40 protein-coding genes and 2 pseudogenes (1 of these 42 cut by a window edge) are annotated in these 51,298 nt (G+C 72.7%); 22 read left to right on the top strand and 20 right to left on the bottom strand.

Going from position 1 to position 51,298, the window contains the following annotated elements; translation table 11 throughout:
• Positions 1-263 precede the first annotated feature (263 nt).
• From ACZ4WH_RS03995 to ACZ4WH_RS03960, 8 genes are all read left to right on the top strand, one after another.
• Positions 264-1,349, top strand: a complete 1,086-nt coding sequence (locus ACZ4WH_RS03995; RefSeq protein ID WP_468176310.1) for an S-(hydroxymethyl)mycothiol dehydrogenase — start codon at positions 264-266, stop codon at positions 1,347-1,349.
• Complete coding sequence (locus ACZ4WH_RS03990) at positions 1,346-1,972, top strand: MBL fold metallo-hydrolase (RefSeq protein WP_468176308.1); 627 nt, start codon at positions 1,346-1,348, stop codon at positions 1,970-1,972. Before ACZ4WH_RS03995 ends, ACZ4WH_RS03990 begins: the two co-directional genes overlap by 4 nt.
• 106 nt (positions 1,973-2,078) lie before the next feature.
• A complete protein-coding gene (locus ACZ4WH_RS03985) occupies positions 2,079-4,541 on the top strand; it encodes a GcvT family protein (protein WP_468176306.1) in 2,463 nt (820 codons plus the stop codon).
• A 9-nt stretch (positions 4,542-4,550) separates the two neighbouring features.
• Complete coding sequence (gene solA / locus ACZ4WH_RS03980; RefSeq protein ID WP_468176304.1) at positions 4,551-5,741, top strand: N-methyl-L-tryptophan oxidase; 1,191 nt, start codon at positions 4,551-4,553, stop codon at positions 5,739-5,741.
• Positions 5,742-5,752: 11 nt separating this feature from the next.
• Positions 5,753-6,898, top strand: coding sequence for an aromatic ring-hydroxylating oxygenase subunit alpha (locus tag ACZ4WH_RS03975; protein WP_468176302.1), 1,146 nt, complete (start codon positions 5,753-5,755; stop codon positions 6,896-6,898).
• Positions 6,891-8,357 (top strand): aldehyde dehydrogenase family protein, encoded by a 1,467-nt coding sequence (locus ACZ4WH_RS03970; protein WP_468176300.1) that lies wholly within the window; start codon positions 6,891-6,893, stop codon positions 8,355-8,357. The genes ACZ4WH_RS03975 and ACZ4WH_RS03970 overlap by 8 nt, the downstream gene beginning before the upstream one ends.
• A gap of 19 nt (positions 8,358-8,376) precedes the next feature.
• Positions 8,377-9,948 (top strand): APC family permease, encoded by a 1,572-nt coding sequence (locus ACZ4WH_RS03965; protein WP_468176298.1) that lies wholly within the window; start codon positions 8,377-8,379, stop codon positions 9,946-9,948.
• Positions 9,949-9,980: 32 nt separating this feature from the next.
• Positions 9,981-11,531: a GMC family oxidoreductase gene (locus ACZ4WH_RS03960; RefSeq protein WP_468176295.1), complete on the top strand. Its 1,551-nt coding sequence runs from the start codon at positions 9,981-9,983 to the stop codon at positions 11,529-11,531.
• 24 nt (positions 11,532-11,555) lie between these two features.
• On the opposite strand, the gene ACZ4WH_RS03955 is transcribed toward ACZ4WH_RS03960, so the two are convergent.
• The 4 genes from ACZ4WH_RS03955 to ACZ4WH_RS03940 all read right to left on the bottom strand — a co-directional run bounded on the left by ACZ4WH_RS03955 (position 11,556) and on the right by ACZ4WH_RS03940 (position 19,485).
• Positions 11,556-16,187 (bottom strand): hypothetical protein, encoded by a 4,632-nt coding sequence (locus ACZ4WH_RS03955; RefSeq protein ID WP_468176293.1) that lies wholly within the window; start codon positions 16,185-16,187, stop codon positions 11,556-11,558.
• Positions 16,188-16,259: 72 nt separating this feature from the next.
• Positions 16,260-17,138 carry a hypothetical protein gene (locus ACZ4WH_RS03950; protein ID WP_468176291.1) on the bottom strand — a complete coding sequence of 293 codons (879 nt, stop codon included), beginning with the start codon at positions 17,136-17,138 and terminating at the stop codon, positions 16,260-16,262.
• 31 nt (positions 17,139-17,169) lie between these two features.
• Positions 17,170-18,699 (bottom strand): hypothetical protein, encoded by a 1,530-nt coding sequence (locus tag ACZ4WH_RS03945; RefSeq protein WP_468176290.1) that lies wholly within the window; start codon positions 18,697-18,699, stop codon positions 17,170-17,172.
• 84 nt (positions 18,700-18,783) lie between these two features.
• On the bottom strand, positions 18,784-19,485 hold the full coding sequence (locus ACZ4WH_RS03940) for a GntR family transcriptional regulator (RefSeq protein WP_468176288.1): 702 nt from the start codon (positions 19,483-19,485) through the stop codon (positions 18,784-18,786).
• Between the two features lie 127 nt (positions 19,486-19,612).
• Between ACZ4WH_RS03940 and ACZ4WH_RS03935 the strand changes: the two genes are divergently transcribed.
• From ACZ4WH_RS03935 to ACZ4WH_RS03915, 5 genes are all read left to right on the top strand, one after another.
• Positions 19,613-20,935, top strand: a complete 1,323-nt coding sequence (locus ACZ4WH_RS03935; RefSeq protein WP_468176286.1) for an MFS transporter — start codon at positions 19,613-19,615, stop codon at positions 20,933-20,935.
• 5 nt (positions 20,936-20,940) lie between these two features.
• A complete protein-coding gene (locus ACZ4WH_RS03930) occupies positions 20,941-21,771 on the top strand; it encodes a putative hydro-lyase (RefSeq protein WP_468176324.1) in 831 nt (276 codons plus the stop codon).
• Between the two features lie 64 nt (positions 21,772-21,835).
• Positions 21,836-22,594: a LamB/YcsF family protein gene (locus ACZ4WH_RS03925; RefSeq protein WP_468176284.1), complete on the top strand. Its 759-nt coding sequence runs from the start codon at positions 21,836-21,838 to the stop codon at positions 22,592-22,594.
• Positions 22,591-23,208: a 5-oxoprolinase subunit PxpB gene (gene pxpB / locus ACZ4WH_RS03920; protein ID WP_468176281.1), complete on the top strand. Its 618-nt coding sequence runs from the start codon at positions 22,591-22,593 to the stop codon at positions 23,206-23,208. Before ACZ4WH_RS03925 ends, pxpB begins: the two co-directional genes overlap by 4 nt.
• A gap of 157 nt (positions 23,209-23,365) precedes the next feature.
• Positions 23,366-24,235: a 5-oxoprolinase subunit C family protein gene (locus ACZ4WH_RS03915; protein WP_468176279.1), complete on the top strand. Its 870-nt coding sequence runs from the start codon at positions 23,366-23,368 to the stop codon at positions 24,233-24,235.
• Between the two features lie 198 nt (positions 24,236-24,433).
• Here ACZ4WH_RS03915 and ACZ4WH_RS03910 read toward each other — a convergent pair.
• From ACZ4WH_RS03910 to ACZ4WH_RS03890, 5 genes and pseudogenes are all read right to left on the bottom strand, one after another.
• Positions 24,434-25,315 (bottom strand): annotated as a pseudogene (locus ACZ4WH_RS03910) (SGNH/GDSL hydrolase family protein); the annotation flags it as partial.
• Positions 25,312-26,487 (bottom strand): glycosyltransferase, encoded by a 1,176-nt coding sequence (locus ACZ4WH_RS03905; RefSeq protein ID WP_468176277.1) that lies wholly within the window; start codon positions 26,485-26,487, stop codon positions 25,312-25,314. The gene ACZ4WH_RS03905 and the pseudogene ACZ4WH_RS03910, both read right to left, overlap by 4 nt.
• Entirely contained in the window at positions 26,484-27,611 is a 1,128-nt protein-coding gene (locus ACZ4WH_RS03900; RefSeq protein ID WP_468176275.1) for a glycosyltransferase family 4 protein, read from the bottom strand. Before ACZ4WH_RS03900 ends, ACZ4WH_RS03905 begins: the two co-directional genes overlap by 4 nt.
• A gap of 199 nt (positions 27,612-27,810) precedes the next feature.
• Complete coding sequence (locus tag ACZ4WH_RS03895; protein ID WP_468176273.1) at positions 27,811-29,229, bottom strand: HEAT repeat domain-containing protein; 1,419 nt, start codon at positions 29,227-29,229, stop codon at positions 27,811-27,813.
• A gap of 300 nt (positions 29,230-29,529) precedes the next feature.
• A complete protein-coding gene (locus ACZ4WH_RS03890; RefSeq protein ID WP_059248174.1) occupies positions 29,530-29,922 on the bottom strand; it encodes an ankyrin repeat domain-containing protein in 393 nt (130 codons plus the stop codon).
• Positions 29,923-30,215: 293 nt separating this feature from the next.
• Between ACZ4WH_RS03890 and ACZ4WH_RS03885 the strand changes: the two genes are divergently transcribed.
• Positions 30,216-30,410 carry a hypothetical protein gene (locus ACZ4WH_RS03885; protein ID WP_030620070.1) on the top strand — a complete coding sequence of 65 codons (195 nt, stop codon included), beginning with the start codon at positions 30,216-30,218 and terminating at the stop codon, positions 30,408-30,410.
• A 40-nt stretch (positions 30,411-30,450) separates the two neighbouring features.
• Positions 30,451-32,064, top strand: a complete 1,614-nt coding sequence (locus ACZ4WH_RS03880; RefSeq protein ID WP_468176271.1) for an ATP-binding cassette domain-containing protein — start codon at positions 30,451-30,453, stop codon at positions 32,062-32,064.
• Between the two features lie 148 nt (positions 32,065-32,212).
• Here the strand turns inward: ACZ4WH_RS03880 and ACZ4WH_RS03875 are convergent, their stop codons facing one another.
• On the bottom strand, positions 32,213-33,721 hold the full coding sequence (locus ACZ4WH_RS03875; RefSeq protein ID WP_468176269.1) for an SCO1417 family PLP biosynthesis transcription factor: 1,509 nt from the start codon (positions 33,719-33,721) through the stop codon (positions 32,213-32,215).
• A gap of 103 nt (positions 33,722-33,824) precedes the next feature.
• On the opposite strand from ACZ4WH_RS03875, the gene yczE reads away from it, so the two are divergent.
• The 4 genes from yczE (at position 33,825) to ACZ4WH_RS03855 (ending at position 37,325) form a co-directional block, all read left to right on the top strand.
• Positions 33,825-34,496, top strand: a complete 672-nt coding sequence (gene yczE / locus ACZ4WH_RS03870) for a membrane protein YczE (RefSeq protein WP_468176267.1) — start codon at positions 33,825-33,827, stop codon at positions 34,494-34,496.
• On the top strand, positions 34,493-35,269 hold the full coding sequence (locus ACZ4WH_RS03865; RefSeq protein WP_468176265.1) for a glycerophosphodiester phosphodiesterase: 777 nt from the start codon (positions 34,493-34,495) through the stop codon (positions 35,267-35,269). The genes yczE and ACZ4WH_RS03865 overlap by 4 nt, the downstream gene beginning before the upstream one ends.
• Positions 35,270-35,325: 56 nt before the next feature.
• Positions 35,326-36,672, top strand: coding sequence for an MFS transporter (locus tag ACZ4WH_RS03860; RefSeq protein ID WP_468176263.1), 1,347 nt, complete (start codon positions 35,326-35,328; stop codon positions 36,670-36,672).
• A 278-nt stretch (positions 36,673-36,950) separates the two neighbouring features.
• Positions 36,951-37,325 (top strand): RNA polymerase-binding protein RbpA, encoded by a 375-nt coding sequence (locus ACZ4WH_RS03855; RefSeq protein WP_003977404.1) that lies wholly within the window; start codon positions 36,951-36,953, stop codon positions 37,323-37,325.
• 79 nt (positions 37,326-37,404) lie between these two features.
• Here ACZ4WH_RS03855 and fxsA read toward each other — a convergent pair whose 3' ends face one another.
• The 4 genes from fxsA to ACZ4WH_RS03835 all read right to left on the bottom strand — a co-directional run bounded on the left by fxsA (position 37,405) and on the right by ACZ4WH_RS03835 (position 41,548).
• Positions 37,405-37,956, bottom strand: a complete 552-nt coding sequence (fxsA, locus tag ACZ4WH_RS03850) for an FxsA family membrane protein (protein WP_468176262.1) — start codon at positions 37,954-37,956, stop codon at positions 37,405-37,407.
• Between the two features lie 113 nt (positions 37,957-38,069).
• Positions 38,070-38,864 (bottom strand): polyprenol monophosphomannose synthase, encoded by a 795-nt coding sequence (locus ACZ4WH_RS03845; RefSeq protein ID WP_468176260.1) that lies wholly within the window; start codon positions 38,862-38,864, stop codon positions 38,070-38,072.
• Positions 38,865-39,423: 559 nt separating this feature from the next.
• On the bottom strand, positions 39,424-41,040 hold the full coding sequence (locus ACZ4WH_RS03840) for an amidohydrolase (RefSeq protein WP_468176258.1): 1,617 nt from the start codon (positions 41,038-41,040) through the stop codon (positions 39,424-39,426).
• Between the two features lie 67 nt (positions 41,041-41,107).
• Positions 41,108-41,548: an Lrp/AsnC family transcriptional regulator gene (locus ACZ4WH_RS03835; protein WP_468176256.1), complete on the bottom strand. Its 441-nt coding sequence runs from the start codon at positions 41,546-41,548 to the stop codon at positions 41,108-41,110.
• Between the two features lie 234 nt (positions 41,549-41,782).
• On the opposite strand from ACZ4WH_RS03835, the gene ACZ4WH_RS03830 reads away from it, so the two are divergent.
• Complete coding sequence (locus ACZ4WH_RS03830) at positions 41,783-42,217, top strand: hypothetical protein (protein ID WP_468176254.1); 435 nt, start codon at positions 41,783-41,785, stop codon at positions 42,215-42,217.
• Positions 42,218-42,652: 435 nt separating this feature from the next.
• Here ACZ4WH_RS03830 and ACZ4WH_RS03825 read toward each other — a convergent pair whose 3' ends face one another.
• Positions 42,653-43,828: an acyl-CoA dehydrogenase family protein gene (locus tag ACZ4WH_RS03825; RefSeq protein WP_468176252.1), complete on the bottom strand. Its 1,176-nt coding sequence runs from the start codon at positions 43,826-43,828 to the stop codon at positions 42,653-42,655.
• 332 nt (positions 43,829-44,160) lie between these two features.
• On the opposite strand from ACZ4WH_RS03825, the gene ACZ4WH_RS03820 reads away from it, so the two are divergent.
• The gene (locus ACZ4WH_RS03820; protein WP_468176250.1) at positions 44,161-45,393 is read left to right on the top strand and encodes a glycoside hydrolase family 18 protein; all 1,233 of its coding nucleotides are present in this window, start codon (positions 44,161-44,163) and stop codon (positions 45,391-45,393) included.
• 13 nt (positions 45,394-45,406) lie between these two features.
• On the opposite strand, the gene ACZ4WH_RS03815 is transcribed toward ACZ4WH_RS03820, so the two are convergent.
• The 5 genes from ACZ4WH_RS03815 to ACZ4WH_RS03795 form a co-directional block, all read right to left on the bottom strand.
• Positions 45,407-46,054 (bottom strand): TetR/AcrR family transcriptional regulator, encoded by a 648-nt coding sequence (locus tag ACZ4WH_RS03815; protein WP_468176248.1) that lies wholly within the window; start codon positions 46,052-46,054, stop codon positions 45,407-45,409.
• 144 nt (positions 46,055-46,198) lie between these two features.
• Positions 46,199-46,339 carry an SCO1431 family membrane protein gene (locus tag ACZ4WH_RS03810; protein ID WP_468176246.1) on the bottom strand — a complete coding sequence of 47 codons (141 nt, stop codon included), beginning with the start codon at positions 46,337-46,339 and terminating at the stop codon, positions 46,199-46,201.
• Between the two features lie 118 nt (positions 46,340-46,457).
• Positions 46,458-47,828, bottom strand: a complete 1,371-nt coding sequence (locus tag ACZ4WH_RS03805) for a peptidase C39 family protein (RefSeq protein WP_468176244.1) — start codon at positions 47,826-47,828, stop codon at positions 46,458-46,460.
• Between the two features lie 229 nt (positions 47,829-48,057).
• Complete coding sequence (locus ACZ4WH_RS03800) at positions 48,058-49,584, bottom strand: amino acid permease (protein ID WP_468176243.1); 1,527 nt, start codon at positions 49,582-49,584, stop codon at positions 48,058-48,060.
• 54 nt (positions 49,585-49,638) lie between these two features.
• Positions 49,639-50,595 (bottom strand): hypothetical protein, encoded by a 957-nt coding sequence (locus tag ACZ4WH_RS03795; protein WP_468176241.1) that lies wholly within the window; start codon positions 50,593-50,595, stop codon positions 49,639-49,641.
• A 237-nt stretch (positions 50,596-50,832) separates the two neighbouring features.
• Here ACZ4WH_RS03795 and ACZ4WH_RS03790 point away from each other — a divergent pair.
• Positions 50,833-51,298, top strand: a pseudogene (locus tag ACZ4WH_RS03790) (uridine kinase family protein) (it continues 162 nt past the right edge of the window).

Raw genomic sequence — 51,298 nt, 5'->3', positions numbered from 1 at the left:
TTTCTTTGGGTGGGGGGTGTGTTTTTCCCACCCCCCCCCACCCCCCCCCCCCCCCACCCCCCCCCCCCCCCCACCCCCCCACCCCCCCCCACGCCCCCGCCCCCCCCCCCCCCCCCCGCCGTCGTGTGTCCGACAGGTTTCGCCCCACAGGTTCCTTTTGCCAAGGGTTAACGCGCACCTCTTGACGGCCCCGTGACGCCGTTCTCAATATGTTCCCCATCGCGCAACCCATCGTGCAATGCGCAACAGCAGAGGAGCTTGTCGTGCCACACGAGGTCCGTGCCGTAGTCGCTGTGAAGAAGGGCGCACCCGTGGAGGTGCGGACGATCGTCGTCCCCGATCCGGGGCCCGGTGAGGTGCTCGTCGACGTGCAGGCCTGCGGGGTGTGCCACACGGACCTCCACTACCGCGAGGGCGCGATCACCGACGACTTCCCGTTCCTGCTGGGCCACGAGGCGGCCGGCACGATCGAGGCCGTGGGCCCCGGCGTCACCGATCTGAAGCCGGGCGACTACGTCGTACTGGCCTGGCGGGCGCCGTGCGGCAGCTGCCGTTCCTGCCGCCGTGGCCGGCCCTGGTACTGCTTCGACTCCCGCAACGCCGCACAGCCCATGACGCTGCTGGACGGCACCCCGCTCAGCAGCGCGCTCGGCATCGGTGCCTTCGCCGAGAAGACGCTGGTCGCGGCGGGCCAGGCAGTGAAGATCGACCCGGCCGCGCGGCCCGAGGCGGCCGGTCTCATCGGCTGCGGGGTGATGGCCGGGTACGGCGCGGCGGTCAACACCGGCAACGTCGGCCGGGGCGACTCGGTCGCCGTCATCGGCTGCGGCGGCGTCGGCAACGCGGCCATCGCGGGCGCCTGCCTGAACGGCGCCATGAAGGTGATCGCCGTCGACATCGACGACAAGAAGCTGGACCAGGCGGAGAAGTTCGGCGCCACGCACACCGTCAACTCCCGGGGCACCGACCCGGTCGAGGCCGTCCGGGAGCTGACCGACGGCCACGGCGTGGACATCGCGATCGACGCGGTCGGCCGCCCGGAGACCTTCCTCCAGGCCTTCTACATGCGTGACCACGCGGGCCTGCTGGTCCAGGTCGGTGTCCCCGCCCCCGAGATGAAGGTCGAACTCCCGCTGATCGACGTCTTCTCGCGCGGCGGCGCCATCAAGCCCTCCTGGTACGGCGACTGTCTGCCGAGCCGGGACTTCCCGTTCCTGATCGACCAGTACCTGTACGGCCTGCTCGACCTCAACGCGTTCGTGTCCGAGACGATCGCCCTGGACCAGGTGGAGGAGGCCTTCGGCAGGATGCACCGCGGTGAGGTGCTGCGCTCGGTGGTGGTCCCGTGAGCGTGCGCGGGGCCGTACGCGTCGAGCGGGTCGTCACCTCCGGGACCTTCGGCCTGGACGGTGAGACGTTCGACGTCGACAACAACGTCTGGCTGGTCGGCGACGACGAGGAGGTGCTCGTGGTGGACGCCGCGCACGACGCCGAGGCGATCCACCGCGCCACCGCCGGCCGCCGGGTCACCGCCATCGTCTGCACGCACGCCCACGACGACCACGTCGACGCGGCGCCGGCGCTCTCCGTCCTGACCGGCGCGCCCGTACTCCTGCACCCCGACGACACCGAGCTGTGGTCGCTCACCCACCCCGGCCGCAAGCCGGACGGCGAGCTGACCGACGGCCGGATCCTCACGGTGGCCGGCATCGAGCTGCACGTGATCCACACCCCGGGCCACACCTGGGGCAGCTGCTCGCTCCACGCCCCCTTCCTGAGCGCAGTCTTCACCGGCGACACGCTCTTCCACGGCGGACCCGGCGCCACCGGCCGCTCCTACTCCGACCGCCCGGCCATCGAGGCGTCCATCCGCGCGCGGCTGCTGGCCCTGCCGGGTGACACCGTCGTCCACACCGGCCACGGCCAGGACACGACGATCGCCGCCGAGCGGCCCAGCCTCCCCGCCGCCTGAGTCCCCGGCAGCACCGCCGCCCCGGCCCCAAGCGCACTCCCCCGTACCTGTCTGCCGGCCACCTCAAGGACCCGCACCCGCCATCCCCGCCACCACAAGGAGGGGCATGTCCAGCACCCCCGCAACCCGGTCCCAGGGACCCCGTGTCGTCGTCATCGGCGCCGGCATCGTCGGCTGCTCCCTCGCCGACGAGCTGACCGCCCGTGGCTGGACGGACGTCACCGTCCTCGAACAGGGCCCCCTGCCCGCCCCGGGCGGCTCCACTTCCCACGCCCCCGGGCTCGTCTTCCAGACCAGCCCGTCCAAGACCCTCGCCGAGTTCGCCCGGTACACCGTCGAGAAGTTCCGCGCCCTGGAAGTCGACGGCGTCTCCTGCTTCGACCAGGTCGGCGGCCTGGAGCTGGCCACCACCCCCGAACGGCTGGCCGAGCTGCACCGCCGGGCCGGTTACGCCGCCTCCTGGGGCATCCGGGGCGAGGTCGTCAACACGGCCCGGTGCAAGGAACTCTGGCCGCTGCTGGACGAGTCGGTGGTCCTCGGCGGCTTCCACACCCCGGACGACGGCCTGGCCCGGGCCCTCCTCGCGGCCCGGGCCCAGATGGACCGTGCCACCGCACGCGGCGCCCGCTTCCTGGACCGGCACACGGTGACCGGGATCGAGCAGCAGGACGGCCGGGTCACGGCGGTCGTCACCGACCGGGGCGCCTTCCCGGCCGACCACGTCGTCTCGGCGGCCGGTTTCTGGGGCCCGGTGATCGGCCGCATGGCCGGGATCGACGTACCGCTCCAGCCCCTCGCGCACCAGTACGCGAAGACCGGGCCGCTGCCCGAGCTGCGCGGCGCCACGGCCGAGGCCACACGGCCCATCCTCCGCTTCCAGGACCGCGACCTGTACTTCCGCGAGCACGCCGACCGCATCGGGATCGGCTCGTACGCGCACCGGCCGATGCCGGTGGATCCGTCGACGGTCCCGGCGTACGACGAGGCGCGCGCCCGGGACATGGAGATGCCGTCCTCGTACCCGTTCACCACCGAGGACTGGGCGCCGAGCTGGGAGGACTGCCGGCGGTTGCTGCCCGCGCTGCGGGAGTCCGAGATCGAGACCGGGTTCAACGGGATCTTCTCCTTCACGCCGGACGGCATGCCGGTGCTCGGGGAGGCGCGGCGGCTGCGGGGCTTCTGGCTGGCCGAGGCGGTCTGGGTGACCCACTCCGCTGGTGTCGCCAAGGCGGTGGCCGAGTGGATGGTGGACGGGCGGCCGTCCGCCGACGTGCACGAGTGCGACCTCACGCGGTTCGAGGAAGCGCAGCGTTCACCGTCGTACGTCCGCGAACGGGGCTCACAGCAGTTCGTCGAGGTGTACGACGTTCTCCACCCCCTTCAGCCGATGGAACAGCCGCGTCCGCTGCGCGTCAGCCCCTTCTACGCCCGCCAGCAGCAGCTCGGCGCGTTCTTCCTCGAGGGCACCGGCTGGGAGCGCCCGCACTGGTACGAGGCGAACGCCCCGCTCGTGGACGCCCTCGGTGACCTGCCCGAGCGCGACGCCTGGTCGGCCCGCTACTGGTCCCCCATCGCCGCCGCCGAGGCGAAGGCCACCCGCGAGAAGGTCGCCCTGTACGACATGACCCCGCTGCGCCGCCTGGAGGTCACCGGTCCCGGCGCCCTCGCCTTCCTCGACCGCATGACCAGCAACAACCTCCGCAAGAAGCCCGGCGCGGTCACGTACACCCTGCTCCTGGACGAGACCGGAGGCATCCGCTCCGATCTCACGGTCGCCCGTCTCGCCCCCGACCGCTTCCAGGTCGGCGCCAACTCCCCCGCCGACCTCGACTGGCTCCTCCGCCACGCCCCCGGCGACATCCAGATCCGCGACATCACCTCCGGCACCTGCTGCATCGGCGTCTGGGGCCCCCTCGCCCGCGCCCTCGTCCAGCCCCTGACCGGCGACGACTTCTCCCACGAGGGCTTCGGCTACTTCCGGGCGAAGCAGACGTACCTCGGACACGTGCCGGTGACGGCGATGCGCCTGAGCTACGTAGGCGAGCTGGGCTGGGAGCTGTACACCACAGCCGACCTGGGCCTCAGGCTCTGGGACACGCTGTGGGAGGCCGGGCAGGAGCTGGGGGTGATCGCGGCGGGCCGTTCCGCCTTCAACTCGCTTCGGCTGGAGAAGGGTTACCGGGCCTGGGGAACCGACATGACCGACGAGCACACCCCCTTCGAGGCGGGCCTCGGCTTCGCCGTCCGCATGGACAAGGAGGAGTTCGTCGGCAAGGCTGCGCTCCAGCGGGCCGGAGACCCCTCCCGCCGGCTCACCCCGCTCCTGCTGGACGACCCCGCCGTCGTGGTCCTCGGCAAGGAACCGGTTCATGTCGACGGCGCCCCGGCCGGTTACGTGACCAGCGCGTCGTACGGCTACACGCTGGGCCGCTGTGTCGCCTACGCCTGGATGCCGGCCGGCCTCGCCACCGGCAACGGCGTGCACATCGAGTACTTCGGCGAGAAGGTCCCGGCGACCGTCGCCGACGAGCCGCTGTTCGACCCGAAGATGACCCGCATCCGCCGCTAGGAGGCGACCGTGTCACCGTCTTACGACGTCATCGTCATCGGACTCGGCGGCATGGGCAGCGCCGCCGCCCACCACCTGTCCGCGCGCGGCGCCCGCGTCCTGGGCCTGGAGAAGTTCGGCCCGGTCCACAACCGCGGTTCCAGCCACGGCGGTTCGCGCGTCACCCGGCAGTCGTACTTCGAGGACCCGGCGTACGTGCCGCTGCTGCTGCGCGCCTACGAGCTGTACGAGGAGCTGGAACGGGCCACCGGCCGGGACATCGCGATCCTGTCGGGCGGCGTGATGGTCGGTCCGCCAAAGTCCCGGACCGTCTCCGGCGCACTGCGCTCGGCCACCGAGTGGGACCTGCCCCACGAGATGCTGGACGCGAAGGAGATCCGCCGCCGCTTTCCCACGCTCAACCCGTACGACGACGAAGTCGCCCTGTACGAGGAGAAGGCGGGCCTGGTCCGGCCCGAGAACATGGTCGCCGCGCACCTCCAGCTGGCCACCCGGCAGGGCGCCGACCTGCACTACGAGGAACCGGTGCTGCGCTGGGAACCGTACCGGGACGGCGTGCGCGTCCATACTGCCGAGAACACCTACACGGCCGGGCAACTGGTGATCTGCCCCGGTGCCTGGGCGCCGCAGCTGCTCACCGACCTCGGGGTGCCGTTCACCATCGAGCGGCAGGTCATGTACTGGTTCCAGCCGAGGGGCGGCACCGAGCCGTTCCGCCCCGAGAACCACCCGGTCTACATCTGGGAGGACGCGGCCGGTGTCCAGGTCTACGGCTTCCCGGCCATCGACGGCCCGGACCTGGGCGCCAAGGTCGCCTTCTTCCGGAAGGGGCGGGTGACGGCTCCGGAGACCATCGACCGGACGGTCCACGAGGACGAGATCCGGGCCATGGCGGACCACATGTCCCGCTGCGTCCCGGACCTGCCCGGCACCTTCCTCAAGGCCGCCACCTGCATGTACTCCAACACCCCGGACGAACACTTCGTGCTCGCCCGCCACCCCGCGCACCCCGAGTCGGTGACCGTCGCCTGCGGTTTCTCCGGGCACGGGTTCAAGTTCGTACCGGTCGTCGGCGAGATCCTGGCCGACCTGGCGCTGACCGGTTCCACCGCGCATCCCATCGGCCTGTTCGACCCCGCCCGCCCCCACTCCCGACCTCGGTCGAGCGGGGGGACCCCCACAGCCGCCGCGCCCGCCTGAGGAGCCCGCCCGTGACGACGACCCCGATCTCCCCGAGCCCGGTCTCCCCGAGCCTCATCGCGACGCTGCCGGGTCACTACTACACCAACCCGGAGATCTTCCGGCAGGAGCAGGAGAAGATCTTCGAGTCCCTGTGGTTCTGCGCTGTCCGCTCCGCCGACCTGGACAGGCCGGGCGCCTTCCGCACGGTTCAGGTGGGCCGCGAGAACGTCCTCATCACCCGGACCCGCACCGGCGAGCTGCGTGCCTTCCTCAATGTGTGCCGGCATCGCGGGGCGCGGCTGTGCACCGAGGAGTCCGGCGAGGTGCGGCGCAATCTGCAATGCCCGTATCACGCATGGACGTACGACCTTGACGGCAAGTTGATCGCCGCACCCAACTTGATCAAGATGCCCGACGTTGATCGAGTCGAGTACGGGTTGATCAAGGTGGCTCTGCGCGAGTGGCTGGGCTACGCCTGGGTGTGCCTTTCCGACGAGCCGCCCTCCTTCAAGGACACGGTGACGTACGCGGCCGTGGAACGCCTCGGCGACGCCGCCGCCATCGAGCACTACGGAACCGAGAGGCTCGCCCTCGGCAAGCGCGTCACCTACGACGTGCGGGCCAACTGGAAACTGATCGTCGAGAACTTCATGGAGTGCTACCACTGCGCGACGATCCACCCCGAACTCACCGAGGTGCTCCCGGAGTTCGCCGACGGCTACGCGGCCCAGTACTACGTGGGCCACGGCGCCGAGTTCGGCGAGGAGATCAGGGGCTTCACGGTGGACGGCAGCGCGGGCTTCGGCAAGCTCCCCGAGGTCACCGCCGACCAGGACCGCCGCTACTACGCGATCACGGTCAAGCCGACCGTGTTCGTCAACCTCGTCCCCGACCACGTGATCCTGCACCGCATGTTCCCGCTGGCCGAGGACCGCACGGTGGTGGAGTGCGACTGGCTGTACGCACCGGAGGTGGTGGCCTCGGGCGCGGACGTGTCGAAGTCCGTGGAGCTGTTCCACCGCGTCAACGTCCAGGACTTCGAGGCCTGCGAGCGCACTCAGCCGGCGATGTCCTCGCGCGCGTACCGCACCGGCGGGGTGCTGGTCCCGAACGAGCACCACATCGGGATCTTCCACGAGTGGCTCCTGGAGCGGCTGGGGGACTCCCATGCCTGACCTGTTCATCGACGGTGAGTGGCGGGGCGCCCTGGACGAGCGCACCCGGGAGATCCGCTGTCCCGCCGACGGTTCCCTGGTCGGGGTCGTGGACGAGGCCGGCGGCAAGGACACCGTGGAGGCCGTCGCGGCGGCGAGGCGGGCCTTCGACACCGGCCCCTGGCCGCACACACCGGCCGCCGAGCGCGGTGACCTGCTCCTGCGGGTCGCCGGTCTCCTCGCCCGGGACAAGGACGCCCTGGCCCGCGCCGAGTCCCTGGACACGGGCAAGCGGCTGGTGGAGAGCGCGTACGACATGGACGATGTCGTCAACTGCTTCCGCTACTTCGGGCGGCTGGTCGCGAGCGAGACCGGCCGGGTGATCGACACCGGGCGGCCGGACGTCGACAGCCGGGTGGTGTACGAGCCGGTCGGCGTCTGCGCCCTCATCACGCCCTGGAACTACCCGCTGTTGCAGACCGCGTGGAAGGTCGCCCCCGCGCTCGCGGCCGGCAACACCTTCGTGCTGAAGCCGAGCGAGCTGACCCCGCACACCGCGATCCACCTGGTCCGGCTGCTGGCGGAGGCGGGGCTGCCGCCGGGCGTGGCCAATCTGGTGCTGGGCGCCGGTCCGGAGGCGGGCGCCCCGCTGGGCGACCATCCGGACGTCGACCTGGTCTCCTTCACCGGCGGTCTACAGACCGGCCGCCGGCTGATGGCGGCGGCGGCCGGCACGGTGAAGAAGGTCGCGCTCGAACTCGGCGGGAAGAACCCCAACATCGTCTTCGCGGACGCCGACTTCGAGGCGGCGGTCGACATGGCGCTGACCGCCGTCTTCCTGCACTCCGGGCAGGTGTGTTCCGCCGGGGCCCGGCTGCTGGTCGAGGACGCGCTGCACGACCGGTTCGTGGACGAGGTCGTACGGCGGGCGCGGCTGATCCGGCTCGGCGGGCCGTTCGACGAACGGGCGCGGACCGGGCCGCTGATCTCGGCGGCACACCGGGCCGAGGTCGAGGCCTATGTCGCGCGGGGGCTCGCGGAGGGGGCGGTGCTGCGCTGCGGCGGCGCCCGGCCCGCCGGCCCCGGCTACGACGAGGGCTTCTACTACCTGCCGACCGTCCTGGACGAGTGCACGAGCACCATGTCGGTCGTCCAGGAGGAGTCCTTCGGGCCGGTGCTGACCGTCGAACGGTTCGCCGGCGAGGAGGAGGCCGTCCGGCTCGCCGACGACACGGTCTACGGCCTCGCGGGCGCCGTGTGGACCGGCGACGAGGCCCGGGCCGCGCGGGTCGCGGGGCGGCTGCGGCTCGGCACGGTCTGGATCAACGACTACCACCCGTACGTGCCGCAGGCCGAGTGGGGTGGTTACAAGCAGTCCGGGTTCGGGCGCGAACTCGGACCGGCGGGGCTCGCCGAGTACCGCGAGACGAAGCACATCTGGCGCAACACCGCGCCGGTACGGCAGGGCTGGTTCGACTGACAGCCAGAGGAGTCCGCTCATGACGTCCACCGAGCAATCGCCAGGCCCGCACCACCACGACGACACCGAACTCGCCGAGTTCGGCTACAAGCCAGAACTCAGGCGCACCCTCGGCCACTTCCACACCTTCGCCGCCGGGATCAGCTACATCTCGATCCTTACCGGCACCTTCCAGCTGTTCTACTTCGGCTACGGCAGCGGCGGCCCCGCCTACTGGTGGTCGTGGCCGATGGTGTTCGTCGGCCAGTTCATGGTGGCCCTGTGCTTCGCCGAACTGGCCGCCCGTTATCCGGTGGCCGGCTCGGTCTACAACTGGTCGAAGAAGATCGGCAATCCGCATCTCGGCTGGCTCGCCGGGTGGATGATGTTGATCGCGTCCATCGTGTCCATCTCGGCGGTCGCGCTGGCCTATCAGCTGACGCTGCCGCAGATCTCCTCCGTGTTCCAGTTCGTCGGGGACGGCACGGGCCGGTACGACGTGGCGACCAACGCGGTCGTCCTCGCGGCCGTGTTGATCCTGTTCACGACGCTGGTCAACGCGTTCGGCGTCAAGTTGATGGCCATGATCAACACGGCGGGCGTCTTCATCGAGTTGATCGCGACCGTTGTATTGATCATCCTCTTCGCCGTCCACATCACCCGTGGTCCTCAAGTCGTCATGCAGACGAACCACACGGGATCGGGTTACTCAACGGGTTACCTCGGCGCCTTCCTGGTGGCCTCGCTGGCGTCCGCGTACGTCATGTACGGCTTCGACACGGCCTCCTCGCTCGGCGAGGAGTGCCTGGACCCGTCCCGGAACGCCCCGCGCGCGATCATCCGCGCGATCGTCGCCTCGTTCGTCCTGGGCGGCCTGGTGCTGCTGCTGGCGCTCATGAGCGTCTCCAGCCTCAAGGGCGACAAGCTGTCCACCGACGGCCTCCAGTACGTCGTGCTCGACGTGCTCGGTCCGACGGCGGGCAAGGCGATGCTGTGGTGCGTACTGATCGCGGTCACGGTGTGCGCGCTGGCCGTGCACACGGCGGCGATCCGGCTGGCGTTCGCGATGGCCCGGGACAACAACCTGCCCGCGTCCTCGCTGATGGCCAGGGTCAGCCCGCGTTTCCAGACCCCGGTCCTGCCGGCCGTGATCATCGGCGTGCTGGCGCTGGCGATCCTCGTGGTCAACATCCGCCAGCCGCAGATCTTCACGGTCGTCACCAGCATCGGCATCATCATGATCTACCTCGCCTACCTGGGCGTCACCGGGCCGATGCTGGTGGCCCGGCTGCGCGGCAGGTGGCAGCCCGCGGGCGAGGGCAGGTTCTCGCTGGGCCGCTGGGGACTGCTCGTCAACATCGTCGCGGTGCTCTGGGGCGCGGCGATGACGGTCAACCTGATCTGGCCGCGCGCCGCGGTCTACAACGCGTCCGCGCCGTACCACTGGTACCTGCGCTGGGGCGCGGTCCTCTTCGTCGCGGTCATCGCGGGCGGCGGCTTCGCCTACTACTGGTTCGTCCAACGGCACCGCACCGGCGTCCTCGCCGAGCACCGCCTGGACGCCTCGGCAGCCGCCCCGGCCCCTCTCCTCACCGCCCCCGCGGCCGAGTGATCCCGCCCGATTCCGGCTGACCAGGAGGTCACATGAGCATTGATGAGTTCGACTACGTCGTGGTCGGTGGCGGCACCGCGGGCAATGTCGTGGCCGCCCGGCTCTCCGAGGACCCCTCGGTGACGGTGTGCGTGCTGGAGGCGGGCCCCAGCGACGTCGGCGACGGCGACGTCCTCAAACTGGAGCGCTGGATGGGGCTGCTGGAGTCCGGATACGACTGGGACTACCCGGTCGAGCCGCAGGCCAGCGGCAACAGTTTTATGCGGCACGCGCGCGCGAAGGTGCTGGGCGGCTGCTCGTCGCACAACTCCTGTATCGCCTTCTGGGCGCCCGCGGAGGACCTGGACGACTGGGCGGCCCAGGGCTGTACGGGCTGGAGCGCGGCCGACCTGTTCCCGCTGTACCGGCGGATGGAGAACAACGACGCGCCCGGCGACCACCACGGCCGCACCGGCCCGGTGAAACTGCGCACGCTGAAGGGCGGGGACCCGTGCGGCGCCGCCCTCCTGGAGGCATGTGCGCAGGCCGGCATACCGACGGTCCCGTTCAACACCGGGAAGACGGTGGTGCGCGGGGCCAACTGGTTCCAGATCAACTCCGACGAGAACAACATCCGCCAGTCCTCGTCCGTCGCCTATCTCCACCCCGTCCTCGGCAAACGTCCGAATCTGGACGTCCGGACCGGGGTGCGGGCCAAGAAGCTGGTGCTGGAGGGGCGGCGGTGCGTGGGCGCCGAGTACCTGGACCCCGACCTGGTGCACACGCGCACGGTACGGGCCCGGCGCGAGGTGATCGTCTCCTGCGGCTCGATCGACTCCCCCAAGCTGCTGATGCTGTCCGGCATCGGCCCCGCCGGGCATCTGCGCGAGGTCGGCGTCGAGGTGGTCGTGGACTCCCCGGGCGTCGGCGAGAACCTCCAGGACCACCCCGAGGGCGTGATCATGTGGGAGGCGAGGCAGCCGATGACCACCACGTCCAGCCAGTGGTGGGAGGCGGGCGTCTTCTACGACACCGAGCCCGGCCTGGACCGACCCGATCTGATGTTCCACTACGGGTCCGTGCCGTTCGACATGAACACCGCGCGCTGGGGCTACCCGACCTCGGAGAACGCCTTCTGCCTGACCCCCAACGTGACGAAGGCGAAGTCGCGCGGCACGGTACGGCTGCGGACGCGGGACTACCGGGACAAGCCGAAGGTGGACCCGCGGTACTTCACGCACGAGCACGATGTGCGGGTGATGACGTACGGCCTGAAGCTGGCCCGGCGCATCGCAGCCCAGCCGGCGCTGAGCGGCTGGGCGGGCGCCGAGCTGGCGCCGGGGCCGGACGTCCGCACGGACGACGAGTTGCTGGACTACATCCACAAGACGCACAACACCGTCTACCACCCGTCGTGCACCGTGAAGATGGGCGCCGACGACGACCCCTCGGCCCCGCTCGACGCGCGGCTGCGGGTCAAGGGGGTCGAGGGGCTGCGGGTCGCCGACGGGTCGGTGATGCCCGACCTGATCGCCGTCAACCCGTGCATCACGACGATGGTGATCGGCGAGAAGTGTGCCGACCTGATCAAGGAGGATGCTTGATCAATGGATCGGTCAACCCATTGATCAAGCCGGCTTCTTGTACATCCTCGTCGCCGTGATCTCGCTGTGCACCGCCTCCCCGGCCTGGGGCTGCTGGGGCAGCCCGGGCCGGAGGTGTTCCTCCACGCTGATGTACTTCAGGCCCGCCCGCAGGTCGGCGTCGTTGCGCAGGCGGATGACCAGCGGGAACTCGGCGAGGGCGGTCGTGTCGAACAGGCCGGTGGTGTAGAGCAGCTGGACGCCCAGCGCGTCGGACACCGCTCGCTGGAGTTCGAGCAGATAGGTCGCGTTGGCGCGGCCGATCGGGTTGTCCAGGAACAGCGTGCCCGCGTGCCGGTGCTTGTCCCGGCCCCGGTCGTTCGAGCGCAGCGCGGCCATCGTGCAGTACAGGGCGATGGCCGCCGTGAGCAGCTGACCGCCGGAGAAGACGTCGCCCATCTGGCCGACGGGCACGCGCTCGGCGCGCAGGACGGCGTCGGGCTTGAGGATCTCGACGGCCACGCCCTTCGGTTGCAGGGCCGCCGCGACGCCGCGCAGCAGCAGGGACATGCCGTCGCGGCGCAGGTCGGAGTTCTTCTTGACGGCAGCGCGCGTGGCCTCGTCGATGACCTCGCCGAGCCGTTCGGTGAGCGTGGCGTGGTCGGGCTCCTCGAAGCGGATGCGCAGGAACTCCTGGCCGGACCACTCGCCGAGCCCCTCCGGCAGCCGGGAGAGCCGCTGGGCGGAGCGCAGGGTGGCGAGCGCCGACTCCACGAGTCCGCGCAGCCGGTCCACGATCGAGTCGCGGTTGCGCTCCAGCTGGGCCAGCTCGTCCGTCAGGACGCGCAGCCGGGGCGCGAAGGCGTCCGCCCACTTCTGGGCGTGCTCGGGCAGCGCGGAGGCGGGCAGTTCGCGGATCTGCTGCCGGGCGGGGGTGCGGACCTGCTCGTAGCGCGTGGAGTTGGCGTGCCGGACGAGGACGTCGCTCGCCTCGCGCACGGCCGCCTCGGCGGCGGACAGGTCGGCGGCGCAGCCCCGCAGCGAACGGCGGGCCTCGGCGGCGGAGTGCCGGGCCTCCTCCAGGGTGCCGGGGTACGGCTCCGGCTCCTCCTGATCGTCCTCGGGGGTGTGCTCGCGCAGCAGGTCGCGGAGCATGGCGGCGATCTCGTCGAAGCCGCCGGCCGCGTCCTCGGCGGCGCGGTGGGCGTCCAGCAGCTCCGCGTGGGCCTCGCGGGCCTCGGCCAGGGCGTCGGTGCGGGCGGCGAGTTCGGCCGTGGCGGTGCGCAGCAGCGCCTGGGCGTGCTCGGCGTCGCGCGGGACGAGTTCCTCGGGCAGCTCGGTGTGCGCCTCGCCGTCCTCGGGCGCGTGCCGCTCGGCCTCGCCGCGCAGCCGGCCGAGTTGCTCGCTCGCGGTCGACATACGGGTCTCCAGGAGCTGCACCAGTTCCTCCGCGCGCGCGGCGGCGGCCTGCCGGGAGGGCCCGTCGGCGCCGTCGGGCGACTGGAGCAGTTGCTCGGCGCGGGTACGGACCTTGTTGCTGAGCCGGTCCAGTTCGGCGCGGGCGGCGCTCTCGTCGCTCTCCGCGCGGGCCTGCTCGGCGCGCAGGTCGGCGCCGACGCCGACCTTCTCGTACACCTGGGAGGCGGCCCGGTAGGCCTCGCGGAGGGCGGGCAGGGACGCCTTCGGGGCGTCAGAGTCCTCGACGGGTACGTCGTCGGGGGCGCCGGCGATCTCGGCGCGCTCGGCGCGCAGGGCGCGGGCGGTGCGGCGGGCGTCGTCGGCGGCGCGCTGGGCGGCGCGGCGGTCCTCGTCGGCGGCGCGGGCGCGGTCCAGGCAGGTCTGCGCGCGGGCCTCGGACTCGGCGGCCTCGTCGGCGAGTTCACGCAGTTTCGCCTGCCAGCCGGCGCGCTCGCGGAGCCGGAAGGCGAGGCCGGCGAGGGCGTCGGCGGCGCGGCGGGCCTTCTGCGCGGCCTCCTGCCGCTCGTCGCGGAGCTGGGCGGCCTCGGCGGCGGACTCGTCGGCCTCCGCGCGCACGGCACGTGCCTCGGCGAGTTCCGCCTCGGCCTCCTCGGCGAAGGCGCGGGCCTCCTCGGCGGCCCGGGCCAGCTCGGTGAGGCGCCCGGCGGGGCATCCGGTGCGCCAGGAGGCGAGCCGCGCGGCCAGTTCACGGTCCTTGCCGAGGCGGGCGGCTAGGGCGCGGATCTCCTCGTCGCGTGCGGTGGCCCGCGCGCGCAGTGCCTGACGTTCCTCGTCGGCCGCGTGCTCGTCGTGCATGGCCGGGTTCGGCGGCACGAGGAACACGTCACCGGAGGTGCTGCCTACGGCGGGCGGCGGGGCGAGCAGCGCGGCGGCGGTACCGACGGCCACGGCGGAGCGGGGCAGCAGGGCGGCGTCACCGAGGGCCTCACGGGCACGCGCGTGCGTGTCGGGGTCGGTGATGATCACGCCGTCGACCAGTTCGGGGCGGGCGGCGAGCACACGCGCGTGGTCGGCGGGGTCGACGGCCTGTGCCAGGTAGCGCCAGCCGGGCAGCGCCGGGATGCCGTGTTCGCCGAGGAACTCGACGGTGGCCAGCACGTCCGGGCCGGGTGGCAGCAGCCCGCCGTCACCGAGGGCGCCGAGGATGCGGGCGTCGTCGGCGGCGGCCGTACGCAGGTCGAACAGGTGCCGTTCGGCGGTGGACACGGCGTCGTCGAGGAGTTCGCGCAACTCGTCGGCGAAGCGGTCGAGTTCCTCGGGGGTGAGAGCGCTGGGGGCGGCGTCGGCGGCCGGTGCGCGCCTGCTGTCGGCTTCCTCCGTCCGGGGGGCGGGCACCCGTGCCGTCACGGACGCGCCCGGCAGGCTCAGCAGTTCCGCGAGCCGTTCCTCGGCGGCCAGCGACTCGGCGAGGCGCCGCTCGGCCTCGTGGGCGCGCTCGGCGGCGGTCGCCGCGTCCGCCGCGCGGGCCGCCGTCAGCTCCGCGCGGGACTCGGCGGAGGCCGCCTCACGCGCGTGCTCGGTGGCCTTGCGGGCGGCCTCGCGGGCCGCGTCCCAGGCGGCCACGGCGGTCTTCTCGGCGTCGCTGGCGGCGAGCGCGGCCCGCGCCGGGTCGGCGTCCGGGGCGCTGTCGTCCAGCCAGCCCGCGCGAACGGCCTCAGCGGTCTCCTGCTCGACCTCGGCGAGGCGCTGGCGCAGGTGCCCGGCCTCGCTGCGGGCCCGCTGCGCCTCGGTGGCGGCGGCGGTGGAGTCCCGGTAGGCGGAGTCGCTGACGTCCTGGAGCGCCGCGGAGCGCTCCTCCTCCTCGTTGGCGAGGGCCTCGGCGCTCTCGGCGGCGGTGTGCAGGGCCCGTACGAGGTCCACGGCGGCCTTGGCGCGGGCGGCGAGCGCGGGGGCGGCGTCCCGCTCGGCCTCCTGGATGGCGGCGGACACGCGGGCGACGCGGTCGGCGGCGGCCCGGTGGCGCAGCACCGCCTCGGCGGCCTGCCAGGCGGAGTGCAGGGTGCGGGCGTCGGCCAGCTCGCGTTTTTGCGCGGCGGCGGACTTCTCGGCGGCGGCCAGCGCCAGGGAGGCGTGCCGGTAGGCGAGTTCGGCGGCGATGAGGGCGCTGCGCTCGCGGGCGCCCTCGGAGTGCGTGACGGCGTACGCGGCGGCCGTGACCCGCTGGGCGAGGTCGGCGGCCCGGACCCGCTCTCGCACGGCCCGCGCGGACAGCCGCCGGGCCAGTGTCCGGGTGCGGCGCTCGGCGCCCGCGTGGATGTCACGCGCGCGTGAACGCGCCTCGGCGGCCTCCACGATCCGGCCGAGCAGGTCGACCGAGCCGGCGGTGAAGTCCCGTTCGGCGATCAGCTCGGCGCGCCGGCCGAGCTTGTTGCCGAAGCCGCTGACGAGGTCGGCGAGGCCGTCGGTGTCGCGGGTGTCGGTGACGGCGCGCAGCAGCAGGTCGGTGAAGTCGGAGTCCTTCTTGACGGCGAAGAGGCCGGCCGCCTCGCCCTCGTCGGCGTTCATCTCGCGCTGGTAGCGGAAGAGTTCGGGGTCGAGGCCGAGGTCGCCGAGGTGCTCGGTCCAGCGCTCGTGGATCTCCTCCCAGTGCACCTCCAGGTGCGGGTAGACCTTGCCGGCCTCCATGAGGGCGTCGCGGAAGCCCTTCATGGTGCGGCGGCGGCCGTGCGCGCCGGAGGTGCCCTCGGCGGGCGGCCGTACGGCGGTGGACTCGGCGACGGGCAGGTTGTCCAGGCTGAGGCCGGGGCCGGGCCGGAAGGAGTACCAGGCCTCGGCGAACTTGCGCGGGTCGTTGGAGACCTGCCGGCCGCGCCACTCGCTGACCTTGCCGACGACCACGCACTCGCCGGTCAGCACATGCTGCCACTCCAGGGCCACATGACCGCAGTCGTCGGCGAGCAGGAACTTGCGCAGCACGCCGGAGCTGGCGCCGCCGAGGGTGTTGCGGTGGCCCGGCAGCATCACCGAGAAGATCAGCTTGAGCAGGACGGACTTGCCGCCGCCGTTCTCCAGGAACAGCACGCCCGCGGGCGCGGGCCGGCGCGGCGGTCCGGACGGCTCCTCCTCGAAGAACTCCACCTGCGTGGGCGCCGGGTCGGGCACGGGCTCGCCGACACCCCGCAGGTCGAGCACGGTGTCGGCGTAGCGCGCACCGGCGGGACCGATGGAGTAGAGGCGGACCCGGGACAGCTCGTACATGGCGGACTCTCGTAAGTCTGGTGAAAGGTGCGGTGGTTCAGGAGGGTCTGGAGCTACGGGAGCTTCAGCGCGTCAGGAGTGGAACGGCAGTCCGGCGTCGGGCACCAGGTCCAGGTCGTCGGTGTCCTGGGCGGGCAGCAGGGTGGCCGCGCCGTCGGTGACCGGGACGATGCCCAGCTCCAGCAGTTCGGCCAGGGCGGAGCTGCCGGCCATGTCGCGGACCTGGAGCTGATAGCGGGCCGTGGTGCGGTACGTGCCGCCGTTGTCGTCGCCGGTGCGCTGGAGGAAGCCCGAGTCGGTGAGGAAGGCCATGGCCTTCGCCACGATGCCGGTGGTGGAGGCGGCCGGCCGGCGGGCGTCCTTGGTGGCGCCGGTGGCGCTGCGTCTGGCCCAGATCCGCCAGGCCGCCTCCAGTCCGGGCGCGTCGGTCGCCGGGTCGGTGTTCTGGCCCTGCTCCTCGGCGCGCTCCTCCAGGCGGCGGCAGGCCTGCCGGACGAAGGCGTCGACGCCGTTGACGGTGACCCGGCCGATGTAGGAGTCGTCGGCCAGGTCCTCCGGGCGCGGGAACGCCAGCGCGGCGACCGCGAGATGGGCGAGTCCGTGCAGGAAGCGGTCGCCGGAGTCGGCGGCGGTGCGACGCGCGTAGTCCCCCATGCGGACGGCGAACACCGAGTCCTCGGCGGCGGTCACGGCCATCCCCGCGCGCGGGGACACCTCCAGCACGACGAGTCCCAGACCGGCGGCGACGGCGTCGGCGAGCCGGGCGAACGCCGGGTCGTCGCGGTGGCGGCGCAGCAGCTCGGTGTACTCCTGGTCGCGTGCGGGCGCCAGCTTGGGCTGGAGCCCGAAGGCGACGAGCCGCGCCGCGTCGGCGGCGTCGGCGGGGGTGACGGCGGAGCCCGCCGGTGCGGCGGCAGGCTCGGGTTCACTCCGGTCGACGTGCTCGGTCACGGGTTCGGCTCCTTGTCGTGCTCTTGTCCACTCATGCTGCTTCCGTCCGGTCCGCGGCCATCCCCGCCGCGTCGAGGAGGGCGGTGCCCACGATCAGGTCCGCCCCGCCGAACTCGGGATCGTCCAGCTCGGTCCCGTCGTCCACGGCGAACAGCAGCTTCTCCTCGCCCTGCCGGTAGGCGGTGCCGACGGCCGGGCTGGCCGCGTGGACCGCCAACAGCGCCACCAGATACGCGAGGTCGGGGTCACCGGTCCGCCGGGCCTCGGCCAGCAGCCCGGACAGTCTCCTCGGGGCGTCTGCCGGCAGATCCAGCAGTTCCATCGCCGCGGCCAGCTGTTCCTCGCTGAACCGGCTGTCGTCCGGCGTCGCGATCAGATCCGGCTCGGGCATCTCCGCGCCCAGGTGCTCCCGCTCCACGGGCGGGGTCAGGAGTATGTCCACGAGGTCCCCGACCCGGACGGACACCGGCGTGCGCAGTCCCGTGCCGCGCGCGAAGAAGGCGTCGGTGACCCGGATCGCCTGCTCCAGGGGCAGCGGCAGGACGGGGGCGACGAGATGGCCGTAGAGGTCGATCCCGGACGCCGTCGCCGGCGTGGCGAAGGCCTGCCGGTCCTGTTCGGCGCGGAACAGCGGGCCCGCCTCCAGCAGGCGCGACTGGAGCTGGGTGTGGCGCCGGATGCAGTCCTTGACGATGTCGACCAGTTCGGCGGCGCGGCGCTTGTGTTCGGGGTCCTCGGTCTCGTCGCGGGCCTTGCGGATGTTGGTCAGGATCGCGTTCTCGTGGCGGTACCGCTCGGCCACGTGGTCCAGCGCCTCGGCGATCATGTCGGGGACGGCGTTGAGCCAGTCGACCGCGCGGACGTTGCGCCGGGTGGCCTCCAGGGCCCGGCGGAGCGTCTCGGAGTACTGGACCGTGCGGTAGCGTGCCTGCTCGGCGGCGAGCTGGGCGTCGGCGAGCCGGCCGCGGTTGATCAGCACCTCCAGCTTGACCTCGGCGGCGATCTGGGCGCTGGTGACGTCGGTGTCGAGGGCGCCGACCAGGACGTTGACCGCCTCGTCCGTCGTCCGCAGGTACACCGTGCCGCCGGGGCCGGGGACCTCCTCGATCAGCTTGAAGTCGTAGTCACGGCGGACGTACGTGCCGTCCGGCGCGAACGTGCCGTAGACCGCGCGGAAGCCGCGGTCCACGCTGCCGACGTTGATCAGGTTCTCCAGGACCCAGCGGGCCACGCGCTCGTGTTCGGCGGTGGGCCGGCGCGGGGCCTGGGCGGCGATGCGCGGGATCAGCCGGGCCACGATCTGCTCGTGGTCGGCGCCGGTGTCGAAGTCCATGTTCAGCGTGACCAGGTCGATGGCGGCCAGCGCCACCTCGGCCATCCCGTACACCGAGTACTCGCCGGCCAGGTTGGCCTTGCGCGCGTCCAGGTCGTGCAGCGGCGCTGTGCAGGCGAGCGCGCGCAGCCGACGCGCCAGCCCCTCGTCGGCGGCCGGGCCCGGAGCCGGGCGCGGCCCCGCGCTGAGCTGGGGCGGAACACGGTCCGTCGATGCAGGCGAAGTCACGGTGCACAGACTAGGTCCTGGTTCTGACATCAGCCCAAACGAAGGCACCGCGCCGGGCGAGCCCGCCCAGGGCCAGGCGTTCGCCTAGGGCGCGCTTTCCTCGCCGACCCTGCGCCGGTACACCTCGACGACCCGCTCCAGCGAGTCCGCGAGATAGGTCTCCAGCAGCCGTTCCGCGCCGCGCCGGTTCCCGGCCTGGAGCGCCTGGAGGATCTGGGCGTTGCGGGCGAGGTACGGCTCGTGCAGCCGGCGCGGGTTGTCCACGACGTGGAAGGCCAGGCGCAGCTCGGCGAACACGCTGCGCATCAGCTCGTCGGTGCGTTCGCTGCCGGCGAGGGCGACCAGTTCGCGGTGGAAGTGGATGTTGGCCGTACCCAGCCCTTTCCAGTCATTCTCCGCCGCCGCCGTACGGCCCTCCTCGACCGCCGCGATCAGCCCGCCCAGCCGGTACGGCGGTTCGCCCAGCCCCCGGACGACGGCGCACTCGACGAGGGAGCGCGTGCGGTAGATGTCCTCCACGTCCTCGACGGTCAGGACCCGGACGAACACACCGCGGTTGAGTTCGTGGATCAGCAGGCGCTCGTGGGTGAGCAGCCGGAACGCCTCGCGCAGGGTGTTGCGGGAGACACCGAGCGCCCCACCGATGCTGTCCTCGGACAGCCGGGTGCCGGGCGGGAAGTAGCCCTCGGAGATGCGGCTTCTGAGGATGTCCGAAACCCGCTCCGCGGTGCTGGTACGGCCCAGAAGGACACGGTCACCGGCCAGTCCCGTCAGCTGCTCTGCCATGCCCGGAATTCAATCGCAGACACCGGAACGAAACAACATGGGTATTGAAGGATCGTTGAACGATCCTCTACGGTGCTCCGCACGGCTCACTTCCCAGCACCCTCCGTCCCTCTTCTGCGAGGTGCCCATGAGCACGACCCCACCGCCCCAGCCCGCGCGCACCGACGTACGCCCGGGACCGGCCGAACACACCGCCGAGGACGGCGCGTTCGCCTGGCTGCACGCCCTCGGCCCGCGCGGCCGACGCGCGTTCGCTGGCGCTTTCGGCGGATATGCCCTGGATTCGTACGACTACTTCACCCTGCCGCTGAGCATGGTGGCGCTCTCGGCGTACTTCGGCCTCACCAGCGGCCAGACCGGCCTGTTCACCACCGTCACGCTGGTGGTCTCGGCGGTCGGCGGCGCCGCCGCGGGCGTGATCGCGGACCGGGTGGGCCGCGTCCGGGCCCTGATGATCACGGTGATCACCTACGCCGTCTTCACCGTCGCCTGCGGCTTCGCGCCCACCTACGAGACCCTGCTGGTCTTCCGCGCCCTCCAGGGCCTCGGCTTCGGCGGCGAGTGGGCCGTCGGCGCGATCCTGGTCGCCGAGTACGCGAGCGCACGCCACCGGGGCCGTACGCTCGGCGCGATCCAGAGCTCCTGGGCGGTCGGCTGGGGACTGGCGGCGGTCGTCTACACGCTGGTGTTCTCCTTCGCCGACGACGACCTCGCCTGGCGGGTGATGTTCTGGACCGGCGCGCTGCCGGCGCTGCTCGTGGTCTGGCTGCGCCGCACGGTGCACGACGCCCCCACGGCGACGGCGGCCCGCGAACAGGACCCGCGCCGGGGCTCCTTCGCCGCGATCTTCCGGCCGGCCGGCCGGGACGGCTCCCCGGGCCTGCTGCGCACCACGGTCTTCGCGAGTCTGCTGTCCACGGGCGTACAGGGCGGCTACTACACGCTGGCGACCTGGGTGCCGACGTATCTGAAGTCCGACCGCGGTCTGTCGGTCGTCGGCACCGGCGGCTATCTGACCTTCCTGATCTCCGGGGCCTTCCTCGGCTACCTGACCGGCGGCCACCTCACCGACCGGCTCGGCCGGCGGAACAACATCTGGCTGTTCGCCCTGTTGTCCGCCCTGTGCATCCTGGCGTACGCGAACATCCCGAGCGGCGCCAACACCCTGCTGCTGGTGCTCGGTTTCCCGCTCGGCTTCTGCATGTCGGCCATCTTCAGCGGCTTCGGCTCCTACTTGAGCGAGCTGTACCCGACGGCGGTGCGCGGCACCGGGCAGGGCTTCACGTACAACACGGGCCGCGCGGTGGGCGCGGTGTTCCCGACCCTGGTGGGCTTCCTGGCGGACAGCTGGGGCGTCGGCGGCGCGCTGGTCTTCGGCGCGATCGGCTACGGCCTCGCCGCGCTGGCGCTGCTCGGGCTGCCGGAGACGCGCGGGAAGGAGCTGGCGTGACGCGGGTGAACCGTACCGAGGACCGTCCCGTCATCACGGCCGACGCGCACGCGGACGCGTGGAGTCCGAAAACCGCGCGGGCCCGCTTCCGCGAGGGCCTGGCCGGGCCGACCGCCGGGGTCGCGGCGGGCCACACGCAGGCCAACCTGATCGCGGTGCCCGCCGACTGGGCCTATGACACGCTGCTGTTCTGCCAGCGCAACCCCAAGCCCTGTCCCGTGCTCGACGTGACGGATGCCGGCTCCCCGACGACCGTCCTCGCCGAAGGCGCCGACCTGCGCACCGATCTGCCGCGCTACCGGGTGTGGCAGGACGGCGAGCTGGTGGACGAACCCACGGACGCGCGCGCGTACTGGCGGGACGACCTCGTGTCGTTCCTGCTCGGGTGCAGCTTCACCTTCGAGTGGGCGCTGGCCCGGGCGGGCGTGCCGATCCGGCACGTCGAGCAGGGCCGGAACGTGCCGATGTACGTGACCAGCCGGGCCTGCCGGGCGGCGGGCCGGCTGCGCGGGCCGATGGTGGTGTCCATGCGGCCGGTGCCGCCCGAGCGTCTGGGCGCGGCGATCCGGGAGAGCAGCCTGCTGCCGGCCGTGCACGGCGGTCCGGTGCACTGCGGGGACCCGACGGCCCTCGGCATCGAGGACCTCGGCCGGCCCGACTTCGGCGACCCGGTGACCGTCGCCGACGGCGACATCCCGGTGTTCTGGGCCTGCGGGGTGACCCCGCAGGCGGCCGTGATGGCCTCCCGGCCGCCGTTCGCGATCACACACGCGCCGGGCCAGATGTTCCTGACCGACGCACGGGACGAGCAGTACCGGCTGATGGGCGTCGACTGAGCCCGGCCGGCCGGGCAGCACACACAGAGAAACCCCCGAAGAGAACCGGAGACGCGAGAACGCCATGACCGCGATCGATCTGAACGCCGACCTGGGCGAGGGCTTCGGCCGCTGGCGGCTGACCGACGACGAACAGCTGCTGTCCGTCGTCACCAGCGCCAACGTGGCGTGCGGCTTCCACGCCGGGGACGCGGCCACCATGCGCCGGGTGTGCGAACTGGCGGCCGAGCGCGGGGTGACGATCGGCGCGCAGGTCTCGTACCGGGACCTGGCCGGTTTCGGGCGGCGCGCGATAGATGTGCCGCCCGCCGAGCTGGCGGCCGAAGTGGCCTACCAGATCGGCGCCTTGGAGGTGTTCGCGCGGGCGGCGGGGGCGCGTGTGGCGTACGTCAAGCCGCACGGCGCGCTCTACAACCGGGTCGTGCACGACGAGGAGCAGGCCCGCGCGGTGATCGAGGGCGTGCGTCTTGCGGGCGCCTCGCTGCCCGTACTGGGCCTGCCCGGCTCGCGGTTCCTGGGGCTGGCGGCCGAGGCAGGTCTTCCGGCCGTCACGGAGGCCTTCGCGGACCGCGCGTACACCGACGAGGGCACGCTGGTGCCGCGTGGCCGCGAGGGTGCCGTGGTGACCGACCCGGACGCCGTCGTGGAGCGCTCGGTGAGCCTGGCGCGCTCCGGTGCGGTGATCGCGCACTCCGGCGCGCGGATCCAGGTGCGCGCCCGGTCGCTGTGCCTGCACGGCGACACGCCGGGCGCGGTCGGCCTGGCCCGGCGGGTGCGCGAGCGGCTGCTGGCGGCGGGCGTGCGGCTGGAGGCGTTCGCGTGAGGGCGCTTCCCGTCAGCGACGACGCGCTGCTCGTCGAGGTGCCCTCCGGGGAGGAGGCGCAGGCTCTGCACGCCGAGCTGCTGCGGCGCCGCGCTGAGGGCTCGCTCACCGTGCGCGAGATCGTCCCGGCGGCCCGGACGGTCCTGCTCGACGGGCTGGCCGAGCCGGCCCGCTGGGCGGCGGAACTGACCGGCGCACGGGTGCCGAAGGTGCCTGCCCGCGCGCGCGAGCTGATCGAACTGCCCGTGCGGTACGACGGCCCGGACCTGGCTGCGGTCGCCGCGCACTGGCAGGTGCCGGAACGGGAGGTGGCCCGCATCCACGCCGGGACCGAGTTCACGGTGGCCTTCTGCGGCTTCGCCCCCGGCTTCGGCTATCTCACCGGGCTCCCGGACCGCTGCCACGTCCCGCGCCGCGCCACCCCGCGCACGGCGGTCCCGGCCGGCGCCGTGGCCCTGGCCGGCCCGTACACCGGCGTCTACCCGCGCTCCTCCCCCGGCGGCTGGCAACTGATCGGCACGACGGACACGGTGCTGTGGGACCCGACACGCGTCCCGGCGGCACTGCTGGAGCCGGGGACACGGGTGCGGTTCATACCGGTGGGGGGCGCATGAGCGGGGGGCGAAGGGCCGTACCAGTGGGGGTACGCGCCAGGGAAACGGCCGTACCGGCACGGGTGCGCACCCGGGGAACCCGCGTGACCGGGGAGCGTACGGCCGTCCACGCGCGCGTGTGCCTGGTGCCGGCGCGACCCGTGGCCTGGGAGGCCCCATGACCGACCGTGCGCTCGTCGTCGTGCGCGCCGGGGCGCTGACCACCGTGCAGGACCACGGGCGGCCGGGGTACGCGCACCTCGGCGTGCCCCGCTCCGGAGCGCTCGACCCGCCCGCGGCGGCGCTGGTGAACCGGCTCGTCGGCAATCCGCCGGACGCCGCCGTCCTCGAGACCACCCTCAACGGCTGTGCGCTGCGCCCACGTTCGACGGTGACCGTCGCGGTCGGCGGCGCGCCCTGCCCGGTGACGGTGGGCGGTCGCCCGGCCGCGTGGGGTGCCCCGGTCGTGGTGCCGGCGGGCGAGTTGCTGGAGGTGGGCTCGGCCACGGCCGGCGTACGCGGCTACCTCGCGGTCGCCGGTGGCATCGCCGTGGAACCGGTCCTCGGCAGCCGCGCCACCGACCTGCTGTCCGGCCTCGGCCCGGCCCCGCTGACGGACGGCACGGTGCTGCCGCTGGGCGCCCCGGCCGGCCCTCCCGCGCGCGTGGACGGCGCGCCACAGCCGCGTCCGCCGGCCGAACTCGTGCTCCGGGTGACCCTGGGCCCGCGCGACGACTGGTTCACGGCACGGGCGGTCCGGGATCTCACCACGCGCGCGTACCGGGTCTCGGCGGCGAGCAACCGCATCGGCCTGCGCACCGAGGGGCCCGCGCTGGAGCGGGCCCGGTCCGGTGAACTCCCCAGCGAGGGCATGGTTCTCGGCGCGGTCCAGGTGCCGCCGGACGGGCGTCCGGTCGTCTTCCTCGCGGACCATCCGACCACCGGCGGCTACCCGGTGATCGCGGTGGTCCGCGCCGCGGATCTGCCGGCCGCCGCACAGGCCCTCCCGGGCACCCCGGTCCGGTTCGTACCGGTGCGACGCCGCTGAGCCTCAACGGGCCGAGACGGCCCCGGCAGGGGCACTCCCCTCGGCGACCCCGCTCGCTTCGAAGCCAAGCACCTCGACCGCCCCCACCGCCTCGACCGCTCCCATCACCTCGACCGCCCTCTCCGCCAAGCCGACGCCCTCCGCCAAGACCGCCCCCTCCGCCAAAGCCGCCCCGCCCTTCTCGCTGCCGTACCGGGGAGCCGCAGCCTCCTCGGCGCGGGCCTCCGGCAGGGCCGCCAGGGCTGCCGACACCGCTGCCGATGCGCCCAGGTCCAGGCGGGTGCCGGTGCCCCGGGCGCGGTGGCGCAGTTCGTCGGCGGCGAGGCAAAGCAGCTGGGGCAGCAGGTCGTTGCAGCGCCGGAGCACCCAGCCGGTCCCCGCCGTGGCCAGCCACCACAGGCTCGCCGTGCGGGTCGGCGCGGGGAACTCCGGTTCGGGCGAGGGCGGTTTTCCGGTCGCGCGGCCGGCCTCGGCGAGCAGGGCGTGGCAGCGGACGGCGAGCTGCCGGTGGCCGCGCTCGCCGGGGTGCAGCCGGTCCGCGCTCCACAGGCTCCGGTCGCTGATCCAGCCGTCGTCCGCCGCGTGCAGGTGGACGGCGCCGTACCGCTCGGACAGCGCGTGGACGACCGCGTTGACCGCGCGTTGCCGGCGGGCCAGCGGGCGGGCCAGGGCGTCCGGGAGCCGGAGCATGGCGCCGGGGTCGGGCAGGCAGGCGGTGAGCAGGGTGGCGCCCTGGCGGGTGAGGGAGCCGTAGACCTGGTCGAGGTGGGCGGCCACGGCGTGGATGTCGAAGGTGCGGCGCAGCGTGTCGTTGACGCCGATGACCACGGACACCAGGTCGGGGCGCAGCTCCAGGGCGGCCGGCGTCTGCCGCTCCAGCACGTCCCGGGTCTGCGCCCCGCTGAACGCGAGGTTGGTGAACCGCACCCGCTCGCCGTCCCCGGCGAGGGAGGCGGCCAGCAGCGCGGCCCAGCCCCGCCATCCGTCACCGACCGGGTCGCCCACGCCTTCGGTCAGCGAGTCCCCGAGCGCGACGAAGCGGACGGTGTGGCTCCGCTGTCTCGCGGCATCGGCTCTCATGCCACGCCCCCCGGCACGGCGGGCCGGGCGTCGGCGCGGCGCAGGATCTCCGCGTCGTGGGCCGCCAGGAAGGCCTCCACGGCCGTTCCCCAGCCGAAGCACTCGGCACGCGCGCGTGCCGCTTCCCGCCGCTCGGGCTCGCCGCGGTCCAGCAGCAGTTCCACGGCGTCCGCGAACGCCTCTCCGCCGCCGGCCGCGATGGCTCCGGCGGACCCGATGACCTCGGGCAGCGCGGAGGAAGCGCTCGCCACCACGGGCGTGCCGCACGCCATCGCCTCCAGCGCGGCCAGCCCGAAGGTCTCGGCCGGGCCGGGTGCGAGGCACACGTCGGCGGAGGCCTGGAGCGCGCCGAGGGCCGTGCGGTCGGAGACGTGCCCGAGGAAGGTCACCGGGAGCCCGCGGTCCCGCGCGCGCTGCTCCAGCCGGGCCCGCAGCGGCCCGTCCCCGGCCACCACCAGCACCGCCCGCCGTCCGCGCCGCAGCAGCGCCTCCAGGGCGTCCAGGGCCGTTCCGGGGCGCTTCTCCACGGACAGCCGGGACGCCATCACGAGCAGCGCCTCGTCCCCGCGCGCGTAGCGGCCACGCAGCCCGGGGTCGCGCAGCGCGGGGTGGCGTTCCATCAGGTCGACGCCCAGGGGGGCGCGTACGACGTTGCGCGCGCCGATGCGCACGAACTCGCGCTCGGCGAACTCCGTGGTGCACACCACCCGTGAGTAGACGTGCGCGGTCCGGGTGTTGAGGGAGTCGGCAGCGCGCCGGGCGAGGTGTTCGGGCAGGCCCCAGGTGCGCAGCACGCCGTCGGCGGTCTCGTGGGAGACCATCACGGCGGGCACGCGCGCGCGGCGGGCCCAGCGGCCGGTCCAGCGCAGGGTGGTCCGGTCGGAGACCTCCAGGCGGTCCGGGGCCAACTCCTCCAGGAGGGCGGCCACGCGCCGCTTGTCGGTCAGGACGCGGTAGCCGCCGGTGCCGGGCAGCAGCGGGCCGGGCAGGGTGATGACCCGGCCCTGCTCGGTGTCGCGGTCGGTGTGCCGTTCGCCGGGCACGATCAGGACCGGTTCGTGGCCCGCGGCCCGGAACCCCTTGCCGAGTTCGCGCAGGGCGGTGCGCAGGCCGCCGGAGGCGGGGGCGACGAAGTTGGCGAGGCGGACGATGCGCAGGGACTGCCCGGTCATGCCGCCACCGCCGTCTTCCGGTCCGCGAGGACGTCGTCGTAGTGGGCGATCAGCTGGTCGCCGACGGCGGCCCAGGTGCGGCCCTCGACCGTGGCGCGGGCGGTGGCGCCGTACGCGGCGCGGCGCGCGGGGTCGGCGGCCAGGGCGCGGACGGCCTCCTGTACGGCGGTGGCGTCGCGCGGCGGGACGAGCAGGCCGGTACGGCCGTGGTCGACCAGGTCGAGCGGGCCGCCGGCGGCGGGCGCGACGACCGGGACACCGCTGGCCATGGCCTCCTGGACGGTCTGGCAGAAGGTCTCGAAGGGGCCGGTGTGCACGAACAGGTCCAGCGAGGCGAAGATCCGGGCCAGGTCGTCACCGGTGCGGCGGCCCAGGAAGACGGCGCCGGGCAGGGCCTCGGTCAGGTGGGCGTGGCTGGGGCCGTCGCCGACGACCACGACCCGCACGCCGGCCAGCCCGCAGACTCCGGAGAGGAGTTCGACGTGTTTCTCGGGGGCGAGCCGGCCGACGTAGCCGACGATCAGTTCGCCGTTCGGGGCGAGTTCGCGGCGCAGCGCCTCGTCCCGGTGCTGTGGCCGGAAACGTACGGTGTCCACGCCGCGCGGCCAGAGCCGTACCCGGGGGACGCCGTGCTCCTCCAGGTCGGACTGCGCGGCACTGGACGGGGCCAGGGTGCGGTCGGCGGCGGCGTGCACGGAGCGGATCCGCCGCCAGGCCGCGGCCTCTCCGGCGCCCATGTAGGTGCGGGCGTAGCCGGCCAGGTCGGTCTGGTAGACGGCGACGGCGGGGACGCCGAGCCGGGCGGCGGCCGCCATGCCACGGACGCCGAGGACGAAGGGGCTGGCCAGGTGGACCACGTCGGGGCTGTGCGCGACGAGGGCGGCGGCGAGGCGCCGGCTGGGCAGGGCGACGCGGACCTGGGGGTAGCCGGGGAGCGGGAGGGAGGGAATCCGGACGACCGGGCACGGGGCGTCCGTGTCCGGGCCGCTGCCGGGCGCGGGAGCGGGGGCGACGACGAGCGGGAGGTGACCGCGATCTACGAGGTGCCGGGCGGTCTGGAGCGCGCAGTGGGCCACGCCGTTCACATCGGGGGGAAAGGATTCGGTCACGATGACGACACGCATACGGGTGTTGTCGCCGCGCTGGACGTGCCCGCGTCAACTTCGATCTTTCGGGGCGGGGAACGTCCCATGAGCGTTGGGCTGCACACCCGAGCAGGTCAGGCGCCCGTCATGGCCGCCTGACCCGCGGGTCATCCGGTGTTCACCCGGCGGGCGCTCGTCCGCCGGGGCAGAGGTGCGGGTGGGGGTGAGCCGATGCGGCTCAGCCGAGGGTCGCGTCGGGTCCGAAGCGGCTGCGTACCGCGGTCTGCACCTCGGCCTCCTCGGCCGGGTCGGCGGCCAGGCGGCGCAGGCGCTCCACGACCCGGGCGTCGCCGGTCTCGGCGTGCCGGGCGGCGAGTTCGCGGGTGGTCTCCTCGCAGTCCCACAGGCATTCGACGGCGAAGCCGGTGGCGAAGGAGGGGTCGGTGGCGGCCAGCGCGCGGGCGGCGCGGCCGCGGAGGTGGGAGGAGGCCGTCTCGCGGTAGACATGGCGCAGGACGGGGGCGGCGCAGGCGATGCCGAGGCGTCCGGCGCCGTCGACGAGGGTCCACAGGGTGGGCGCGTCCGGGCCCTCGCCCCGTACGGCCTCGCGCAGGGCGCCGAGGACCAGGTCGCGGTCCTGTGCGCCGCCACGGCAGGCGAGCATGCGTCCGGCGGCGGCGCCGAGCGCGTCGGGGCGCTGGGCCCAGCGGCGCGCGCGGTCGATGGCGGCGACGCTGCGCATCCGTTCGAAGGCGTCGACGGCGGCCTCCACGACGAGTGCCGTCCCGTCGATGACGGCGGCCTCGATCAGGTCGAGCGCGTCGCGGTCATTGCTGTCGGCGAGGTAGCGCAGCGCGGTGCAGCGGGCTCCGTCGGTGCCGGTCCGGGCGGCCTGGAGGATCTCGGGCCGGTCCTCGGGGCCGGCCACGGCGACCAGACAGCGGGCGGCGGGCACATGGAGGGCGGCACCGCGCTCCAGGCCCTGCTGGGCCCACTCGAAGACGGCGCGGACGCTCCAGTCGGGGCGGGGACCGGTGGGCCGCATCTGCCGCTGCCAGCGGTCGAAACAGCCGGCCTCGTGGGCGGCACGCACACGCGTGGCGATCGACGCGCGCGGATCCTCGGCCCACAGCCGCCAGGGCCGTGGTTCGAAGGCGTCGCGTACGGCGGCGGCCAGCTCGGCCTCGCCCTCGGGATCGGTGGTGAAGCGGGCGAGGACGGGGGCGGCGAGGGCGCGCAGGCCCGCGTCGTCGTCCCTTAGGGCCAGCTCGTCCAGGGCCCAGGCCCAGTTGGAGCCGTGCGCGGCGTACCGGCGCAGCAGTCCGAGGGCGTCCCGCCTGCCGTAGGAGGCGAGGTGGCCGAGGACGGCCAGGGCCAGGCCGGTGCGGGACTCGTCGGTGTCAACGACGTCCTCGGGGTCGAAGAGGTGCGCCTCCACGGCGTCCAGCTCGCCGTTCAGGTCGAGGTAGAGCCGGGCGTAGTACAAGGAGCGGTTCTCCACCTGCCAGTCGTGGCGGGGGTCGCGCAGCACACAGTGGTGCAGGGCCGCGAGCGCTTCGGCGCGCGGGGCCGTGAGCGCGTGCAGCGTGCCGTCGCCACGGCCGCGCTGGAGCAGGCCGAGCAGCGTACCGCTGGGCGCTATGACCGGATCGAACATGGGAAACAGCCTCACATCAAGCGTCGACGCAACCGGGGAGCACGCATTACCTGGCCGCGTGACACAACGTCGGAGCGCCCGCCGTCTCTTGCTTGCTGTAGACCATCTCTCTCTGCCTCTCGTCGGTGGCCCATGCGGACCGCATCACGGCCCGCGCGGTGCGGCAACACCTGCCCAGCCATCGCGTCCGTGAATCACGACGTCATGATGACCCGCGGTGTGTGCTGCCGCGACCGTATTTCCGGCGGCCCTGTACCGCCTCCCCCGTTTTCCGTGTCATAGCTGATCAACGCGTCGACGTCAGTGGACGCCGAACAGTTCCAGAAGCTCCGTCTTGCCGAACATCCGGGCCGTGTCGACGGCCGACGGCGTGCCTGCGGAAGGATCGGCTCCGCCCTCCAGGAGGGCCTTGATGACGTCCGTCTCACCCTTGAAGACGGCACCCGCGAGCGGGGTCTGACCCCGGTCGTTGACCTGATCCGCCGCCGCGCCGCGGGCGAGCAGCGCGCGCACCGCGTCGGCGTGACCGTGGTAGGCGGCGAGCATCACCAGGGAGTCACCGCGGTCGTTGGTGAGGTTGGCCGGAACGCCCGCGTCGACATACGCCACGAGCGCCTCGGTCTGCCCCTGCCGGGCCAGATCGAAGATCTTGGTCGCCAGCTCCACGACCTCGGGGTCGGGGGCTTCGCTCATCGGCCGGACCGCCTCTCCATGCTGATTCGGGGACTGCTTCGTACGAGTGAATCGCCAGCGTACTGGCTCGCGTGGCACATGACCCGATCTGCCCGAGGTAAAGATCAGCAGCAGCGCCCGCCGGGGCGCCGCGCCGTAACACGCCTGGTCAATCGGGCTCCGCCAACTCTCGCCCGAGTGGGGGAAATCAACCGATTTTCACCCAGTTGCACCTTTAATCGTATGGATACATCCTGTGATCCTGGAAGAACTCATGGTGACTGTCCCCCACCTTCGACACCAGGAGGCCCCAAATGATCCTCTCCCTGTCAGGCGTGCTGCTCCTCGGCATCGTCGTCTTCCTGTTCTTCCGCAAGGACGGGCTGAAGGGCTCGCACGCCACGGTGTCGGCCCTGTTCGGCTTCTACCTGTCGACCACAGGCATCGCCCCGAGCATCAAAGCCGGAGGAGAGAGCCTGGCCAGCCTCCTAGGCGGCATCAAGTTCTGACCCCGCCAGTCCCGCCCGCACGCACCCACAGGAGTCAGCAGTGGCCCGGCGCCCTCTCCCCCGCATTCTGAGCAAGGACAGCGCCCAGATCGCCCGGACGCAGATCGCCCGGAGCAGGGAGCTGGCCCGGACGGCGGCCGACAGCGCCGCCGACGTCCTCCACCCGCTGATCACCGTCACGCGCGGGCTGCGACTGCTGGCCTCGGCCGGCCGGCGCAGGTGGGCGGACACGCCCAAGGACAAGCGCGGGCCACTGCTGTTCTTCGTGGCGTCCATGGTGCTGATCGTGGCCCTGATGCCGTACGGGCCGCTGCTCGCCGTCATCGCCGTGATGGCGGCAGCGGCCTGGCACGGCCGCGACCGCACCCCGTCGGCGCCCGACGGGCCCGACGAGTCCCAGACCGAGCGGCTCCAAGTGCTCTACGAGGCCCTGGTGCCGTACTTCTCCAGCTCAGAGGACCCGGCGCCGCTGTACGCGCACGGCGGGGAGTGGGAGAAGGCCTACGCGGCCCATGAGTTCGACGACGCCGGGCGCATCGGCCACCTCGTGATCCGCTACCCCGCCTACTTCCCGGACGGCGAGCCCGCGGCCCGCGCGCGGATCGAACAGCTGCTCACCGCGAAGGCCGGGCGGAGCCGCGAATACCACTTCGCCTGGGACGAGGCGGGCAACCGGCTCACCGTCACCGCCCTCCCCCCGCTGCCCGCCGACATCCCCGCGCAGCGCTTCGTCACCGCGCCCGGTGAGACCGTCCTCGGCTTCACCGACCCCAGCGAGGTCCAGCGCACGCTCCCTCTCTCCTACGGAGAGGAACGGGTCGACGTCCCGCCGGTCGTCTGGCGCACCGGCGTCCGCTCCACCGAGCCGCACCTGCTGGCCATGGGCCACCCCGGCAGCGGCACGTCCACCCTGCTGCGTTCCATCGCCCTTCAGGCCCTCCAGTACGGCGATGTGCTGATCGTCGACGGCGGCGGCACCGGCGAGTACGCCTGCCTGACCGGACGCAGCGGCGTCCTGGCCGTGGAGTGCGCGCTGCCCGGGGCGCTGGCCAGCCTGGAGTGGGCCGCGCAGGAGACCGAGCGGCGGCTCATCTCGATCAACCTGGCGCGGCAGGCGGGCGATCCGCCGCCCGCGGACACCCGCCGCCCGCTGTGGATCCTGCTGGACCGCCCCAGCGTCTTCGCGCACCTCGCCCTGGCGGACGGCCGCAAGGACCCGCAGGTGCTGCTCCAGGTGCCGTTGCGGCACGGCCGCGCGGCGAACGTGACGGTGGTCGTGGCCGAGCAGTTCGACAGCGCGGAGGCGCTGACCGACGCGGTACGGCAGCACACGCGCGCGCGTGTCGCGCTCGGGTCCGCCGCGCCGGACCAGGTGGAGGCGGTGCTGGGGGCGCCGCCCCACACGACGTCGATGGCGCATGTGCCGCCCGGGCGGGGGTACGCCCGGCTGGGGTCAGGTCCGGTGCACCGGCTTCAGGTCCCGCGTACGCCGGACCCGTACGACGACGCCACGAGTGATGCCGACCGGCAGGCGGTGCTGGAGCTGCTGCCGCCACGGGCCACTGCCGTGGAGGCGGAGCCGACGGCTCTCTCGAAACCGGCGACGGAGAAGACCCCGGTCCCCGCGGAGGCCCTGGCGGCGGAGCCTTCCTAGCGCCCGGTGCGGCGGCTGGGCGGGGGGGTCGGCTCGCCACGCGGGGTGGGCGCGGCGGGAGCGCCCCGAAGGGGCACGGGGAACTGCGCGAGCGGCCACGACGGACCCGCAGCCGAACACGTGCCCAGGGCCCCCGAGCCGGCCCGGCCTACGCCACGAACGTCCTCGGCGACTCGCCCGCCCCCGTCGCCCCCGACTCCACCAGCCGAGCCGCGGCGGCGAGCCGTACCGCCGCCTCCTCCGCCACCGCTCCCCCGACGGTGAACGGAAGCCGGACATAGCCCTCGAAGGCGCCGTCGACGCCGAAGCGAGGGCCGGACGGGACACGGACACCGGTCCGTTCGCCCGCTTCCGCGAGGCGGGAACCGGAGAGACCGCCGGCGCGCACCCACAGGGTCAGACCGCCCTGAGGCACCTCGAACTCCCAGTCGGGCAGTTCCCGGCGCACCGCGGCCACCAGGGCGTCCCGGTTCTCCCGGGCCTGCGCGCGGCGCAGCTCGACCGCCTGCTCCCAGCCCCCGGTGCTGAAGAGCCAGTTCACGGCCAGCTGCTCCAGCACCGGCGTGCCCAGGTCCGCGTACGCCCGCGCGGCGACCAGGCTGCGGATGACGTCCGGCGCCGCCCGCACCCAGCCGATCCGCATCCCCGCCCAGAACGCCTTGCTGGCCGAGCCGACCGTGATCACGGTGGAGCCGGCCGGGTCGAAGCCGCACACCGGGCGGGGCATGCCGCCGTCCCGGAACCCCTCGTCGAGCCACAGCTCGCTCATCGTCTCGTCGGCGACGAGCACCGTGCCGGCCGAGCGCGCCGCGTCCACCAGCCGACGCCGCTGGTCCTCGTCGGCGAGCGCCCCGGTGGGGTTGTGGAAGTCGGCGACCACGTAGGCGATCCGTGGCGCGGCCTCGCGCAGCACCTGGCGCCAGCGGTCCATGTCCCAGCCGGACAGGCCCTCGGCCATCGCGACGGGCACGAGCCGGGCGCCCGCCTCCCGCATCAGCTGGAGGATGTTGGCGTAGGACGGGGACTCGACGGCGATCCGCTCGCCCCGGCCCGCGAAGAGGTGACAGATCGCGTCGATGGCGCCCATCGCGCCGGTCGTCACCATGATCTGCTCCGGCATGGTGGGGATGCCGCGCCGGGTGTACCGCTCGGCGATCATCGCGCGCAGCGCGGGCAGCCCGGCCGGGTAGTCGCCGTGGGTGTGGGCGTACGGCGGCAGTTCCTCCAGGGCGCCCCGCACGGCCCGGGTGAGCCACGGCTCGGGCGCCGGGAGCGAGGCGCAGCCGAGGTCGATCACCGAGCCCAGGGCCTCCGGGGGCAGGGGTTCCAGGCCACGGGCGGGGATGGGGTTGCCGGCCGGTACGGCGGTCCAGCTGCCGGCGCCGCGCCGGGACTCCAGGAAGCCCTCGCCGCGCAGCGCCTCGTAGGCCGCCGCGACGGTGGTGCGGCTGACGGAGAGAGCGAGGGCCAGTTCGCGTTCCGCGGGCAGGCGCGCGGCCACCGGGACCCGGCCCTCCAGCACGAGCAGCCGGATCCCGTCGGCGAGGGCGCGATAGGCGGGGGGACGGCGGGTGCCGGGGCCGGCCGGGCGGTCCTGCTGCGAGTTGAGGAGCCGGGCGAGCTGCGCGGCCCCCACGGCTGAGGTCCACTGCACCATGAAGATCAGTCCACCTTCCCCGAATTGGCCATGGATGGCGATTGTTCCCGAGCCACACAGTGTCATGCGTCAGGCCACCGCCACCACCCAGGGGGGTATTTCCATGTCCACTCCCAGCCCATCCGCTCCCGGCCGCTCTCTCGGGTGGCGGCTGATCCAGCTGTACACGGGGCTCGCGCTCTACGGCGCGAGTTCCGCGCTGCTCGTGGCGGCTGGGCTGGGACTGGAGCCGTGGAACGTGCTGCACCAGGGGCTCGCGGAACTGACCGGGCTGAGCATCGGGGTCGTCTCGATCATCGTGGGCGCGGCGGTGCTGCTCCTGTGGATCCCGCTGCGCCAGCGGCCCGGACTCGGCACGGTCTCCAACGTCTTCGTGGTCGGCCTCGCCATGGACGGCACGCTCTCCCTGCTCCCGGACGCGCGCTCCCTCGCCGCCCGCGTCCCGCTGCTGCTCGCGGGGATCGTGCTGAACGGCGCGGCGACCGGCCTCTACATCGCGGCGCGCTTCGGGCCGGGTCCGCGTGACGGGCTGATGACGGGGCTGCACAGGCGCACCGGCCGGTCGATCCGGCTGATGCGGACGGCGGTCGAGGTGGCCGTGGTGGTGACGGGGTTCGTCCTGGGCGGCACCATCGGGGTCGGTACCGTGCTGTACGCGGTGTCCATCGGACCGCTGGCGCAGGCCTTCCTGCGGGTGTTCGCCGCCCCGCCGGCATCGGCGGGCAGCACGGTCGTTGCCGGAGCGACACCGGAGCGCGCGATACTGCCTTCGTGAGCCTCACGACACCGCGCCCGCGCCATCCGTATCTGGACCATCCGGGGCCGATCCCCTTCGCCCACCGGGGCGGGGCGGCCGACGGCCTGGAGAACACCGTGGCGCAGTTCCGGCGGGCGGTAGAGCTGGGCTACCGGTACATCGAGACGGATGTGCACGTCACGGCGGACGGCCGGCTGGTCGCCTTCCACGACGCGACCCTGGACCGGGTCACCGACGGCGCGGGCCGGATCGCCGACCTGCCGTGGGCGGACATACGGGACGCGCGCGTGGGCGGCCGTGAACCGGTACCGCTGTTCGAGGAGTTGCTGGAGACCTTCCCCGAGGTGCGCTGGAACGTCGACATCAAGGCGGAGCCCGCGCTGCGGCCCCTGCTGGAGCTGATCGAGCGCACGGACGCCTGGGACCGGGTCTGCGTGGGCTCCTTCTCCGAGGCGCGCGTGCTGCGCGCCCAGCGGCTGGCGGGGCCGCGACTGGCCACCTCGTTCGGCAGGCGCGGCGTGCTGAACCTGCGGCTGCGGTCGTGGGGGCTGCCGGCCGCGGTGCGCCGGTCGGCCGTGGCCGCGCAGGTGCCGGAGGCCCAGTCGGGCGTGCCCGTGGTCGACCATCGCTTCGTCCGCGCCGCCCACGCGCGCGGGCTCCAGGTGCACGTGTGGACGATCAACGAGGCGGAACGGATGCACCGGCTCCTGGACCTGGGGGTTGATGGCATCATGACCGATCACATCGACATGTTGCGCAAGGTCATGGAGGACCGCGGCGTCTGGGTCTGACGCCCGGCCGCCTCGGCCCGAGCCTTCGCAGTCCGAGCGGGGAGGCGAGGGCACGGGTGAGCACCGACACCGTGCGGACGGAGGCGGCGGACGAGGCCGCCGGTCTCAGGCGCGAGCAGCGCGGCTGGTACGTGTACGACTGGGCGTGCTCCGTCTATTCGACGAGCGTCCTCACCGTCTTCCTCGGCCCGTACCTCACCTCGGTCGCCGAGCACGCCGCGGACGCCGACGGCTATGTGCACCCGCTGGGCGTCCCGGTCCGGGCGGGCTCCTTCTTCGCGTACTCGGTCTCCCTGTCGGTGATCCTGGCCGTCGTCGTGATGCCGCTGGTGGGCAGCGCGGCCGACCGCACGGGCCGCAAGAAGCCGCTGCTCGCGGCGGCGGCGTACACCGGCGCGGCGGCGACCACGGGGATGTTCTTCCTGGACGGCGACCGCTATCTGCTCGGCGGGGTGCTGCTCGTCGTGGCCAACGCGGCGCAGTCCGTCGGGATGATGCTCTACAACTCCTATCTGCCGCAGATCGCCCCGCCCGAGCAGCGCGACGCGGTCTCCTCCCGGGGCTGGGCCTTCGGCTACGCGGCGGGCTCCCTGGTCCTCGTCGTCAACCTGGTGCTGTACTCGGCACACGACTCCTTCGGCCTCTCCGAGACCGCCGCCGTCCGCGTCTGCCTGGCCTCGGCCGGCCTGTGGTGGGGCGCCTTCACGCTCGTACCGCTGCGCAGACTGCGCGACCGCCACGCGCGCGTGGGGCACGCCACGGCACCGGGGCTGCGGCAGCTGGCCTCGACGGTCCGGGACATGCGCCGGCATCCGCTGACCCTGGCGTTCCTGCTGGCGTATCTCGTCTACAACGACGGCATCCAGACGGTGATCACCCAGGCGTCCGTCTACGGCTCCGAGGAACTGGGCCTCGGGCAGTCGACGCTGATCGGGGCGGTCCTGCTGGTGCAGGTGCTGGCCGTGGCGGGGGCGCTGGTGATGGGGCGGCTGGCGCGGACGTACGGCGCGCAGCGGACGATCCTCGGGTCGCTGGTGGCGTGGACGCTCACGCTGGCGGCCGGCTGGTTCCTGCCCGCGCGGGCGCCGGTGTGGTTCTTCGTGCTGGCCGCCGGGATCGGCCTGGTCCTCGGCGGCAGCCAGGCGCTGTCCCGGTCACTGTTCTCCCATCTCGTGCCGCCGGGCAAGGAGGCCGAGTACTTCTCGGCCTACGAGATGAGCGACCGCGGGATGAGCTGGCTCGGGCCGCTGCTGTTCGGCCTGACCTACCAGCTGACCGGCAGCTACCGGTCGGCGATCTTCTCGCTGGTGGCCTTCTTCGTCGTCGGTTTCGTCCTGCTCGCGCGGGTCCCGGTGCGGCGGGCGATCTCCGAGGCGGGGAACCCGGTTCCGGAAAAGATCTAGCGCCGATTTAGCACTCGGCGTGAAAGGGCGGTAGTGTACGCGTTTGGCCTGCCAGGCGTACCGTTACTGCGCGTCAAAGATGCCGAAACGCTGGGTGACATCTGCTAGCAGATGTGACAAACCGGGCGCCTGTGGGTAGAACAAGGGGCGGCTACGACGGCGACGCATGACCCGGAACGGGACTCGGAACGGGAATCTTTACCGCCGACCGGACGTTGACCGGATGACGACGACAGCGACACCTGTCCTGTGGGCGACAAGCCCGGGAGGCACGATTCATGAGTGAGCGAGCTCTTCGCGGTACGCGCCTCGTGGTGACCAGCTACGAGACGGACCGCGGTATCGACCTGGCCCCGCGCCAGGCCGTGGAGTACGCATGTGAGAAGGGACATCGCTTCGAGATGCCCTTCTCGGTCGAGGCGGAGATCCCGCCGGAGTGGGAGTGCAAGGTCTGTGGGGCCCAGGCACTCCTCGTGGACGGCGACGGCCCTGAGGAGAAGAAGGCCAAGCCCGCGCGTACGCATTGGGACATGCTGATGGAGCGACGCACCCGTGAGGAACTCGAAGAGGTCCTTGAGGAGCGTCTGGCGGTGCTGCGCTCGGGGGCGATGAACATCGCGGTCCACCCCAGGGACAGCCGCAAGAGCGCGTAACGCGCATACAGCACAACGACCGCGGGCGCCGTACGTCTTCACGTACGGCGCCCGCGGTCGTTGTGCGTTGCCGCACCGCTCAGCGCGTGAGCGGGGGCCTCCCCTCCCCCGCCTCGGGACGGCCCTCCCTGATGACCTCGCCCTGCACCACCTTGCCGTCGGGCCGGTGGATACGGACCTGCTGGAACGCGTCGCCGAGGCTGCCCGGGGCGGCCTTGCGCAGACTCCGTTCCAGGGCGTTCTCCGCGAAGCGGCTCACCGCCTTCTGGACCGGCGGGAGCAGCAGGAGCAGGCCCGCCGCGTCCGAGACCAGGCCGGGGATCATGAGCAGCAGGCCGCCGAGCATCATGAGGCCGTTGCCACCGCCGCGCGCCGGTGAGCCGCCCCGCTGCAACGCCTCGTTCAGGCTCTGGAAGGCGCGGCGGCCCGCCCGCTTGATGACCACGGACCCCGCCACGAGGCCCACGACCAGCAGCAGGAACACCGTGAGGCCGCCCGCCGCGCCCGCGACCAGGGTCAACAGCCAGATCTCCAGCACCAGCCACGCGGCAAAGCCCAGCGGCAGATACCTGCGCAGCCGTGAGCGCCGGCGGCGGGCGGTGTGCGGAGAGGTCGGAGCGCCAGTCGTCATGGTCCCAGTGTGCCTGGGCACGCCTCAGCGCGGGATAAGGGGGGTGACCGGGACAAGGGGGGTGACCGGCCGGGACGCGATCCTGCCGACCGGCCGGGGCCGCGAACCCTCCGCTACGCCTGCTTGTCCTTGCCGGTGAGCTTGCCGAGGCGGTCCCCGACGCCCCAGGCGGTGACCCGCCACAGCGCCTCGACCACGATGTCCCGGCTCATCTTGGAGTCGCCCAGTTCCCGCTCGACGAAGGTGATGGGGACCTCGACGACGTGGTAGCCGGCCTTCACCGCGCGGCGGGCCAGGTCGACCTGGAAGCAGTAGCCCTGCGAGGCGACCTCGCCGAGGCCGAGGCCCTTCAGCGTCTCGCGGCGGAAGGCACGGAAGCCGCCGGTCACGTCCCGGATCGGCACGTCGAGCATGAGCCGCGAGTAGGTGGAGCCGCCGCGCGAGAGGAACTCCCGGGACTTCGGCCAGTTCACCACCCGGCCGCCGGGCACCCAGCGGGAGCCGAGGACCAGGTCGGCGCCCTTGAGGGCGGTGAGCAGCCGGGGCAGCTCCTCGGGCTGGTGGGAGCCGTCGGCGTCCATCTCGATCAGCACCCCGTAGTCCCGCTCCAGGCCCCAGCGGAAGCCCGCGAGGTAGGCGGCGCCGAGGCCCTCCTTGCCCTTGCGGTGCAGCACATGGACGTGGCCGTCCTCGACGGCGAGCTCGTCGGCGAGCTTGCCGGTGCCGTCGGGGCTGTTGTCGTCCGCGATCAGTACGTGCGCCTCGGGGACGGCCTCGCGTACCCGGCCGACGATGGACTTGATGTTCTCCGCCTCGTTGTAGGTCGGGATGATCACCAAGGCCGTGCCGAGCGGACCGAACTGCCTCCCCTGGGCCTTGGCCGCGAGGGTCCCGTCGCCGTCGTTCACTGCTGCCCCTTCATGTCGTACGCAGGGGTCCACCATAGTGGCCGCGGCCTGGGAAGACGTGACAGCGCGTACGTATGGTGGTGTCGATTCCCCAAGAGCGGGGTAAGAAGGCTTTTTCCGGTACCTTCCCGCCACGTGCCGATCACCTTCGTACCACGACGGATGGGGGCCCGGCGCCCTTCGGTCCGACCTGGGACCCGCTGGCTGCGGGTCGACCGAAAGCCGTTGTCTACTGAGCGCCCGGGCCCCACCCGGGTCACACCTGGCCGACCCGCGGGAACGTTCTCCTCGTCGGCGCGGGCGCTGAGCCTGGCTGCCAGTGACGGTGCCCCGGTGCGGCACACCGTCCCTGACCCAGCGGCGCTGCGACGAGTCGGCTGAACGTCCCCCGGTCGGGCGTCCGGTGGTGGACTCGGACGAACCTACCGGCCCCTGGCCGCCGACTGTCAACAGCCCTCTGAACTGGGCGGACGGCACCGGCGGCACGGCCGGTGGGGAGGATGCGCAGGTCGGGCGGCGCGGCCCCGGCGGCCCGGGGAACCCGCGCCACCCCGGGAGATCACTCGCCCGGCCGTACGAACACCGTCCGCCCGCCCACCACCGTGCGCAGGCAGACCGGCAGGTCACGGCCCGGGGTGAGGTCGGGCAGGCCGGGGGTGCCGGAGCGCGGATCGGTGGACCAGCGGGCGACCCGGTCGTCGGGGGCCTGCACGACCAGCTCGTCGGTCCGCCAGACGGCGTAGTCGGCGGGGGCGCCCGGGACCAGGACACCCGCGTCGTCGCGGCCGACGGCCCGCCAGCCGCCGCGCGTGTGCGCGGTGAAGGCGGCGCGGACGGAGATCCGGTGCTCGGGCGTGCGGTGGAAGGCGGCGGCACGGACCGTGCCCCAGGGGTCGAGCGGGGTCACCGGACTGTCGGAGCCGAACGCCAGCGGTACGCCGGAGCGGAGCAGGGCGGCGAACGGGTTGAGCGTGCGGGCCCGCTCCACGCCCAGACGCCGGGCGTACATGCCCTCCTCCCCGCCCCACAGCGCGTCGAAGGCGGGCTGGACCGAGGCGATCAGGCCCAGCTCGGCGAAGCCGGCGATGGTCTCGGGGGTGAGCATCTCGGCGTGCTCGACGCGGTGCCGGGCGGCGCGGATCCGGGCGAGGCCCACCTTCTCGGCGGCGGCGCGCACGCCCTCCACCACGGCGGCCACGGCGGCGTCGCCGATGGCGTGGAAACCGGCCTGGAGACCCGCCTCGGTGCAGGCCACTACGTGGGCGGCGACGGCGTCGGCGTCCAGGTAGGCGGTGCCGCTGTGGCCGGCGTCGGCATACGGCTCGTGCAGGCAGGCGGTGTGCGAGCCGAGCGCGCCGTCGGCGAAGAGGTCGCCCGCGGCACCGGTCGCGCCCAATTCGCGGGCCTTCGCCACGCCTTCCTCGGCCCGCTCGGCCCAGTAGCCGACCACGCGCGGACCCGGCACCTCGGCGGCGAGCCGCAGCAGGCCGGTGAAGTCGTCCTCGGAGGAGATCCGCGGCCCGCCGCACTCGTGCACGGTGCCGATGCCGAGGGACGCCGCGTGCGCCAGGGCGGTGCGCTGCGCCTCGGCGCGCTGGGCGGGGGTGACGGCGGCGAGGGCGGCCTCGCGGACGGCGTGGTGGGCGTCCTTGGTGAGCGGGGCGTCCTCGCGCGGGACGTCGCCGGGGACCAGGTCCAGCAGGGCGGTGCTGACGACCGCCGAGTGCACGTCGATGCGGGACAGGTACAGGGGGCGTCCGCCGGTGGCCTCGTCCAGCTCCGCGCGGGTCGGCGGCCGGCCGCCGGGCCAGCGGGCGGCGTCCCAGCCGTGGCCCAGCAGGACCCGGTCGTCGGGGCGGGCGGCGGCGAACTCGCGGATCCGGGCGAGGGCGGCCTCCAGGGAGGGGGCGCCGGACAGGTCGAGGCCCGTCAGGGCGAGGCCGGTGGCGGTGGTGTGCACATGGGCGTCGGTGAAGGCCGGGGTGACCAGGGCGCCGTCGAGATCTACCACCTCGTCCACGCCGTCGGCGAAGGCGTCGGCCGCGCCCTCGGAGCCGACCCAGGCGACGTGGCCCGCCTCGACGACCATCGCCGTCGCGAACGGGTCCGCGGGACTGTGGACCTCGCCGCGGCGGAGCAGGACGGTCTTGGGGGGCTCGGCGGTGCGGTTGCTCATAACCGACAGTTTCTCGCCTCGGCCGACCGGGGCCGCACCCGGGGCACCCGCAAGGCACCCCGCACCGTCAGATCTTCGGGGGCCGGGCCTCGTACGGTGTCGAGAGGACCACCGTCGTCCGCGTCGAGACCCCCGCCAGCGAGCGGAGCCGGGCCAGCAGTTCCTCCAGTTCGTGCGGGGTGGACACGCGCACCTTGAGGATGTAGTTCTCCTCGCCCGCCACGCTGTGGCACGCCTCGATCTCGGGGACGCCGGCGAGGCGGTCCGCGATGTCGTCGGGGGCGCTGGGGTCGAACGGCTTCACCGAGATGAACGCGGTCAGCGGCAGCCCGACGGCCTCGGGGTCGACCACCGCGGCGTACCCGCGGATGACGCCACGCTGTTCCAGCCGGCGCACCCGCTGATGCACGGCCGACGTGGACAGGCCCGTGGCCTTGCCCAGGTCTGTGTAGCTCATCCGCCCGTCCTTGACGAGCAGCTGCACGATCTGACGGTCCAGCTCCTCCATGCCGCCAAAACCTACAGTGCGCTTGATCTCCACGGATACCTCGGAGGCGCAGGTCACTCCCCGTTCGGCAGAAAAAGCACCGGGACGGGCACCTGCATGCGGCATGTGACGAAGGCCACACGCATCGAACAGGCTCCGTGATGTTCTCGTGATTACCGCCCGGACCGGACGGGAAGTGCTTGCTGTGGTCGAGGCCGCAGCGCCTTCACGGCCCAGCCTTAGGGGGAGAATCCCATGCAGAGTGCCCATCGCCCTGGTCGATCCGCGTCCATGAGCCGGCAGCCGGTCGCCGAGCCCGAGCCGGAGGGCGTCGAATCCGACGTCTTCGACGAGGATCTGGACGCCTACGACACCTTCGAGATGTACCGGGTGATCTGCCCGGACTGCGCGCAGCCGATCGCCCTGCTGGCGGACGAGGAGGTGCTGCCGGAGCACGCGCTGTGCGCCTCGCCGTGGAACCCGTTCGGGCTCACGGTGTGCGCGGGCACGGGCCGTGCGGCGGCCGACGCCCGCCCCGCGGACGAGTCCTTCGAGCCGCAGGAGCAGGACACGGCCCTGCTGCTCACACTCCCCCAGGGTCTGAACTGGCGGACGCAGCCCTTCTCGCACGTCGGCGGCCCGGGCTCGCGCCCGATGCGCGTGCCGCCGATGCGCCGCCAGGCCGCCTGAGCCGGCTCGCCCCGCCCCGCCGCTCACCCCACCCGTACGTGCCCCGCACCATGGCGCGCAGGCTGTCGTGGTGCGGGATCAGCGTGCCCGGGTCCGCAGGGACGGCGTCCTCCCGGCTACCACAGAGCCGGGAAGGCGGCGGTCCGGGTTCGAGGGAAGTGGACGGGGATGAACTGAAGCTCGATTCCGTCGGAGGGTGACCTGTCCGGCCGTCGACGCGTTGCCCTGGTATGACCCCCACGTACTCGGCAACCGGGCGTCAACGCCGTATCTTCGTCCCCCGCCCCGGAGAATCGGTACCGCCGGCCGCGCCGCCGGACCCGCCCATCTACCGCGACCTCATGCGGACCTGGGCCGACCGGGGCCGCACCCTGCCGGGCCGCCATGACCCGGAGTGGGTCAGGCTGGCGGCCCCGACGGTACTCACCGGCCAGTTCAGCGACCTTCTGGCCCCGCCACGTGACGGGCGATGACCATCCGCTGGATCTGGTTGGTGCCCTCGACGATCTGTAGGACCTTGGCCTCGCGCATATAGCGCTCGGCCGGGAAGTCGGCGGTGTAGCCGTAGCCGCCCAGTATCTGCACCGCGTCCGTGGTCACCTTCATGGCGGTGTCGGTGCAGTGCAGCTTGGCCATGGCGGCCTGCTTGGCGAACGGCCTGCCCGCGTCCCGCAGCCGGGCCGCGGCGAGGTAGAGCGCGCGGCCCGCCTCGATCTGGGTGGCCATGTCGGCGATCATGAAGCGCAGGCCCTGGAAGTCGGCGATGGGCCGGCCGAACTGGCGGCGCTGGGTGGCATAGCGGACCGCCTCGTCCAGTGCGGCCTGGGCGAGGCCGATCGCGCAGGCCGCGATGCCGAGCCGGCCCGAGTCGAGCGCCGACAGGGCGATGGAGAAGCCCTGGCCCTCCTCGCCGATGCGCCGGTCGTCGGGGACGCGGACGCCGTCGAAGTGCACCTGCGCGGTGGGTGAGCCCTTCAGGCCCATCTTCTTCTCGGGCGCGGCGCCGCTCAGGCCGGGGGCGTCGCCGGGCACGAGGAAGGCGGTGATCCCGCGCGGGCCGTCCTCGCCGGTGCGGGCCATCACGGTGTAGAAGTCGGCGATGCCGCCGTGGGTGATCCAGGCCTTGGTGCCGTCGATCACCCAGCTTCCCCCGTCCTCCCGGACGGCCTTGGTGCGCAGGGAGGCCGCGTCCGAGCCGGAGGACGGCTCGGACAGACAGTAGGCGCCGAGCAGGCCGCCGCCCAGCATCGCGGGCAGGTGCTCGACCTGCTGCTGCTTGGTGCCGTAGGCGGCGAGGGCGTAGGAGGCGAGCGTGTGGACGCTGACGCCGAGGCCGACGGTGAGCCGGGCCGAGGCCAGCTCCTCCAGAACCTGGAGATAGACCTCGTAGGGCTGGTCGCCGCCGCCGTACTCCGAGGAGTACGGCAGGCCGAGCAGGCCGGATTGGGAGAGCAGAGCGAAGATCTCGCGCGGGAAGCGTCCCGCGTCCTCCTCCTCCGCGGCCCTGGGCGCGATCTCGCGCTGGGCGATGTCCCGGACGAGGGCGAGCAGATCCCTCGCCTCTTCCGTCGGCAGTTGACGCTCCACCGGCTGCGGGTCGCGGTCGGACATGGCGTCGGGCTCCTCCCTGTTCGGGCACCGGCGGTCCGGCCCGGGGTGGGGGGCGGCTCCGCCTGATGATCGCGCTTCGCCGAAGGTGCCCGCTCCCGGGTCTCGGAAGCTGCTGACCAGCGGCATGCGCAGTGAGTATGCCCGATCAGCGACCTCCCGTCACCAGTTAACGACCGCTTACTCCAGGAGTCCAGTCGAGCTTGCGCGCGGGCCCGAGATTGGTCCGAACCATTGACCTAGTGGTCTAGTCCTCCTAGGGTGCATGACCAACGCTTTACCGCGTTCATGCCAATCGGCGCGCGTTCCCCTCTCCCCCAGGAGGAGACACCCGAATGCACACTCCCCACCGCTCCCTCGTCCGGGCCCTCGTCTCGGCCGCGTGTACCGCCGCCCTCGGCGCCGGCCTGCTGGCCGGAACGGGCACGGCGACCGCAGCGGCACCGAGCGCCCCGCGGCCGGCGGCCGGCTCGAAGGTCGTCGGCTACTTCACCGAATGGGGCACCTACGACCGCAAGTACTACGTCAAGAACATCGAGACCTCGGGCTCCGCCGCCAAGCTGACCCACATCAACTACGCCTTCGGCAACGTCACCGGCGGCAAGTGCGCCATGGGCGACTCCTACGCGGCCACCGACCGGGCCTACACCGCCGCCGAGTCCGTCGACGGCGTCGCCGACACCTGGGACCAGCCGCTGCGCGGCAACTTCAACCAGTTGCTCAAGCTGAAGAAGAAGCACCCGGGGCTGAAGATCCTGTGGTCCTTCGGCGGCTGGACCTGGTCCGGCGGCTTCGGCGAGGCCGCGAAGAACCCGGCCGCGTTCGCCCAGTCCTGCTACGACCTGGTGAAGAACTCCAAGTGGGCGGGGGTCTTCGACGGCATCGACATCGACTGGGAGTACCCGAACGCCTGCGGCAACACCTGTGACACCAGCGGACGCGAGGCGTTCAAGAACCTGATGGCCGCCCTGCGCTCGAAGTTCGGCTCCGGGAACCTGGTGACGGCGGCGATCACCGCGGACGCCACCAGCGGCGGCAAGATCGACGCGGCGAACTACGCAGGCGCCGCCCAGTACGTCGACTGGTACAACCCGATGACGTACGACTACTTCGGCGCCTGGGACGCGACCGGCCCGACCGCCCCGCACTCCCCGCTGAACTCCTACACGGGCATACCGAAGGCGAACTACCACACCTCGGCAACCGTCGCCAAGCTCAAGGGCCTCGGCATCCCGGCCTCGAAGCTGCTGCTCGGCATCGGCTTCTACGGGCGCGGCTGGACCGGCGTCACCCAGGCGGCCCCCGGCGGCACGGCGACGGGTCCGGCGGCCGGGACGTACGAGCAGGGCATCGACGACTACAAGGTGCTCAAGACCAAGTGCCCCGCGACCGGCACCGTGGGCGGCACCGCCTACGCCAAGTGCGGCAGCGACTGGTGGAGTTACGACACTCCGGCGACCATCGCCACAAAGATGACGTACAAGAACCAGCAGGGCCTCGGCGGCACCTTCTTCTGGGAGCTGAGCGGCGACACCGCGAACGGTGAGCTGATCAAGGCGATCAACTGACGGTCCTTCCGGGTCAGCCGTCCCGGCGTGCGGGCGGCGGGGCCGGGTGGGCGGGGTCCAGCTCCTCGATGGCGCGCAGGGCCCCGCCCAGCGTCTTCACCAGCAGCTCGCACAGTGTGTCGCGGGACAGCCGGGGCCGGTCGATCCAGTCGAGGGTGGCGCCCTCCACGCTGCACACCCAGGAGAGCAGACCCATCCGGGCCACCGCGGAGATGTCGCCACGGCCATAGGCGCCCTCGGCGATCGTGGTGACGATCGCCTCGCGCACGCCGTCCCGGATCGCGTGCACCTCGGTGTCGAAGCCGACGCCGCCGCTGACGATGGTGCGGTAGGCGGCCTGGTGCTGCTCGGCGTAGCGCAGATAGCCGTCGATCGTGCGGTGCACGCGGTCCACGGCGGGCAGCTGGACCCCGCCGGCGGCGGAGGTGACCAGGTCGGCGACGGAGTCCTGGATGATCGCCAGGTAGTAGCCGCGCTTGGACCGGAAGTAGTAGTAGATCAGGCCCTTGGCCACCTGCGCCTGGCGGGCGATGTCGTCCATGGACAGGGCGTCGTAGGACGTGTCGGCGAACAACTTCCGCCCGATGGCGATGAGTTCGGCGCGGCGCGCCACGGAGCGCTCGGTGCCGCGCGCCTGGGTGACGACACGCTGCTGCGGCATGTTCAAGACCGGCCCTGATCTGGGTACGACGGGACAGCCGCAGTATGTCAGAACAAGCCGCAGGCGTGAGCGGTCGGTTCAGAGGCAGATATGCGCCCGTTCACATGCAGGTACGCGCCGGTTCAGAGGCAGGTGCGTGCCGGTTCAGAGCAGGCCGAGCTGGGTCACGAGCATCGCGAGCACCGCGACGAGGATCCAGCCCAGGACGTGCTCGACGATCTTCGGGCCGTCTTCCTGCGGGCCGCCGGTGACGGCGCGGGTGGCGGTGGCCGGGTGTGCGGTCATGGTGTTACTCGCAGAGGTCGGACGTGTACGGCGGAATCCCCCCGCCCATCCGTCCACCATGCCACCCGCGAGGGCGTTCGCGGCGATGAACTTGGTCACACGCCGCGGTACACCGGCCTCAGTGGACGCCCACCGCGGCGAGCGCCTTGCGCTGGTGCGGGTTCGGGTGGGCCGGGAAGTAGAGGTAGCAGACCCCTCCGGTGCCGGAGACGACCTTGCCGGAGGCGTTGTACCGCTTGGTCCTGAGCCAGATGTTCTCCCACTCGCGCCGCTTGTAGACGCGCCGCACCGCCTCGTCGCTCGGCGAGGCCGGGTCGTTGGCGATCACGTCCCCGTCGGCGGTGAAGCCGATGACGGTCATCAGATGGCCGGAGGTGCCGTATCCGGCCCCCGTCAGCTCCTCCTTGAGGAACGACTGGGACGTTATGGCCGGGATGCCGGCGGCGATCAGCGTCTCCAGGTCGCTGAGAGAGGCGAGCCGGGTGACCACGCCCTGGAGGCCGTCGAAGGTGGCCGCGTAGGCCGCGTTGAAGGGCCAGTTGCCGCAGCCCTGGTACTGGTGGTCGTAGGTGAACCGGGCCGCGTGGCAGACCTGCGGGTCGGCGTAGGACGGGTCGACCCACGACAGCTGCTCGGGGGTGAGCCGGCCGCCCCAGTACTCGATGATCATCTGCGAGGAGGTGGGGCTGCACCAGGCCTCGCCGCCGTTGTCGTACTCGGGGTACTGGCCCTTGTGGATCTCCTGCGAGTAGCGCGGGACGGCCAGCTCCTGGGCGAGGCCCGGGGTGGAGGCCGGCACGGTGAAGCGGTCGGGGATGTCGGAGCCCATCGCGCCGAGCCGCCAGACCGTCGGAGTCAGGTGTGTGCCGGGCCGGCGGTAGAGGGTGAGGCGCAGCCGGTACGACGTCAGGCGCAGGCCGGTGCTCGCGTCGTCGATGGCGAAGGTGTCGGTCCAGATCGTGCTCTTGCCGTCGGTCTGGTCGTCCACCGAGGTCCGCTTGATGTCCTGGTCGCCGGCGGCCCAGCGGCCCATCACGTACCAGGGTGTCTCGGTGCCGTCGGAGTACGTGCCGTGCAGCTCGACCTGGAGCCAGGTACCGGCGGGGGTGTGCGCGTTCCAGGAGGCGATGACCTCGGTGGCGGGCACGGTCAGCCGGTGCACCGGGGAGGTCCAGGTGGCGTACTCCCAGGTGGCGGTGGTCCCGGTGTGCGGGTCGGTGTAGTCGGTACGGCCGGCCGGGGCGCCGATCACGACGCCGGGGCGGCTGCCGGAGACCGGCCGGGCGCCCTGGGCGGTGCCGCAGCGCCAGTCGCGGTACGTGGTCCAGCAGTGGTACTCGATCGGGCGGGCCTGCGTCTGGCCGGGGTCGTCGGTGTCGGTGGCGATTCGCGGTGCGGCGACGGCAGCGGGGGCCGCTGTGCCGGTCACCGCGGCGGCGACGGCCACGGCCAGAACGGTTCTGCGGGACGGCTGTTGGGCTCTGCTCATGGGCGCGATGACCCCCAGGGTGTCCGAGACGGGTGATCCGGTGCGGTAACTATGAAGCAGGCCGGATCGTGCTGCCAGCACTTCGGCGCATGCCGCGGCACGAATATTGGTCTGGGCCACTGGCGGGGGTGGCGCGCCGGGGGGCGTCCGAAGGGGCGCGGGGCCGTGTCGCTGTGCCGCTCCGCCGCGAGGGCGCGACCAGCTCCCAGGCACCCGCGCCCCAGGAGGCTCAGACGAGATCCATCGCGGCGACCTCGTCCGGGCGACCGTAGCTGACCGGCCCCTGGAAGCGGCGGCGGGCCGTGGCGAACCACCACACCGTGGCCACCAGCAGGACGACGGCGAGCGCGATCGGCGCGTAGTTGAAGGAGTCGACGGTGATCGGGGAGGCCTGCGGCAGCATGAACAGGACGCTGCTGAGCAGGATCCAGGTCACCGCGAGCCAGCCGATCGGCCTGCCCCAGCGGCCCAGGTGCCAGGGACCGGGCTGGAACGCGTCGCCGAGCCGCAGCCGCAGGAAGATCGGAACGGCGTAGGCGAGGAAGAGGCCGACCACGTTGACGCTGACGATGGCGGTGAACGCCGTGTGCGACCACCAGCCCGGCACCACCAGGGCCAGCGAGCAGGCGACCGCGAGCCAGACCGCCTTCACCGGCGTACGGGTGCGCGGCGAGACCGAGTGCCACCAGCGGGAGCCGGGCATGGCGCCGTCCCGGGAGAAGGCGAAGATCTGCCGGGTGTTGCTCGTGAGGTTGGCCAGACCGCAGAAGAGCATCGCGCCGATGACGATGAGGAGCATCACCTTGGCGGCGCTCAGGCCGAGGCCGTCGATGAGGATCTGCACGGGCGGCGCGGCGGCGCCGGCCACCTTGGCGTAGTCGCCGATGCTGTAGACCAGTGCCAGCATCAGGACGAGGCCGGTGATCGCCGAATAGCCGATGGCGCGGGTGATGCCCTTCGGGGCGCTGACCGTCGCGTGGACCGTTTCCTCGGACATGTGGAAGCTGCCGTCGAACCCGGTGAAGGTCCAGCTGGTGACCAGCAGACCGAGCATGCCGCCGTAAAGCCCGCTCGTGAAGCCGGTGTTGTTCTCGAAATGGGTCACGAAGGAGGCGGACTGGTGATGATCGGGCGTCACGATGAGTGCGCCCACGATCACGACGAGTCCGATCAGCAGCCACCACACGGAAATGCGGTTCAGTACGGCGACGAGCTGGACGGTGTAGGTGTTGGCGAGCCCCTGGAGCACGATGATCAGGGCCGTGATGAGGACCGTCTGGTGGGCGGTCGGCTGGTAGGAGGGCCACTGAAGCTGCACGAACACCTGGATGAAGGTGGCGGCGGCATAGCCGGTGGCGGCGGTGCCGCCGATCTGGCCGACGAAGTTCAGCCAGCCCGTGAACCACGACCAGGCGCCTTTGTGCCGCTTGGCGAGTTTACCGGCGGAGAAATACAGGGCACCGCTCGTCGGATAAGCGGAGGCGACTTCCGCCATGGCCGCGCCGATGAGCAGCACCATCAGCGAGACGCCGATCCAGCCGAACACGAGAATCCGGGGACCGCCCGCGTTCATACCGAATCCGAAGGACGAGAAAATTCCCGAGAGGATATTGATGATGGTGAACGAGATCGCGAAATTGTCGAACGCCTTGAAACGCCTGGTCAGTTTCCGCGGATAACCCATCGCGTGCAGGGTGGCGTCGTCGTCGAGCACGACGGTGTCCGCCGCCCGGGCGCGGGCCCGGGGAGTCGACATCCGTTCCGACACAGATCGGCCTTTCTCTGGGTGGGGGGTGGAGGGGACGTGCGGTCAGGCGGGTCCCGGGACGGGCAGGCCGCAGGCGCGCCGCGCCCGGGAGAGCTGCTCGGCGGGGTCGCCGAAGGCGCTCCAGGGCATGCGCGAGGCGTACGGGCCCATCGCCGTGAAGACCGCCCGGGCCTCGAACGCGCGCTGGGCCATGACCAGCGCGTGCGCGAGGTAGGCCAGGTCGAGCACCGGGGTGAAGCGGTAACCGGCCACCGTGGGCAGCCAGTGCTGGTAGATCGCCAGCGCGGTGGAGCGCCACTGGGGCTGTTCCCAGACCCGGTCGGCGAGCAACTGGGTGGGGTTGTAGCTCTCCACCAGGGCCACCAGGGGCAGCAGCCGGAGGGCGGAGTCGGCGGGCGCCCGCTGACTGAGGAAGGCGGCCACGTCCCAGGCCGCGGTGACCGAGCCGCCGTACCGCGTGACGAAGCAGGACAGGAAGCGGTGGTGGGCCTCGCGGTGCCAGGGGTCGAGGGACAGGATGTGCGCGAACAGCCGCCAGGGTCCGGGCGGGGCGGTGAGCAGGCCCTGCGGCGCCGGGTCGCGCAGCCGGTGCAGCCGGGCCATGGCGAGCCGGGCGACCCAGGGGGTGGGGTCGGCGGGGGCCGCCTCGGCGGCCCGGTCGCAGGCGGTCAGCGCGATCCGCTCCAGCGCCTCGGCGCGTTCGTCGCGGGCGTCGGCGGCCCGCAGGGCGCGCTGCACCGCGACCCGGGCCCACATCAGCGCGGCCTCGGGCGTCGGCTCCTCGGCCAGCCAGCGTTCCACCAGGTCGGTGCCGGCCGCCTCGGAGGCGAGGACGAGCGAGCGGTGGGCGCGCAGGGCGAAGTCGGAACGCGTCTCGGCGAGCGCCTCGTGGGCGTATCGATAACGTCCGGCGCGCACATCGACGCATACGCTCGCCAGGACCCGGTCGTCGGCCGCCGGATGCCATACATAGTGCCCTTCGAATAATTCCGCGGCCATGGTCCCCCTGCCGGTCCCCGTTCGACGCATCACGTTGCGCAGGAGGCACCTTACTCAGCGTGGGGCACAGCCGGAACGCCGAATTCGACATATCGGTCAGGGGATTCGGACTGTTTATCGGTGCCGATTGACTGGCCGCCAGCCGATGGTTCAACGCGCGACCACCACTAGACTGTTTCACGGAAAACCCACAACACCGGACCCCACGCCCCACACACAGCACGACACCCCCCGGGAATCACCATTCACGACCTCGCCGCCCGGCTGCACGGACTTCCTCCCTCCCTGGGACCGGTCCGGCTGATCGCCGTCGACGGGCACGCCGGCTCGGGGAAGTCCACCTTCGCCGAGCTACTGGCGCACGCGCTGGGCGGGGCTCCGGTGCTCCACCTCGACGACATCGCCAGCCATGAGCGGCTCTTCGCATGGACGGACCGGCTCATGACCCAGGTGATCGAGCCCCTGGCGCGCGGCGAGAGCGCGCACTACACCCCTTACGACTGGCGGGCCCGCGCCTTCGGCACCCCGCACCCCCTGCCGGCCGCACCCGTCGTCCTGATCGAGGGCGTCGGCGCCGGCCGGCGCGCCCTGCGGCCGTATCTGGCGCGGCTGCTGTGGATGGAGCTGCCCCGGGAGGAGTCCTGGGCGCGCGGGCGGCAGCGGGACGGCGCTGAGCAGCGGGAGTTCTGGGACGGCTGGGTCG

The sequence above is a fragment of the Streptomyces sp. NPDC029138 genome (genome assembly GCF_055564375.1).
This window is presented reverse-complemented; position numbering and strand designations above follow the sequence as displayed.

Bases quoted from the DNA above. Each gene is read 5' to 3' on its own strand.
- ACZ4WH_RS03985 (WP_468176306.1), top strand. From the start codon at position 2,079: ATGTCCAGCACCCCCGCAACCCGGTCCCAGGGACCCCGTGTCGTCGTC.
- ACZ4WH_RS03970 (WP_468176300.1), top strand. From the start codon at position 6,891: ATGCCTGACCTGTTCATCGACGGTGAGTGGCGGGGCGCCCTGGACGAG.
- ACZ4WH_RS03965 (WP_468176298.1), top strand. From the start codon at position 8,377: ATGACGTCCACCGAGCAATCGCCAGGCCCGCACCACCACGACGACACC.
- ACZ4WH_RS03960 (WP_468176295.1), top strand. From the start codon at position 9,981: ATGAGCATTGATGAGTTCGACTACGTCGTGGTCGGTGGCGGCACCGCG.
- ACZ4WH_RS03955 (WP_468176293.1), bottom strand. From the start codon at position 16,187: ATGTACGAGCTGTCCCGGGTCCGCCTCTACTCCATCGGTCCCGCCGGT.
- ACZ4WH_RS03940 (WP_468176288.1), bottom strand. From the start codon at position 19,485: ATGGCAGAGCAGCTGACGGGACTGGCCGGTGACCGTGTCCTTCTGGGC.
- ACZ4WH_RS03935 (WP_468176286.1), top strand. From the start codon at position 19,613: ATGAGCACGACCCCACCGCCCCAGCCCGCGCGCACCGACGTACGCCCG.
- ACZ4WH_RS03925 (WP_468176284.1), top strand. From the start codon at position 21,836: ATGACCGCGATCGATCTGAACGCCGACCTGGGCGAGGGCTTCGGCCGC.
- ACZ4WH_RS03915 (WP_468176279.1), top strand. From the start codon at position 23,366: ATGACCGACCGTGCGCTCGTCGTCGTGCGCGCCGGGGCGCTGACCACC.
- ACZ4WH_RS03905 (WP_468176277.1), bottom strand. From the start codon at position 26,487: ATGACCGGGCAGTCCCTGCGCATCGTCCGCCTCGCCAACTTCGTCGCC.
- ACZ4WH_RS03900 (WP_468176275.1), bottom strand. From the start codon at position 27,611: ATGCGTGTCGTCATCGTGACCGAATCCTTTCCCCCCGATGTGAACGGC.
- ACZ4WH_RS03895 (WP_468176273.1), bottom strand. From the start codon at position 29,229: ATGTTCGATCCGGTCATAGCGCCCAGCGGTACGCTGCTCGGCCTGCTC.
- ACZ4WH_RS03890 (WP_059248174.1), bottom strand. From the start codon at position 29,922: ATGAGCGAAGCCCCCGACCCCGAGGTCGTGGAGCTGGCGACCAAGATC.
- ACZ4WH_RS03885 (WP_030620070.1), top strand. From the start codon at position 30,216: ATGATCCTCTCCCTGTCAGGCGTGCTGCTCCTCGGCATCGTCGTCTTC.
- ACZ4WH_RS03875 (WP_468176269.1), bottom strand. From the start codon at position 33,721: ATGGTGCAGTGGACCTCAGCCGTGGGGGCCGCGCAGCTCGCCCGGCTC.
- yczE (WP_468176267.1), top strand. From the start codon at position 33,825: ATGTCCACTCCCAGCCCATCCGCTCCCGGCCGCTCTCTCGGGTGGCGG.
- ACZ4WH_RS03855 (WP_003977404.1), top strand. From the start codon at position 36,951: ATGAGTGAGCGAGCTCTTCGCGGTACGCGCCTCGTGGTGACCAGCTAC.
- fxsA (WP_468176262.1), bottom strand. From the start codon at position 37,956: ATGACGACTGGCGCTCCGACCTCTCCGCACACCGCCCGCCGCCGGCGC.
- ACZ4WH_RS03840 (WP_468176258.1), bottom strand. From the start codon at position 41,040: ATGAGCAACCGCACCGCCGAGCCCCCCAAGACCGTCCTGCTCCGCCGC.
- ACZ4WH_RS03835 (WP_468176256.1), bottom strand. From the start codon at position 41,548: ATGGAGGAGCTGGACCGTCAGATCGTGCAGCTGCTCGTCAAGGACGGG.
- ACZ4WH_RS03830 (WP_468176254.1), top strand. From the start codon at position 41,783: ATGCAGAGTGCCCATCGCCCTGGTCGATCCGCGTCCATGAGCCGGCAG.
- ACZ4WH_RS03825 (WP_468176252.1), bottom strand. From the start codon at position 43,828: ATGTCCGACCGCGACCCGCAGCCGGTGGAGCGTCAACTGCCGACGGAA.
- ACZ4WH_RS03820 (WP_468176250.1), top strand. From the start codon at position 44,161: ATGCACACTCCCCACCGCTCCCTCGTCCGGGCCCTCGTCTCGGCCGCG.
- ACZ4WH_RS03815 (WP_468176248.1), bottom strand. From the start codon at position 46,054: ATGCCGCAGCAGCGTGTCGTCACCCAGGCGCGCGGCACCGAGCGCTCC.
- ACZ4WH_RS03810 (WP_468176246.1), bottom strand. From the start codon at position 46,339: ATGACCGCACACCCGGCCACCGCCACCCGCGCCGTCACCGGCGGCCCG.
- ACZ4WH_RS03805 (WP_468176244.1), bottom strand. From the start codon at position 47,828: ATGAGCAGAGCCCAACAGCCGTCCCGCAGAACCGTTCTGGCCGTGGCC.
- ACZ4WH_RS03800 (WP_468176243.1), bottom strand. From the start codon at position 49,584: ATGTCGACTCCCCGGGCCCGCGCCCGGGCGGCGGACACCGTCGTGCTC.
- ACZ4WH_RS03795 (WP_468176241.1), bottom strand. From the start codon at position 50,595: ATGGCCGCGGAATTATTCGAAGGGCACTATGTATGGCATCCGGCGGCC.